This window comes from Janthinobacterium sp. Ant5-2-1, assembly GCF_001445815.1.
GTDB lineage: Bacteria > Pseudomonadota > Gammaproteobacteria > Burkholderiales > Burkholderiaceae_D > Janthinobacterium > Janthinobacterium lividum_E.
This window is the reverse complement of record NZ_LNCE01000047.1, coordinates 1-57,406: the sequence shown is the minus strand read 5'-3', so window position 1 is coordinate 57,406 and position 57,406 is coordinate 1. Positions and strand designations below refer to the sequence as shown.

The following is a 57,406-nucleotide window of genomic DNA, read 5'->3' as shown; positions in this document are numbered from 1 at the left end:
GTCTATGTGGGCGAGGTGGGACGCATCTTCCGCTTCGACCTGCGCGACACCACCCGCAAGCTCACCGACGTGATCGGCGGCACGTCCAAGACGCCGCGCCTGCCGGGCCTCGGTTTGCACCTGCTGACGAACATGCGCTTCAGCCCCAAGGGCGACCTGTATGTGAACGTGGGTTCCAGTACCGACCATTGCGAGAACGATGGCAAGGCGCCCGATCCGGCCAAGGCCTGCCCTTCGGCGGAAGGTCCGGAAGCGCTGGGCGCCATCCGCGAATACACGATGGCCTGGCCGGCCGGCACGGTGACGAGCTGGCGCACGCATGCGCGCGGCTTGCGCAACTCGATGGCGCTGGCTTTTCATCCTGCGACGGGCGAGCTGTGGCAGGCGGAGAACGCGCGCGACGCCATCCAGGCCGCCATGCCGCAACTGAAAAGCGATGAAAACCTGCCGCACGAGGAATTGAACCTGATCAAGGCCGACCGGCACTACGGCTGGCCGTACTGCTACGACGATAACGTCGCCAGCCCCGAATACCCGAAGACGGCTTGCGCCGCCCAATACGTGGCGCCCCAGCGTTTGCTGCCCGGCCACGCCGCGCCGCTGGGCATGACGTTTTATACGGCCAGCCGCTTCCCAGAACTGTACAAGAATAGCCTGATCATCGGCTACCACGGCTACCGCAGCAACGGCCACCGTCTGGTGGCCCTGCTGCCCGACAAGGCCGGCGCGCCGCTGGGCAAGTCCGTCGAGTTGATCGGCAACTGGGAGCGCAAGGGCAAGCAGGGCAGGGGCGCGCCCGTCGACGTGAAGCTGGGGCAGGATGGCGATATCTATATGGCCGACGACCATAATGGGCTGGTGCTCAAGTTGCATTACGAGGTGGCCAAACCATAACTTTCACCGGTCTCGTACGTGTAGGTCGGATTAGCGGGGCAACGCCGCGCGTAATCCGACATCATTGTTGGCTTTATTGGTGTTGTCGGGTTACGGCCTTTGGCCTAACCCGACATACCGGACCAATGCTTGACCTCGCTCAGTGCGGGGCTGCCGCATCCTCCTACAATCGGCCTGATGTTCCCTGTCGACCAGGGGCAACGGGAGGCTGGCGTGAAACCTGCATTCATCAATCTGCGTGAAAATTACGCGAGCGTGGCGGCCGTCGACCAGGCGGCCCTGTTCCGCGAAATCGGCTGGGAAGACTTGATCGGCAAGGACAGCTTTGCCAACACCTGCGCCATCCGCGTCAGCCTGGCCCTGATCAAGGCCGGCGTGAAGGTCAAGGGCCGCATGGCCATCCGCAGGGGCCCATTCAAGGGCGCGCTGATCGAACCGGGACAGGCCAAGTTGTCGCACATGCTGGCCAGCCCATCGATGTTCGGCGTGCCCGAAAAATTCAGCAGCGATGCGGCCATGGAGGGCATCGGCCAGCGCCAGGGCCTCGTCGCCTTCTTCCGCATTCCAGGCTACCTGGGCGGCGCGGGCGGGCATATCGACATCCTGCTGCCCTCCATCGGCGTGAAAATCTGCGGCACCGAGTGCTACTGGGACTGCGGCGAGGTCTGGTTCTGGCCCCTCGGTTGACGCTTACTTTTTACGCCTATTTGAATTTCTTCGAGCGTCCCCGCGACGCCGCATTGTGCGCGCGCAGGATGGAGTCGACCCGCTCGGACGCGTCGCGCGACAGGTTTTGCGCCACGGAGATATCGGGGAAGAATTCGGGCAGGCGGTAGCTGAGCCACGCATAGGCCGAGTAGTAGCGGCAAGTGTCTTCCACCTGCTGCAGATTCTGCGTGCCGCCGCCGTACGCATGCTGGCGCAAGGTGCTGACTTTTCCCTGCGACAGATTCTTCGCCCAGTGTTCCCACGCCGTTTGCAAGGACGGCACCTTGCTCGATATCGGCACCAGCGACAGGGTGAACTTGTCGGCCACGGACAGGGGCAGGGTATCGAGCCAGACGGCGCGCTCCTTCTGGTCTTCCGTGATGCGGGGAAAGAAGAAGCCGTCCGGCACGTCGATATTGTGGATAAAGCGGCGCAGCAGTTTTGACAGCGACAGTTCGCCCGTCACCGATGAAATACGGTGCAGATGTTCGAGCGAGGGTGCCACGGCAAAGCCGCTCGTGTTCAGCGGATGCAGCTTTTCCTTCAGCAGCGCGCGCATCACTTCATGCGTCTCGTTGTCGTAGCCGGCCACGAGTCCCTCTTCATGCACGCCGTAGCGGCCCGCGCGCCCGGCGATCTGGCGCGCCAGCGCGGCCGAAATCTCTTCCTCTTCGCGGCCATTGTATTTGACGCAGGTGGTCATGACGATGCGCGCGATCGGCATGTTCAAGCCCATCGCCAGCGCATCCGTGCCGACGACGATATCGGCCGTGCCGTCGCGGAAGCGCTGCGCCTGCGCGCGCCGTACTTCGGGCGACAGGTTGCCGTAGACAGTGGCCACCGACAGCCCCGTTTCCGTGATCATGTCGCGCCACATCAGCACTTCGCGGCGCGAAAAGGCGATGACGGCGTCGCCGCGGCGCAGGTTGCGCACCTTGCGCACGGCCGTCGGCTCCATCGACAGGGGCGCCATGCGTTTTAATACGTGCACTTCCAGCGGGCATTCCAGGCGCTCGGCCAGCGCCTCGATGGCGCGCCGCGCTTCGGGGGCTCCCACCAGATACACGGTGTGGGCAGGCGCGCCGCAGACGGCCGCCGTCCACGCGGCGCCCCGGTCAGGGTCGGCCAGCATCTGGATTTCATCGATGACGGCCACTTCCACGACGGTTTTCGTGTCCAGCATTTCCACCGTGCTGGCCACGTGCGTGGCGCCGTCGACGACCCGGCGCTCCTCGCCCGTGATCAGGCTCACGGCCAGCGGTTTGCCATGCGGCGCGGCTTCCTGCAGGCGTTCGTAGTTTTCCAGGGCCAGCAAGCGCAATGGCGCCAGGTAGATGCCGCTCTTGGCCTTGACCAGCGCTTCCATGGCGCGGTGCGTCTTGCCGGAATTCGTGGGACCCAGCAGCGCGACGAAGCGGCGCGGCAGGCGGCGCGCCATCTCGAACGAGGCGGGGTATTCGGCCAGGTTGATGCTCTGGCGCGTGCGCGCCGCGTGCTGTTCTTCCTGCTGGCGTTCGATGGCGTGATGGAAGCGCTGGCGGATGCGGTCGAACACCATGCCGGCCGGCTCCGACGTCTGCATGTCGGCCAGTGTGTGCAGGAAAACCATCGGGTCCGTGTCCACATCCTCGCTCAGGCCCGCGATATCGGCGACGAAATCGATCACGTGCTGGCGCAGCTCCTCGAAGACGGCCGCGCTGGCCCGTTCTCGCACGAGGGCCAGCTTGGCCTCGCGGTCCATCTTGCGCCACTTGGCCGGCCGCGCCAGCACGCCTTGGCTTGGTACGAGCGCATACGGCACCACCAGGTGGCCGGCCTTGACCACGCCGGAAAAGCGCACGAAGACGCGGCCTTCCATCTTGACGAGGCGGATATGCTCGGCCAGTTCCCCCAGTTCCGCGACGAGGGTGGCGTCGTTATTGTCTTCGCTGCTGTCGGAGATGTCGGTGGAAGTGTCGGGAGGAAGTGCGGAGGAAGTCATGTCGTGCCTGGGTGTTGAAGTAAGCGAGGCCGATTATACCGTGCGCCGGGCAAAGATTTTTCCCGGCGCACGGAGTGCTTGTTGCCGGAGCGCTGATTTTTAAAGTACTGATTCCCTGGCCCGGATAAGAAACTGGCAGGCATTGAGTGCGGCGTTTCCCCTCTGATGAATCACTTTTCTTGAACACCGAACGGGAATGCGATATCTGGTGCTTTGTGCTCATCGGTTTATTTTTGCTGGATTTTATTCAACTGGAAATTTTATAAATATATTTTTATTAATTTTGTTTTATTTTGTGAATTTGATTATGAAGACTTAACTGTCGATAATGACAAAGAGTAAGTTTCCATTGATATTAACAGTGATGATATTCGTATCATGTGCGCATTGTTTTCTTGCGCTTGCCAGACAATGAGTCATTGCCGTCGCTCTGCCATGCGACAGCAGCAGCCGGCATGACTGAATAAACCTTCCAATTCTGCCGATTTGAAATGAAGCAAGGCGGAACCGTTTCCGTATCGCGGCTGTATTTGTCATTGCATGAGGAATTATCCGATGGTGCTAAATGAATTGAATTATCTTGACAATTAATAATGGCGAGCTGATTATGGACTCATATTTCGCGAGGAGAATTCTTGCATGTTTTCAAAATATCGGAAATTGGCGGCGATGCGCGCCATTATTCTGGCTGCTGGTCTGGCTATCAGCTGGGGCACGCCGCGTTTAGATGAACGGCTTTGATTTGGCGGTGCTCCAGTATCCTTTGGCGGCCGCAGGACTTTTCACTTCGCGCTGACGCACGGCCAGCTTGCGATGACACCCGACATACCTGTGTATGTGGCCCTGCGCCAGTGGATGGCGCGCGCAGGGATTCATCAGCCATCCAACTTTGGAGAACACCATGAATAAAAAGCTCGCTGCATTTCTTTTTGCGTCAGGTCTCGGTCTGGCGGTGACTGCGACGCCAGCCTTTGCAAGCTGCTATAGCGCCTGCGCTGCCGAATGGCGGGCTTGCATTGCAGGCGGTACCGCTCAAGCAGAGTGCAACGCCGAACGGTCCGCCTGCCAGCAAACCTGCAATGGACAGTAGCAGTGCTGCGCGCCGTGGCAGCCACTATCGCGGCCTTTTTCAGGTGATGCGGACAGTCACTGGCGACGATGGGAGTTCAGGCTGCTGCCCGAGCGCGTACGGCGCGTAGCCCCCAGCCGGTGGCGATCAATCCGTCACCGGCTTGCAGCGGCGCCACGGCGTCCATGAACGCGTCGCGCAGGCGCTGCCTGGCTCCGTCGTGCAGGCGGTCGATATCGTAGGTATCCAGCAGGGCCGTCCACAGTTCATCCGGCGTAGGCGTCCATGATACGTCGATGTTGTCGAATTCAACGTCTGCGAAACTGCCATCGAGCAGCTCGCGCCATCCCGCTTCGGATCCCGTGCGCCGGTCGCCGAAGCGCAGCGGCGGCAGCTCGGTGCTGGCGATCGGTTTGAACACGCGCATGAAAACCTCGTTGACTTCGCCCAGCAAGAAAGTGCGGCCGACGATGGCCGCGAACTGGCCGCCGGGGCGCAGCACGCGGCGCATTTCCCGCACGACTTGCTCGATGTCGTCCATCAGCATCAGCGCCATGTGCGAGACGAGATAATCGACGCTGGCCGACGGCAGATCGAGCGCCTGGCCGCGTCCATACAGCAGCCGCACGGAGGCGGGCAGGGCGGCGCGCGCGGCGGCCAGTTCACTCTGGCTCATGTCGACGCCCAACAGTTGCAGCCGGGGTTGCCGCCTGGCCGCCAGCAAACCCAGCAGATGGCCGTCGCCGCAGGCCAGGTCGAGCACGCTCAATGGTGTGTCCACGGCCGGTACCAGGCTGGTCAGCACTTCGTAGGACGAGGCCCAGTTGCCGGCGGGGGAGCTGGCTGGCAGATGGGCAAACGCGGCGCTGGTCGCACCCACTTGCCTTTGATGAAAGTCCTGCAAATAGGTTTCGGCCGCTGTCAGTGGGGTCATGCAAGATCCGCTAAGTCGTGGCGCCTGGGCGCCGGATGGCCATCTTAGCATGGGGGAAGTTTCGCCTGCGGTGGTGTCGGATGGCGTGCCTGAGCTTACTTATTCACGCTACCATTGCGCCAGATCAGACGGCAAAGAGTCGAAAACGATCACAGTAGCTGAGCCCTTTTCGCAGCGAGCTGATTCTGCCTTGATTCCGCCTTCCCATGCGCATCCTGATACTCGGCTTTGCCGCTGGCGCCGCCTGGTTGCAGACGCAGGCAAGCTTGCCGCCGCACGCGGGCGTGCTGCTGTGGGTGATCGTTTGCACAGGTTTGACGGCTAGTCTGCTGCTGCGCCGCCATGCGCGATGGCGCTGCGTTGTTGCGCTTGCCGCTGGAGTTGGCCTCGGCTTTTACTGGGCAGCCTGGCTGGCCCAGGCTGCCATGGCGCCGCAACTGGCGCTGGCTGATGAAGGGCAGGACATTGTTGTCACGGGCACCATCGCCAGCCTGCCGTACCGCTTCGAGCAGGGCGTGCGCTTTAACTTTGCCGTGGAAAAGGCGGTTGGCGCGAAGGTGCCGCCCTTGATTGCTTTGTCCTGGTACGCGGGTTTTCGCGATGCGGTGACGAACGCCGTGGGCGACGTGCAGCCGGGCGAGCGCTGGCGGCTGACGGTGCGCCTGCAGCGTCCGCACGGCAATGCGAACCCCATGGGTTTTGACTATGAGGCCTGGCTGCTGGAGCAGGGCGTGCGCGCCACGGGTTATGTACGGCCGCAGCCGCGCGCCGATACGCCCAATGCGCGCCTGGTCGCCTTCGTGCCCGGCTTCAGCAACGTGGTGGAGGCCAGCCGCGCGACCTTGCGCGCACGCATCGCCCGCAGCCTGGAATGCAAGCAGTACGCGGGCGTGATCGTGGCGCTGGTGGTGGGCGACCAGCGCGCCATTCCCCAGTCGGACTGGCAAGTGTTCAACCGCACGGGTGTGAGCCATTTAATTTCGATTTCCGGCTTGCACATCACCATGATCGCGGGACTGTTCGCCTTGGGCGCGGGCGCGTTGTGGCGCCGTTCGTTTTTCACGGATTGGCAGCTGCCCCTGCGGCTGCCGGCGCAAAAGGTGGCGGCGCTGGCCGGTGCGCTGGCGGCCTTTTTTTATGTGCTGCTGGCCGGCTTCGGCGTGCCCGCGCAACGCACCTTGTATATGTTGCTGGTGGTGGCGCTGGCCCTGTGGCTGGGACGCATCACCAGCATCGTTCACGTGCTGTGCCTGGCGCTGGGTGTCGTCGTGCTGCTCGATCCGTGGGCCGTGCTGTGGCCCGGCTTCTGGCTGTCGTTCGGCGCCGTCGCCACCATGCTGTACGCGACGGCGGGCCGTACCACGACGCCCATGCCGCCGCAGGCTGGCCGCTGGCGCCGCCTGCGCGCGGCCGTGGCGCTGGGCGCGCACACGCAATATGTGGTGACGATGGGGCTGGTGCCGCTGACGATGCTGCTGTTTTCGCAAGTGTCGCTGGTCAGCCCCGTGGCCAACGCGCTGGCCATTCCCGTCATCAGCCTGGTCGTCACGCCCTTGTCCTTGGCGGGTAGCCTGCTGCCTGCGCCTTTGTCCGACGGGGTACTGTTGCTGGCGCACGCCATCGTGCAGATGCTGGCGCAGGTGCTCGAATGGCTGGGCGCGCGCCGCTTTGCCGTGTGGACGGCGCCCGCGCCCCCAATGTGGAGTTTTTGCTGGGCATTGTTTGGCACGGCCTGGCTCTTGGCGCCACGCGGATGGCCCCATAGGTGGGCGGGCATGCTGGGCTGGCTGCCGCTGCTGACGGCTTTGCCGTCCAGCCCGCCGCCGGGCCAGCTGTGGGTGACGGCCTTCGACGTGGGGCAAGGCATGGCCGTGCTGGTGGAAACCCACGACCACCGTCTGCTGTACGACACGGGTCCCGCCTACAGCCTCGATTCCGATGGCGCCAGCCGGGTCATCGTGCCTTACCTGCGCGCACGCGGCATCGCCAAGCTCGACGGCGTGATCATTTCCCACAGCGACCTCGATCACGCGGGCGGCGCCCTGTCCTTGCTGGAGAACGTGCAAGTAGGCTGGCTGGCCTCGTCGCTGTTCGACGGCCATCCGGCCGTCGAGTTCCAGCGGGAATCGCACCGACCCTATCTGCACTGCATGGCGGGCCAGAGCTGGACCTGGGACGGCGTGCACTTCGCCATGCTGCACCCATTGCCAGCCAGCCACGCGGACATTGCACTGAAGCCGAACGCCCGCAGCTGTACCGTGAAAATCACGGCAGGCAAGCACTCGATCTTGCTGGCCGGCGACATCGAAGCGGCGCAGGAGGCGCAATTGCTGGCCCGTTCTGCGGAGGGCGAACTGGCGGCCGACGTGCTGCTGTCACCCCATCATGGCAGCGGCACGTCATCGACACCGGCGTTCTTGCACGCCGTCCATCCGACCCTGGCGATTTTCCAGGTGGGACACAGGAATCGCTACAAACATCCGAAGCCGCAAGTGTATGCGCGCTATGGCGATATGGGGATTGCCCGGCTGCGCACGGATGTGGAAGGGGCGGTGGTGCTGGAGTTTGGCGAAGATATTGATGTGACGCGATATCGGGCCAGCCGGCCGCGCTACTGGCATGGGCGCTAGCGGACGCTGCTGCATTAATGGTATATATCTGCCATGGGTTGGCGGCCCCGGTGCTGCCTGGAATATTCTGAAAGGGTGGAGATGGGCTGGTTTAGTTGGAAGAAAAAGGTGACCGTGCCGGTGATCAACTTCGAGTCACGGATCCGCTCCCAAAGCAAGCAGTCGAAGACGCTGTCATATGATTTGCAAGGACGGCCAGCTGACGCCGTTCGCCTGCAGCACCCTTATCTGTATCATGTGACGGACGAGTCAACCGCCGAGGCCATAGTGAAGCAGCGACAGCTGCAAGGCGTTTTTGGCCACGTGACGCTGTCGCAGGGACTGCAGGGCGCGCTTTTGCAGGCGGAAAGAAAAGGCTGCGTGCTGGTTTTTCGCTTTCAGGGATCCGCCATCGTCGGGCCGGCGCCGCTGGTGAAAGCGAAGGAGGTGGCTTACCACCATGTGGGTTCCGACGGCTATGTGGAAACCTTTATCGCGCATGGAACGGAAGCGTTGCTGGAGCTCATCGCGATATCGTTTCGCGGCAGCGCGCCTATCTATGACGTGGCGTGGGTCCTGGATACGCCTGTTTCCGTCCGCATCAAGCCGTAACGTCCGTTCATCGGCGCAGTGTCAGCTGTGCCGCTCGTCCGGTATCTCCAGCCCCCGCTGCCGCACATACTCCAGAAACAGCCGCGCCCCCTTGGCCATCCTCGACGTGCCATACACGGCATGGATGCTGGGATCGAGCTCCTTCGACGACGTCAGCCGGTAGGCCGTGCAGACCCGGCGCAGGGTGCCGGCGGCCACGGCAGGTTCGGCCAGCCAGCTGGCCAGGCGCACGATGCCCGCTCCTTCCAGGGCGGCCTGAAAAGTGGCGATGCCGGAAGTGAAGCGGAAGCGCGGCTGCACCTGGTAGCGCACGTTGCGCTCGGTGGAAACGAAATGCCAGTCGCGCAGGATGCGGGGGGCCGAGTGCATGATGATGTCGTGGCCGGCCAGCTCTTCCGGCTCTTCGGGCGCGCCCATGCGTTCTATATAGTCGGGCGAGGCGTACATGTAGCGGCGGTAGTTCCACAGGGGATAGCCGATCAGCTCGCTCGACTGGGGGAAGGCGCCGCGGATGGCGAAGTCCAGCTTTTCCTGGATGGGGTCGATCGATTTGTCCGAGAAATGGATGTCCACCGACACGTTCGGATAGTCGCGCGAAAATTGCGCCACCACTTTTGGCAAGAATCCCAGGGACAGGATTTCCGGCGCCGAGAGGCGCACCCAGCCTTGCGGCGAGTTGCTCAGTTCCGCCAGTTGGTCTTCCGCCTCGGCCTGCGTTTCCAGCAAGTGCTTGGCCGATGCGTAATACGTTTCGCCGGCCGTCGTCAGGGTGAACTGTTTTTGCGTGCGCAGGATCAGCTCGGCGCCGATGGCTTCCTCGAGGAACTGGATGGCGCGCGTGACGGCCGATGGCGAGCGTCCCAGCATGCGCGCCGCGTGGATGAAGCTGCGCTTTTCGACCACGGTGCAGAAGGCGCGGATCTCCCACATCAGTTTCATCGACATCGCGTCACTCCCGGCAAAAGAAGCCAGTAGACCGCATGGGGCGCATTCCGTCAAGCGTTACGCCTGATTGCGTTTTCCGCAATTTGAAGTTGCATCGGAAAAAATCCACGACGCCTATACTGCCGCTGTCGATCATTCTTATTGCCTATCATGCTGACCATCTCGCTGCTGTGTTTATTTGCCTTCTTTGCCGGCCTGATCGATGCCGCCGTGGGCGGGGGCGGGCTGATACAGCTGCCGGCCTTGTTCAACCTGATGCCGAACATGGCTTCGACGTCCTTGCTGGGCACGAATAAGCTGGCGTCCGCCTGCGGCACCACGTTTGCGGCCCGCTCCTTCGTCGGCAAGGTACATATCCCGTGGCTGCTGGTGCTGCCGGCCGTGGCCAGCGCCTTCGTCATGTCCTTCATCGGCGCGGCCGCCGTGTCCTATGTGCCGCAGCAGGTGGTGCGTCCCATGGTGCTGGTGCTGATCATCATCATGGCCATCTACACCTTCATCAAGAAGGATTTCGGCACAACCCGCGAAGCGCGTCCCATCGGCCCGCGCGAACGCATCCTCGCCATCGTCATCGGCGGCGCCATCGGTTTTTATGACGGCCTGTTCGGGCCGGGTACGGGCAGCTTTTTGATTTTCCTGTTCATCCGCGTCTTCGGCTTCGATTTCATCCTTGCCTCGGCCTGCTCGAAACTGGTGAATATCGCCACCAACGTGGCCGCGCTGGCCTTCTTCATTCCCGCCGGCCACGTGGTGTATGCCGTGGCTGCACCGATGGCCGTGTGCAATATCCTGGGCGCCTTGACGGGTACATGGATCGCCGTGCGCCGCGGCGCCGCCTTCGTGCGCATCCTCTTCCTCGTGTTGCTGGTGCTGCTGATCGTGAAGTTGTCCTACGACATCTTCTTCAAGTAAGTTTTTGACCGACAAGCCATGAAAACCATCCAGGGCGTGCTGTGGGACAACGATGGCGTGCTGGTCGATACCGAACAGCTGTTTTACGAAAGCAACCGCGACTTGCTCTTGCCCTACGGCATAGACCTGACGCCGAAGCAATTCTTTGACTGGTTCCTAGATAATAACTACGGCGCCTGGCATGTGTTGCTGGGGCTGGGCCACGAGATCGAGCTGGTCGAGCGCCTGCGGGCCGAGCGCACGGTGCTGTTTGCCGAACGCTTGCGCCAGGCGCGCCAGCTGGCCATGCCCGGCGTCAAGCAAGTGCTGGCGGCGCTGCGTCCGCACGTGGCGATGGGCGTGGTCACCAGTGCCTACGAACAGCATTTCCGGATCAGCCATGCGGCCACAGGCATGCTCGGCCACTTCGACTTCGTGCTGACGCGTGAAATGTATGGCGAAAGCAAGCCGGCGCCGGACGGCTACCAGCTGGGCTTGCGGCGCCTGGGCCTGGCCGCCGCCGACTGCGTGGCCGTGGAAGATTCGCCGCGCGGCTTGCGCGCCGCCAATGCGGCCGGGCTGGAATGCATCGTCGTGCGCAATCACATGAACCGTCATCACGCGTTTGACGGCGCTTTTTGCGTGGTGGATTCGATGGCCGAGCTGGGCGAAGTGCTGGCCTCGTTCGTGCCAGGCATGGAGCCAGTGCGCCCGCAATTAGAGGTCTTCCTCTGATTCGTCTTGTCGGCATGCCATTACAATTGCCTATCGCATTTACCGGCACCGCCCTACGATGACCCTCCCGCAACTGCACTTTGCCCACGCCAACAGTTATCCTGCCGGCACCTACCGCAAGCTGTTCGGCTTGCTGGGCCAGCATTACACCGTGCAGGCGCTCGACATGCATGCGCACGACCCGGAATACCCCGTCAGCACGGGCTGGCCCGAGTTGGTGCGCGAGTATATCGACGAGCTTGAACGTCGCTACAGCGCGCCCGTGATCCTCGTCGGCCATTCGCTCGGCGGCATGCTCAGCGTGATGGTGGCCAAGCAGCGGCCCGACCTCGTGCGCTGCGTCGTCTTGCTCGATTCGCCCGTAGTGGCGGGCTGGCGCGCCTTGCTGGTGCGGCTGGCGCGCAACACGGCGCTGGGCGAGCGTTTCTCGCCGTCGCGTTTTTCCGCCCGGCGGCGCAAGCTGTGGCCGGACGCGCAAGCCGCGTATGAGCATTTTGCCGCCAAGGAGATGTTCGCCATCTGGGCGCCGCAAGTGTTGCGCGACTACATCGACAGCGGCCTGGCCCCGCATCCGGAAGGGGTGCAGCTGCGTTTTACGCGGGAAGTGGAAACGGACGTCTACCGCAGCTTGCCGCACCATATTGGCGCTCTCGTCAAGGACGGTTTTCCAGTGCCCATCGGCTTTATCGGCGGCACGGAATCGGTGGAATGCCGCCAGGCGGGCTTGAAGGCCACGCGCAAGCTGGTCGGCAAGTTTTTCCGCCAAGTGCCGGGCGGCCATCTGTTTCCCATGGAAAACCCGGAACTGACGGCGCAAGTGGTGCGCGAGATGATCACGGCATTGCTGGCGAAGCAATAGAATATCGCCAAGGATTTTCAGGCGATGGGGGCCAACAGCGGGGGATTTTCGCGTAAAATCCTGCCATCCGGGCCGCGCCTGCAGCAGGCGCGCGGTCCCAGCCATTCGATATTCTAGAAAGATACCCCTGCGATGACGATTAAAAGCGATAAATGGATACGCCGCATGGCGGAAACAACGGGCATGATCGAGCCGTTCGAACCAGGCCAGGTCAAGGAACGCGACGGCAACCGCATCGTGTCCTACGGCACGTCCAGCTATGGCTATGACATCCGCTGCGCCGACGAGTTCAAGTTGTTCACCAACATCAACACCACCATCGTCGATCCCAAGGATTTTGACGCAAATAACTTCGTCGACGTATCGGGCAAGGGCTATTGCATCATCCCGCCGAACTCGTTCGCGCTGGCCCGTACGGTCGAGTATTTCCGCATTCCCCGCAACGTGCTGACGATTTGCCTGGGCAAGAGCACCTATGCCCGTTGCGGCATCATCGTCAACGTCACCCCGTTCGAACCGGAATGGGAAGGCTATGTGACCCTGGAGTTTTCCAACACGACACCGTTGCCGGCGAAAATCTACGCCAATGAAGGCGTGGCGCAAGTGCTGTTCTTCGAGTCCGATGAGGTGTGCGAAACGTCGTACAAGGACCGCGGCGGCAAATACCAGGGCCAGGTCGGCGTGACACTGCCGAAGACCTGATCGCGGTGAAGGGCGGGGGCGTCAGTCGTCTTTACCTGTCTTTACACCTGCCGCACTAGTTCCGCTCCCATGCCTGCCGTTAACCTTGGTATTGAAACACTGAGGAGGCAGTATGGTAGCGGCAATCGGTTCAGGCGGCGCAGTCGGCGCAGCCGGTAGCGCCAGTGCGGGCAGCGGTTCGCAGATCACGGCGCTGCAAAGGCAGATCACGGCGGCGCAAAAGCAGTTGACGGAGTCGCAGAAGGGCGAGCAGACGGAGGCGTCGCAAAAGCTGCAGCAGCAGCTGGCGCAGCAAATCCAGGCCTTGCAGGCGCAGATCGCGCAGTTGCAAGCGGCGGCCGCGCAACAGGCGGCGCAACAGGGTGCTCAGACGTCCAGCAGCGCCGACACGGCGGCCAGCCCGGCCAAGTCGAGCGCGTCGACCCTGGGCAGCATCATCGATACGCAGGCGTAACAACACATCCACACATAAAAAACGCCAGGCTCGCCGACAGCTCAGCCTGGCGTTTTGACGGGCAACAGCATTTCCACGCACAAGCCGCCACCGCTGCGCAAGCTGGCACTGATGCGGCCGCCATGGGCGCTGATGACGTGCTGGGCGATGGCCAGGCCCAGGCCGTGGCCATCCGTGCCGTGCTGGGTATTGCTGGCGCGGAAGAACGGTTCAAAGATGCGGGCCAGGTCGGCGCTGGCCACGCCAGGTCCCCGGTCCAGCACCGCGATGCGCAGCCAGTCGGTCTGGCGCGACAGCTCCACATCCACCGTGCCGCCATCGGGGCTGTGCTTGATGGCATTGCGCACGACGTTTTCCACGGCGCGCGCCAGCAGTTCCGGCTGGCCCGTGACGCTGGCGTCGGCCATGGCCGCGTCGCCCGCCAGCGCGATGCCCAGCTGGCGCGCCCGGGCTTCGTAGCGGGCGTCGTCCACGATGTCGTGCACGAGGTCGGCGATGCCCACGTCTTCGCTGTGCGTGTGCCCGGCCCCGGCTTCCAGTCGCGACAGAGTCAGCAGCTCGCCGATCAGTTTATCCATGCGTTCGCTTTCGCGTTCGATGCGCTGCATCGAGGCGGCCATCTTTTCCGGCTGCTGGTGCGCCAGGCCGATGGCGGCCTGCAGGCGCGCCAGCGGCGAGCGCAGCTCGTGCGAGACGTCATGCAGCAAGCGGGTCTGGCTATCCATGAGGTTGCGCAAGCGGCCCGTCATGCGGTCGAAATCGCGGCCCAGGTCCGTCAATTCATCGCCGCGCTTGCCGCTGGCGTGAAAGCGCGGCGCCAGGTTGCCGTGCGATGCGGCTTCGAACGCCTGCCGCAAGTCGCGGATGGGGCGCGCAAAATACCAGGCCAGCAAAAAGGCGAACAACAGGCTGGCGGCGATGGCGGCGGCCAGGGGAATGAAGTTGCGGTAGGGCGTGTCCATGCGCGGCGGCATGCCGCGGCCGAATTCGCCGCGTGGCGGCGGGGCGCCCGCTTCGTGGGGCCGTGGACCGGGTCCCATGGCGCGCGGGCCGCTCATGGCGACGGCGATGAGCGTGTCGCGCGCGGCGCCCGCCTCGGCATTGCGGAAGCGTTCGGACGAGGGCAGGAACAGCAAGTAGCGTTTGCCGTCGCTGCCGGCTGCATCGCGCACGACGGGATGGGCCTGGCTTTGCTCCAGCATGGCGCGCGCCTTGGCCAGCATGGCGGGATGCACGGCGCGGCCCATCAATTCTTTTCCCTTGGCATCGACGGCAAACACGCGCATGCGTTCGAGCTTGCCGAGGAATTGCCGCAAGGCCTGGCTGCCACCCGCTTCCAGGGTGGCGCTGGCGGCTTCGATGATCATTTGCGCGGGCGGACTGGTGTCGATGTCGAGGGCCCGTTCCTGCTGCGCAGCCCGGTTTTTCAGCCAGAAGGTGCCGCCGATGCCGATGGTGGCCGTCACTTGCGCCAGCATGATGCAAAGAAAAAACTTCCAGAACAGACGGCCCACGCTTACTCCTTGATCAGCTGGTAGCCGAGGCGGTACACGGTCTGCAGGCAGGAGCGGCCGTCGGCCAGGCTGCCGAGCTTGCGGCGCAGGCTGCTCAAGTGCACGTCGATATTGCGGTCGAAGCGGGCCATGGGGCGCCCCAGGCCCAGTTCCGACAATTGATTCTTGCTCACGGGCTTGCCCGCGTGGCGTACCAGCACTTCCAGCAGGTTGAATTCCGAGCTCGTCAGTTCCAGGTGCGCGCCGGCCCAGGAAACGCGGCGCTGTTCGGGCCACATCGTCAGTTGCCCGACGGTGAGCGGCGTCAGGCCCGACGCATCGTGTGGCGCCGCTTGCGCGCGGCGCAGGATGGCGCGGATGCGCGCCGTCAGCTCGCGCGGCGTGCACGGTTTCGTCACGTAATCGTCGGCGCCCAATTCCAGCCCCACGATGCGGTCCGTATCGTCGCCGCGCGCCGTCAGCATCAAGATGGGCAGGTTGCTGCCGGCGCGGATGCGGCGCAGGGTTTCCAGTCCATTCATGTGCGGCATCATGACATCGAGGATGGCGATGGCGTACAGGCCCGTCAGCGCTTCGGCCGCGCCGCTTTCGCCGTCGTGCACGGCGCGGGCGTCGAAACCTTCCTGCGTCAAGTATTCCTGGAACATGCCGACCAGTTCCACGTCGTCATCGATTAACAAAACCTTGCTCATGCCTGTGCTTTTTTCGGGTGAATATCGCCCGATGATAGCAGTCAACAGGGACGGTTCACGGCGGTTTTACCCGCTTTTACACACGTCCGCTTACATTTCCGGCCCTTCCTTTACACGCTTTTACGCGCCCCTAACGTTGCTTTACACGCCAGACGCCGACAATCAGGGCTGACCGCCACGAAAGGAAAACCAATGAAATACCTGAGTATCGTCGTATCCCTGTTGCTGTTGTCGGCCTGCAGCATGCCGCTGCTGGCGCTGGCCCAGCAAGGACCGCCGCCCGGCGTCAGCCATGGTCCTGGCGGACCCGGCGCGCCTGGCTTGCCGCCGTTTATGCGCGGCATCGAGTTGAGCGAAGCCCAGCAGGACAAGATTTTCGCCGCCACCTACGCCCAGGCGCCCGAGTTGCGGGAACAGGAAAAGATCGCCTTCAAGGCGCATGAGCAGTTGCGCGAACTGGCTGCGTCCAGCGCCTACGACGATGTGAAAGCCAGTGCGCTGGCCAACATGGCGGGCCAAGCCATGGCGAAGATCAGCTTGCAGCAAGCGCGCCTCGAGCAGCAATTGCTGGCCGTGCTGACGCCGGAACAGCGCCAGCAGGCGCAGCAGCGGCGCGACAGCCGCCAGGGCCCGCGTCAGCTTCAGCGCGCCGAGTAAGCAGGCGCGAGCACAGGGAGAGCCAGCATGCGCATCCATGCCTTGCGTCCGGGCAGCAGCATCCAGGCGCTCTCGCGCCATGCGACACAGGCGCTGTACCTGTGCGCCAGCCTGAACCCCGCCTTGGCGGGCTTGCCCCACTTGATGGAATATATATGGAATTACATGATCACGGTCTGGCATCCGACCTCGAAATGATGCGGCGACAGGCGGCCGAGCGGCGGCAAGTGCTGCGCTGGCTGCTGGCCGGCGCCGCCACTTTGCCTTTGATCAGCTGCGGTGGCGGGTCGGACGCCAGTGGCACGGTGGCCAGCAGCGGCGCCAGCACGGGCACGCTGGCTACACCTGGCACGGGCGCCTGCACGGTGATAGCCGAGGAAACGGGCGGGCCGTATCCGGCCGATGGCACGAACACGAACGGCGGCAGCATCATCAACGTGCTGAACCAGTCGGGCGTCGTGCGCAGCGATATCCGCGCCAGTTTCAATGGCGCCACTAGTGTGGCGGCGGGCGTGCCATTGACCATCAAGTTGCAGCTGCTCAACGCCAGCGGCGGCTGCGCCGGCCTGGCCGGCTACGCCGTATATGTATGGCATTGTGATCGCGACGGCTTGTATTCGCTGTATTCGAGCGGCGTGACGGCGCAAAATTACCTGCGCGGCGTGCAGGAAACGGACAGCGCCGGCAACGTCAGCTTTACGACCATCTTTCCCGGCTGCTACGCCGGGCGCATGCCGCACGTGCACTTTGAAGTCTATCCCAGCCTGGCCAAGGCGGCCACTGCCTCGAACCGCATCAAGACCTCGCAGTTCACCTTCCCGCTGGCAACCTTGAACGAAGCCTATGCGGCCAGCGGCTACACGGCCAGCGTACGCAACCTGGCGCAGATCAGCTATGCCAGCGACAATGTTTTCAGCGACGGCGCCAGCCTGCAGATGGCCACGGTGACGGGCAATGTCACCGATGGCTATGTCGCTACCCTCGTGATCGCCGTGAATGGCTAAGCCGTCGTCATGAAACCCAGGTCGCGCCGGCTGAAGTTGCCGATGTTCGGGAACACCTCGGCCAGCTGGCTGTCGGCCACGCCGAACCACTTGGCCAGGGTGGCGCCGTACTGGTCGACGGAGGTGGTCGGCAGCAGGGCGCCGGAACCCACGTCCAGCTCATGGCCGACGCCCGTGACGGGGAAGGCGCCGTAGATGTCGCGGCCCTTCACGGCACCGCCCACGACAAAGTGGTGGGCGCCCCAGCCGTGATCCGTGCCGTCGCCGTTGCTGCTGAAGGTGCGGCCGAAGTCGGACGCCGTAAACGTCGTCACCTGGCGCCGCAGGTCCGCGCCCTGCAGGGCTGCCAGGGTCGTGTCGAAGTACGCAAGCGCATGGGCCAGGCGGGCCATCAGGTCGGCATGCAGCACTTTTTGCCGGTCATGCGTATCGAAACTGCCCAAGGTCACATAAAACACTTGCCGTTTCGCCCCCAGGGCGCCGCGCCCGCCGATGATGCGCGCCACCGTCTGCAATTGCACGGCCAACGGATTGACGCCGGACACGCCCGTGTTCGGATTGACATAGGGTGGCGGATTGGGCACGCCGCCTGCGCCGGCCGCCAGCATGGCGCCGCTGAGCACGCTCTGGCTGGAAATGGCGCGCTGCACGACGGCCACGTGTTCCTGTTCGATCAGGTCGCTGCCCGCATCGTTGATGATGGCTTGCAATGCGCCCGCGCCGCCCGTGCCGCCATACAGGCTGCCGCTCAGGCCCCGGATGGGCACGGCGCCTGCCTGGCCTACCTGGAACTGGCGCACCTGGCGCCCGCTGAGGAATACGGTGTTGCCCGCCGCGGAAATGGCCGTGAACATGGCATTCGTATTGAGCGAACCGGCCACGTCGGCCACCCGGCCGCCCCAGCCCACGCTGGCCCCTTCCGGCGAACCCGATTGCCACGTCGACTGCTGGTCGTTGTGCGAGAACAGCTTGGGCGGCAAGGCCACGCTGCCGGCCTTGTACTGCGCCAGGGTGGCGGGCTGGATCAGGGTGCCCACATTGGCCACGATGGCGGCGCGGCCATTGTCGAACAGGTCTTTCAGGGGCGCCAGCTGGGGATGCAGGGCGAAGGCGCGGCCCGTTTGCGCGGTGGCGGGTACGATGGGCAATACGCCGCCCGTCTCGCCCACGCCGGGCAAGTGGATGGAATCGGCGCCGCCGGTGTTGCGCAGGCGCGCGTATTCATTCCATGACGGGGGATCGGTGGCCAGCACCGTGTTAAAGGCGTCGTTGCCGCCTGCCATGAACAGGCAGACCATGGCCTTGTAGTCGTCGGCCGACTGCGCGGCGGCGTTGCCCATGGCGGCCAGGTTCAGGGCGAAGGGGGCGGCCGTGGTACCGGCCAGGCTCAGTATGGAACCGAGGAAGCGGCGACGGGAAAAGGGGATGTTTTGCATGGGATCGCTCTTACTTTTGTACCAGGTAGGCCGGCGAGGCCATGGTCAGGAAAATGGCCAGCTTGACGCGGTTGGCCTGGGCCGTGGCGACTTGGGCGGCATTGCTCGCCGTGGCTGCGGGGATGCTGACGCCGTTGACGGCGGTCAGGATTTGCCCGCGCAGTCTGGCGGGCATGCTGCCATGCATCAGGAGCAGGTTGATGCGGTCGAGCAGGGCGCCCGTGTCGGTAGCCAGCGCCAGTTCGCGCGTGTAGTCCGGTTTGATTTCGCGGGCTTCGCCGACGCCCCTGTCGAGCACGTCCTGCATGTAATTCAGGTAGCCGGTGACAGACGGTTCCGATGTGATCTGCAACTCCGGCGCCACCAGGCCCGCGCTGGCCAGCGCGGAATTGGGCGGTATATAGGAAGGACGGAAGAAACTGAATACGGACGCGGAATTCATGGGCGCCTGGCCCAGCCCGGTCAAGGGATCATCGAGATAATAGATGCGGTAGCGGGCGCTGGGCGCTTTGGCGTCGAAGGCGCGGATCCAGCCGGCGAGGCGCAGTATCGGTTCGCGCAGCTTGCCGGTGCGCAAACTCGTCCCGGCAGCCGCCAGCGCTTCCTGGTCAAGCAGCACGGCGCGGACGATGGCCTGCATGTCGCCGCGCACGCCATTGCCGTTGTTGGCAAAGGCGGCGGCTACCCGTCCCACATAAGCGGGGCTGGGGTTGCTGCTAACCAGGCGCTGGATCAGCTGGCGCGCAAAGAACGGTCCCGCGTTCGGGTGGTTGAACAGGGTATCGAGCGCCAGCTTCAAGTCCGCCTCACCGCTGGTGACACCGGAGATACTTTGTCCCAGGAAACGCTTCTCTCCGCTGGAATGAAATGCAGGGTAGTTCTGCATCGGTTTCCAGTCGCGGTCGGGATCGGCCACGTTGCCGACAAAGCGGTTGTTACTCAGATCGGGACCGGCCCAGCTCCAGCCGGTAAATACGCGGGCAAGCCCGATTACGTCATCGCGCGTGTAGGTGGCGATGGGTTTGCCTGCAGCCAGTTTCAGGCTGCCATCTGCATTGAGTTGGTACAGGCCGATGGTAAACAACTGCATCACCTCGCGCGCGAAATTTTCGTCCGGTGTGCGGGTCGCCGTTTCTTTCTGATTGCGCATGTGCGACAGGTACAAGCCCATCATCGGATGCAGGGCCACGTCATTGAGCAGGTTGCGGAAGTTGCCGAAAGCGTGCTGGCCCAGCATGTCGTAATAGGCCGCCACGCCACGCACCCTTGGCTGGATGGCATCGTTTTGCATGGAAATGACGAAGATTTCCGACAGGGCAAATGCGATGCGTTGCCGCAACTGATCCTCGCCGTGCATGCCTTGCTGCCAGAACGATTCCTCAAAGCCTCGCGACGTCAGCTTTTCACCCCCGGCCGCTTCGGTCGCCAGCAGTTTGTCGATATACGCGCGATGCAAGGTTTGCGGCCTGGAAAACTGGTACTTGAACCACGCATCGCTGTCGCTGGCGGCCAGCGCATCGATGGCTGCCATGTTGGGGCCGAACGTGGCGCGGCCCAGGAAACGCGACGCTTCCTGGCGCGTGAAGGTGGCCGCGGCCTGGCTGGCCGGGGGCGTGGTCAGGGGCGGCGGTGGAATGGTGTCGCCCGGCGTGCTGCCGGGGACCGTGGAATCGCCGGGGGCGGTGGTCGCTGGCGGCACCACCGATACTTCCTGTTTCTGGGTGGCGTCGCTCTTGCTGTCGCCGCCACCGCCGCAGGCTGAAAGCAGGCTGAACAATGTGATGGCCAGCAAACGGCGCAAAGTTGGGTCAGTCATTTAGTTTCTCTCGGGCAATCAAATTTTAGCCCGTTCATTGTAGGCCTTCGCTACCAAAATCCTGTTTTCAATTAACTATTTACGTGTTGGCCACGTTTTTATTTGCCGGATGTTGGCGTGGTATTGGTGCGGTTTTCGGCGCGGTAGCGCGAACTTTGTTCTTTGAAAATAAAAAATATTTTTTGCCGATACCGAGCGGTGTGGCGGATAGGCGACGTAATCATTCCTGCCAATTAAGCTTGTTTGAAAGCTCATCGTGGCAACGAAATTCGCTTCGCCGGAAACCATGGTTTTTACGCTATCGGCGAAACGCCGTTCGCCGCTGCCCACTCCTTTCCCTTGCCTTTGCTGGCACGGCCCTTGCGATAACAGGGCATGGGCCGCGTGCCTTCCCCTGTCGTTTTGCCGGAGCCTGCCATGACCAGCCGTCTGCTCGCCTATCGTCCCGAAATGGAATTGCCTGAAGCGCCGGGCATGCTGCCTTTGCAGCAGGAAGATGAACTGGCGCTGGCGGCGCAATTGCTGGAATTGCAGGCGCCGGCCCAGTTCGATGCTTTCCTGGCGCGCCAACTGGGCGCCACGGCGGCGGGCCAGCAGCTGCGCGGCACGCCGCTGGAAGGGCCGCTGCGCCAGCTGCTGGGCAAGGTGGTGGCGCCGCTGCTGCCCCTGCATGGCGGTTCGCCGCAGGCGCTCAAGCGCCGCGCCGCCGGCATCTTCGGCATGGAACTGGAAGGGTTGAGCCCGGAAGACAAGGAATTCGAACTGGCGCGCCAGGTCGTGCATCTGATCGATGCCGTCAATACGGCGCTGGCGCAGGACGGCGGCACGGGCGCGCGCGCGCCCAGGGCGCGGGTGGAAACGGCCTTGCTGCAAGTGGCACGCAGCGTGGCGCCGGGCTTGCTCAGGCAGGCGGCGCGAACGCCGGGGCGGGACGGTGGCCGCTGGCGCCGCGAGGGCGGGCACATCGTCGTGCTCGATTGTTAGCCGGATGGCCATTTGTCCGGCGCTGTAGTGTCAACTGAGGTGTCAACCAAGGTGCTAACTTTTAGGAGCTCATCATGCATGACATAGATCGTACGACCCTGGAATACGGGCAGGAGATGTCCGGCTTTGAAGCGGAGCAGTTCGAGTTTGGCCAGGGCGAGTGGAGCGGCGAGGGTGGCGCAAACGCCATGTTTTCCGAGACCGAGGAGATGGAGCTGGCGAATGAACTGCTGTCGGTCAGCAATGAAGCCGAACTGGAACAGTTTCTCGGCAATTTCCTGCGCAAGGCTGCCTCGGTGGCGGGCGGCATCATCAAGTCGCCCGTGGGACAAGCCATCGGTGGCGTGCTCAAGGGCGTAGCGAAAAAAGCCATTCCCCTGGCCGGCGGCGCCATCGGCGGCTATTTCGGCGGCCCGCTGGGCGCCAAGATCGGCAGCGGCCTGGCCTCGGCCGCCGGCAACGCGCTGGGGCTCGAAGCGGAGGCGTCGTCGAACGAAGACCGCGAATTCGAGGGCGCCAAGCAGTTCGTGCGCCTGGCCGCCGACACCGTCAACCGCGCCGCGCAGGCACGCGGTTCGGGCGACCCGCGCGCCATCGCCCAGGCGGCCGCCAGCGCGGCGGCGCGCCAGTTCGCGCCCGGCTTGCTGGGACGCCCCGGCAGCCAGGTCGCCACGCAGAACGGCAGCGGCGCCGGTGCGGGCGGCGGCATGACGCAGGGTGGCGGACGCGGCCAGGGCCAGGGCGGCATGCGCCCGGCCAGCGGACGCTGGGCGCGCCAGGGCCACAAAATCGTCCTGTACGGCGTCTGACATCATGGCCATCGGCGCTTACGCAGCCTGGATGCTGGCGCAGGAGGCGCGCTCGCTGCTGACGCGGCTGGCGCGGCTGGAACCGTTCGCGCTGATCGAGCCGACGGTGCTGGCGGCGGCCCTGATGCCCAGCGCCCAGTCGGCCATCGAAAGCCAGCTGGTGCAGGGCCGGCGCGAACTGCGGCGCATGGTGGCCCAGTTCCAGTGGTGGCTGCGGCGCGAGCACGCCGACGGCGCCAGCATGGCCACGGCCGCCGAGGCGCAGCGCCGCTTCACTTTCCTGCGCCTGAAATTCAATGCCGCGCTGACCCAGTTCGACCTGTTCAACGAAGTCATCACGCAGCGCAGCGAGCACAAGACGGGCGTGTGGCTGGCCGGCCTCGACATCGTTGCCGCCGACGCGCTGGCGCTGCCCGGCAATGTCTATCAGGCGCCGCCCGTGATCTGCTACCTGGACCGGGGCCCGGGCGCGGCCATCCGCCGCGCACGCACGCGCCTGCCGGGCGGCGGCGACAATCCCGTCGCCATCATCCGTCTGCCGCGCGAACGCATGATCGGCAGCAGCATCGCCTCGTCGCTGGTGCACGAGGTGGGGCACCAGGGCGCGGCGCTGCTGGACCTGGTGGCGTCCTTGCGGCCCGTGCTGCAAGCCATGCAGCACGGCGGCAGCGGCGCCGTGTACGTGTGGCAGCTGTGGGAGCGGTGGATTTCCGAGATCGTGGCCGATTTCTGGTCGCTGGCGCGGGTCGGCGTGGCCGCCACGCTGGGCCTGATCGGCGTGGTCAGCCTGCCGCGCGTGTTTGTCTTCCGCCTCAATGTCGACGATCCCCACCCGGTGCCATGGCTGCGGGTGCGCCTGAGCTGCGCCATGGGGCGGGCCCTGTATCCGCATCCCCAATGGGACCGCCTGGAGCAGCTGTGGCTGTCGTACTACCCGCTGACCGGCCTGCCGCCGGCCCGGCAGCGGCTGCTGGAACAGTTGCAGGCCAGCATGGCGGCGCTCGTGGGCTTGCTGGTGCAGCACCGGCCGCCGGCCTTGCGCGGCGGCTCGCTGGTCGAAGCCATGGCCGTGCACACACGCCAGCCGGCCATGCTGGCGCAGCTGTTGCGCAGCTGGACCCTGGCGCCGGCGCAGATGTACCAGGCCGCGCCGACCCTGGTCTTCGCCGTGCTGGGCCAGGCGCGCGCCAGCGGCACCTTGAGCCCGGAAGACGAAAGCGAGCTGCTGGGGCGTTTGCTGACCCACTGGGCCCTGCGCAGCACCCTGGACACGTCGGAGCTGTGCGCCGATGTCGTGCGGCATGGCCGCCAGTCCGGCAGGCCGCTGCCGCCCCTGGCATCCCGTTTGATTATCCATTGAGGAGAATGACATGAGCAGCAAGATGAGCAGCAATATGGGTGGCAAGAACAGAGGGGCGGGCCAGGCGGGTCCGAAACACCACGGCGGCAGCATCGCTGTCACCGTGCACGAGCAGGACAGCGGGGCCATGGTCGTCAATGCCGCCATCAGCCTGTACCGGGGCAATGATGCTGATTGCCATCTGTTCAATGTCGCCACCTGGGTACCCGACCCCGCCATGCTGGTGGGCGTGCGCTGGACGGATGGGCGTGGCGGCACCGTGTTTACCGACCTGGCGACGGGCAGCTACGTGGGGGTGTATGGCAATTTCCCCGCCACGTCGCCCCAGTGCGTGACGGTGCAGGCCGGCTGCAGCGCCGTGCTGTGCTTCACGCCACAGCTCAATCCGCAGGTGACGCTGGCGTTTGAAACGGCCGACTGCCATCCCAGCGACTGCAATTTCGGCAGGGTGGGTGACCGCGCCGTGGCCACCATTTCGTTTGACGGCGATCAAAGCGCCGACGGGCGCGACCAGGTGCAGGTGCTGGCCGCCGCGCCGTGGGTGCCCATGCGCGGCGCGGCCAACGCTTTTTCCACGCCCGTGCGGCGCGCCGGCATGCACCGTTTCATGGGGCAGATGATGCTGTCGCAGCGGCCCGAACTGCGCAGCGCCTTGCCCGTGCCGGAAGGGCTGAGCCCGAACGCCATGCTGGCGCTGGATGCGGAATACGAGACGGAAGAGCGCCAGCCGCAACCGATCTCGGGCAATGTGGGCGTGTCGCTGACGCGCACGGAAACGGAGCCGACGGAAGACTTGCCGCTGTGGACCCTGATACGCAACAGCACCGAGGCGATGTCGTTTACGAATTACCTGCATTTCATGGACAGCCTGTTTTGCGGCGACCTGGCCAGCGTGCGCGGCTTCGAGCAGGAGCGCTTCGTCAAAAAGGCGGAGGTGTTCCAGCAGCTCAAGCAGCGCCGCGCTTTGCCGTTCTCGGATTCCGACTCCTACCGCGTGCTGAAAGTGGCGACGGAAGCGTTCGTGATGGTCAATTGCGGCGTGCTGAACCAGCCGCTGGCCTTCAATCCAGCCGAGGACAACGCCTACCTGGACCGGCGCGACATCCCCCAGGGGCGCGACCTGGAAACCGTGCTGCGCAACGATTACCTGGAAAACATCGACGGCTTCCAGACCTTGCCCTATCTGGCCGTGATCCGCCGCAAGCTGCCCGACATTCCCATCAGCATCCCGCGCGGCCAGGAAGGCGAAGTGGACCTGTGCTTTGGCATCATCCAGGAAAAGCTGGCCAACCCCTGCCTGCTGGAACTGATCTGGTCGTACTGGCATGAGGAGGGCATGCTCGTGCAAACCATGAACGCCATCGCGCAGCGCTTCCAGAACCTGCGCGCGCCAGGCAACCATCTCGATCCCCTGTCGAACACGGAAATCGACATGTTGCGTCCGCTGAATAATTTGCTGTGGGGATACACGCAGGATGAACAGCATCGGCTGACCGTGATTCGCCGGAATTATGAGTATGACCATCACTACGGTGTGCGCCTGGACGGCAAGGCAGTGCAGCACTTCCGGCCAGCCGATAGCCGCTCCAAATTCCTGGAAGCGTTCCACCACTTGCTGCGCCTGCTGACCTCGTTCTACAAGCAGGATGACGACACCACCGTGAAGGCCGACGCCTTCCCTGTGCTGAATGCCTTGAAAGAGATCCACCTGATCCTGTCGCAGGGTGCGCACAACCAGTTCGGCGACTTGCCGTCGACGGCGCGCATCGAGATGCTGATGCAGCAGTGGATGCTGGCGCGACCCGAATTCCGTGAATTTTTACCCACGCGCGTGATGGTCGCGTATCCGGAACCGTGGATGGACAGGGTTGACGCCATGAAGAAACTGCAGGGCTGGACGGATACGAGCGTGATGCACTTCCGTAACCTGGCCATCTTTGGCGAACAATTGCTGCTGTCTGTGCGCTACGGCAACTGGAGCGATATTTACGAGCCGACCCAGGCCTTCAACTGGGCGCGCTTCTGGCGGCCGCAAGTGCAGGGCTATATCCATGGCTACCGCGCCGCCACCGGCGTCGATCTGTCCGTCGACAGCAGCGACCCGGTGGTCGAAGCGACGATGCCCTCGGTATTGCTGCGCCAGCGCCTGAGCCAGCAGCTGCGCAGCGTCTAGGGCGGGAGGGAGGCGCGTGCATGCTCGATTTTACCAGCGCCCTGTACCTGGGCATGCGCCATCCAGCGGACTCGCTGGCGCCGTGGAACAGCTTGACCCTGGGCCAGCCGGCGGCGCTGCAGGAGCCGCCCGGCGCGCGGGCCCTGGCCGCGGACCTGGCTGCTTTGCAAGGCTGCGAGGCGGCCTGCTTGCTGCCGTCGACCCTGCACCTGTTCTGGGACCTGTTCGGCATGCTGGCTGCCGAGCGCCTGGTGATCCTCGTCGATGGCGGCAGCTACGCCATCGCGCGCTGGGGCGCCGAGCGGGCGCAGGCGCTGGGCGTGCCGCTACGATTGTTTCCCAGCGGCGAGATGGCGGCGCTGCGGCAGTTGGTGGCGGCCTGGGGCAGGCAAGGGCGGCGGCCATTGATCCTGGCCGATGGCTATGTGCCGGGCAGCGAACAGGCCTTGCCGCTGGCCGGCTACGCGGCCCTGGCGCACCAGGGCGGCGGTTATCTGCTGCTGGACGACACCCAGGTGCTGGGCGTGACGGGTACACAGGGCGGCGGCTCGGCGCGGCTGCCTGGCTTGCATGGGGAATCGCTGATCGTCGGCGCCTCCCTGGCCAAGGGATTCGGCGTGCCGCTGGCCGTGCTGGCTGGCAGCCGCAAGCTGTTGCGGCGCTTCGCGGCGCACAGCCAGACGCGCGTGCATGCCAGTCCTCCCTCGGCCGCCGTGCTGGCGGCGGCGCGGCGGGCGCTGGCCCTCAATGCGCACCATGGCGACGCCTTGCGGTCCAGGCTGGCGGACAGGGTGGCGCAATGGCGGACGGGAATGGCGGCGGCCGGCATCGCTTGCCAGGGCGGCAGCTTTCCCGTGCAGCGCCTGCCAGGGCGCGCCCATTTGCAGCCAGCCTTGCGCGCCGCGGGCGTGCTGGCGCTGGCGCAAGCGGGGGACGGTCCCGGCGCGCTGACGTTTCTGCTGCGGGCCGACCAGACGCCCCGGCAACTGGAACAGGCGATGAACTTGCTTGAACATCATACGAGGAGGCGATATGAACGAAGCGTTTGAAATGCTGCCCTTTGCGGGGCAGGCGGGAGCGGCCGGCGAGCAGGAGTGGCTGGGGGAATGGTCGCAGGAGTGGTCGCAAGAAGGGACGCAAGAGGGGGAGGACGAGGGGGAGGACGAGGGAGAGTGGGAAGGTGAATGGGAGAGCGAATGGGAAGGCGAGCGTGCGCGCCCTGGAGGTGGACGCGGCGCCATGCGCGGTGGCGGCCTGCGTGCGAGGCCGCCGCTGCGGGGCCCGCGCCGTCCCGCGCCGCCACGCTACCAGGGCCAGGGGCGCCGGCCACCCCGATACCCGCCGCCGCCCTTGCCGTATCCGCCGCGCTACCGGGGCTGGGGCGGCTATGGTGCCATCTACCCCACCATTTATCCGGCGCCGTATCCCGTGTTCGGCGGCCAGCAGGAGCCGGCGCCATATCAGGACACGGATCAGGACCAGGGGCAGGATCAACGACAGGATCAAGGACAGGATCAAGGGCTGGGGCAAGATCCGGACCAGGATGGCGGCCAGATGCAGGGCGAAGTGCCGCCCATCCTGGCGTCCACCCTGGGCCGCGTACCAGGCGCGGCCGCCTTGCGCTACCAGGCGGTGGGCGCGATTCCGCAGGCCGTCAACGATGCGAACGCCACGGGGCCGGGCCTGTATGTGATCGAGTTCAACACCAAGGATGGCCGGCGCGCCTACAGCGGCCAGACCGATGATTTGCGGCGGCGCCTGAAACAGCACCACCTGTGCGGCAAGATGATGGGCATGGACATGAGCGGGCATGACGTCTATGTGGCGCCGCTCTCCTCGGCCGCACAGCGGCGCAGCCTGGAAAAGGGTATCCACAGCGACATGTTTACCCACCGGCGCGGCGTGCTGACGAACCAGCGGCGCGAACTGGAAATGGCCGTGCTGGGCGAAATGTGGGGCTGACGCCAGCACCTTGACGACTGCGAAGGAGACCATCATGCACCAACTCGAATGTGAATGCGGGCAATGCCGGCAGCAGGCCGGCGCCGCCTTTGAAGTGCTGGAATTCGGTCGGGACTGGCCCGGCAAGGGCCGCGCGCCGGCCGTCTTCAGCGAAGAGGAAGAACTGCAACTGGCCATGGAGTTGCTGGAAGTGGCCAGCGAGGAGGAACTGGAGCAGTTTCTCGGCAATGTCTTCAAGAGCGTGTGGAAGGGCGTCAAGAAAGTGGGTTCTACCATCGCCAAGGTGGCCAAGCCCCTGGGCGGCGCCTTGAAGGCCGTGGCCAAGACGGCCTTGCCCTTTGTCGGCGGCGCCCTCGGTTCGATGATCCCGATACCGGGCGTGGGCACGGCGCTCGGCTCGGCCCTGGGACGCGCGGCCAGCAATGCGCTGGAGTTGGAGTTGGAGTTGGAGATGGAAGGCGAAGCGGAGGGCGAAGCGCCGGCCGACCGCGAACTGGCGCTGGCGCGCCGCTTCGTGCGCATCGCGGGGCAGGCGGCGCGTCTGGCCGGCGACAGCGATGGCAGCCCGCGCGCCGTGGAAAGTGCGCTGACGCGGGCCCTGCACCAGCAATTGCCGCACTTTCGCTCGCCTGCGCCGCAGCAGGAAGATGAAAGCGGGCGTTGGCGCCGGCGCGGCAACCGTATCGTTGTCATGGGCGACTGGCAATAGCGCGGCATGATGATCATCGATTGCCACTGCCATGCGGGACCCGGCGACGGCTTGAGCGGGCCGTGGGACAGCGATGCGCCACTGCAGGCCTACTTGCGCCGCGCGCAGGCGGCCGGCATCGCCCGCAGCGTGCTGTTCGCCGCCTTCCACTCCGATTACGCCATCGCCAACCATGGCGTGGCGCGCCTGGTCGCCGCCGATCCGCAGCGTTTTTATGGCTTTGCCTTCGTGCATGCGCGGCGCGACCGGGGCCGTATCATGGACCTGGTGCGCACGGCCGTCGAGCGCTACGGCTTTGTCGGCATCAAGGCGCACCGGCTTGACGCGCGCATCAGCGGCGAACTGTGCGATGCGGCGCGCTTCTTCGGCTTGCCCGTGCTGTACGACCCGGCCGGCGAGGTGGCCGTGGCCGAACTGCTGGCGCAGCAGTATCCCGACGTCGATTTTATCCTGCCCCACCTGGGCAGCTTCGGCGACGACTGGGCGGCGCAGCTGGCGCTGATCGACCACCTTGTGCGCCATCCGAATATCCATACGGACAGCTCGGGCGTGCGCCGCTTCGACTTGCTGCAGCAGGCCGTGCGCCGCGCGGGACCGCACAAGGTCTTGTTCGGCTCGGATGGCCCCTGGCTGCATCCGGGGCTGGAATTGCACAAGATTGAGTTGCTGGGATTGCCGCCAGCCGATGCCGGGCTCATCCTGGGGGGAAATTTCCTGCGGCTGGCAAGGCAGGGCTAGACACTACAGCAGGCGCCGCAGCAGTCGCAGGGGCGGGCGCCTGCAATGGCGACAGGGACAGCGGCCGTTCGACGAGCAGGAACAGCGTCATTGCCGGTGGTAGGCTGAGCAGCAGCATGAACGGCATCAGCAGTAAAAAGAAGGCCAGGCCCTGCGCTTGCGGCGGGTGGAGCAGCGCCAGCGCCAGGAAGGCGCCCTTCAGCGCCAGGCCGTGGATCAGATAGTAGGAATAGCTGATATTGCCCAGCCAGCGCAAGGGCGTCCAGCAAAACAGGCGCGCCAGCCAGTTGGCGCGGGCCTGGAAGCAGCACAGGCACAGCAGGAAAAAGGCACAGGCCAGCAGCGCCAGTTTCAGCAGCAGCGCCAGCGGCAGCGGCAAACAGCCCAGCGCGCACAGCACGGCGCAGGCGGCCAGTGCGGGCGACGGTGCGCGCCAGGCGGGCGCCGCCAGCGCTTCATGGACGAGGATGCCGGCAACGAACAGCAGCAAACGAGCCGGACCGCCGAAGATGGCGAAGAGGCCGCCCGCCAGCAAGGTGAGCACGGCGAAGAAGCGCCCGCGCCAGCTGCGGCTGCGCTGGCGCAAACGGAAGACCAGGATGAGCAGGGGGATCAGCAGGTAGTACAGCATTTCATAGCTGAGCGACCAGGCCACGCTGATGAAGGGGGGCGCCGACGTGAAGCCACTGAGCAACAGAAAATTGCTGGCCAGGTAAGCGAAGGCCTGCGGCCACGCCGCCGGTATCCTGCTTTCGGACGGCAGGGCCCACGACAGCAGCAGGTACAGGGCGAAGACACAGCTGTAGACGGGATAGATGCGGCGTGCGCGGCGGCGCAGATAGGGTAGCAGCGCTTGTTGGCGGGACATCAGCGAGCCATAGATCAGATAGCCGCTGAGCACAAAAAACAGGTCGACTCCCGCATTGCCCATGCTGTGCAGGGCTGCAGCCAAGGGCGTGACGGCGCCGCCGCGCCACGGCGCTTCCAGGCTGACATAGTGGACGAGAAACACCAGCAGCACGGCCAGGCCGCGCAAGCCTTCCATGGCGCGCAGCTGCGGTGCCGCGCCGGGGCGCGAGAGCTCGAAACAGGCGGACAGGCGGTGGCAGGCTGGGCTGTACATGCGCCGACTATAGCCGTCTGGCTATTGCCGGTCTTATGGCGGCACAACATCAGGCTGCGCCAGCTGAGCCGCGCAGGCGGCAGCCTTGCGGCGGATTTGCAGGGCGCGGTCGCTTACGCCAAGGCGGGCTGCGGCGCGCTGGTTGTTGCCGTGTTCTTCCGCCAGCACGAGGCGGATGGCCATGTCGGTGGCGCAGCGCGTGATGTGCGACAGCTTGCAGCCCTGGGCCAGCGCCCGCCGTACGGCCGCTTCGAAGTGCTGGTCGGGCCAGAGCGGCGCCAGCAGCCGTTCGTCGGGCGGCAGGGCGCCGATGGTGATGGGGCCGGGGCCGCAATGGCGGTGCCAGATGCGCGTGACGGTCTGGCGCAGTTCGCGCACATTGCCCGGATACTCGCGCAGCAGCAGGTATTCGCGCACGGCAGCGTCCAGTGCGGGCGGCGGCTGTTGCGCCAGCTCGGCAAGGAAATGCCGGGCCAGCGGCAGGATGTCGTCCTGGCGTTCGCGCAGGGGCGGGGTCTGGCAACGCCAGCCGGCGATGCGGTAATACAGGTCGGCGCGGAAGGCGCCGCGCGCCACTTCATGTTCCAGTTCGCGGTTGGTGGCGCAGACGAGCCGAAATTGCGTCGGCTGCCAGGTATTGCCGCCCACGCGCTTGTATTTGCGCTCCTGGATGGCGCGCAGCAGCTGCGCCTGCAGGGTCAGCGGCAGCTCTCCCACTTCATCGAGGAAGAGCACGCCGCCGTCGGCCAGGGCGAAAGCGCCGTCGCGCGCCGCCGCCGCGCCCGTAAAGGCGCCCCGTTCATGGCCGAACAGTTCGCTGCCCGCCAGTTCCGGCGACAGGGTGGTGCAGTCGAGAATGGTGAAGTCGCCGCTGCAGTTGCCGAGGCGGTGGATCAGTTGCGCCAGTAAATCCTTGCCCGTGCCCGTCTCGCCCGTGATCAGCATCGACGCCTGGCTGAAGGCCGCCATTTCCACCACCTGGTGCAGCAAGGCGGTCCAGGCCGCGCTGTCGCCCACCAGCTGCTGGCGCACGGCGCTGGACGCCAGCAGTTGCGCCACGGCTTGCCAGCGTTGCAGGCGAGCCAGTACCTGTCCCGCATCGACGGCACCGCTGGGCCACAGCAGCACATCGAGCGCGCCAGCCGCCAGCAGGGCGCGCTTTTGCGCGCAGCTGGGGGGCTGGCCGCAGGCGGCAATGGCCAGCACGGAAGCATGGTGGCACAGCGCCGGCAGCGCTTGCAGCAGCGCGGCATTGGCCTCGGCAAACAGCACGATGCCCGCCCCATCCTCGTCGCCATCGTGCCGCCGGGCTACAGTTACCTGAGCCTGCTTCAAGGCCGTCATCAGCAAGGCGCCACTGCCAGCCGCCGCCTGCTGCACGATTTCCAGCCACACCTTGAGCGTCATATGCCAGCCATCACGAGGGCACGAGTGGCCCATCTTAGAAGCCCGACACCCCAGCCGTTTGATCTGGCGCAAGCGTGCGCGGTAGTTCATGAAATGAAAAACGCCGCCTGATTCGCATCAGGCGGCGCTATTTAATGAAGCTCAACGGAGGTCGACGTTTTTAGACGTTCTCGTCCAATTTCACGCAGTCGACAAAATAACCGCGCTTGCCATCGACTTCGCGTTTCACGAGACCATGCACATCCGTCTCGAAGCCAGGGAAGCGTTCGTTGAAGTCGCGCGCGAAGCGCAGGTAATCGACGATGGTCTTGTTGAAGCGTTCGCCCGGGATCAGGAGCGGGATGCCCGGTGGGTACGGCGTCAGCAGGATGGACGTGATGCGGCCTTCCAGTTCGTCGATGGCCACGCGCTCGATTTCGCGGTGCGCCATCTTGGCGAAGGCGTCCGACGGCTTCATGGCCGGGATCATGTCCGACAGATACATTTCCGTCGTCAGACGCGCCACGTCGTAGGCCTTGTAGAAATCGTGGATTTGCTGGCTCAGGTCGCGCAAGCCCATTTTTTCGTAACGCGGGTTGGCCGCCGCAAATTCCGGCAGGATGCGCCACATGGGCTGGTTCTTGTCGTAGTCGTCCTTGAACTGCTGCAACGCGGTCAGCAGGGTATTCCAGCGGCCTTTGGTGATGCCGATGGTAAACATGATGAAGAACGAGTACAGGCCGCATTTTTCAATGATGACGCCGTGCTCGGCCAGGTACTTGGTGACGATGGACGCGGGAATGCCCGTGTCGCCGAACTGGCCGTCCAGCGACAGGCCCGGGTTGACGATGGTCGCCTTGATCGGGTCGAGCATGTTGAATCCGGGAGCCAGGTCGCCGAAGCCGTGCCAGTCATCCTCGGCGCGTATCATCCAGTCTTCCTGCTGGCCCATGCCTTCGTCGTTGAAGCTGGACGGACCCCAGACCTGGAACCACCAGTCCTGGCCCCATTCCTGGTCGATCTTCTTCATGGCGCGGCGGAAATCGAGCGCTTCCATGATCGATTCTTCCACCAGGGCCGTGCCGCCCGGCGCTTCCATCATGGCCGCGGCCACGTCGCACGAGGCGATGATGGAATACTGCGGCGACGTCGAGGTATGCATCAGGTAAGCCTCGTTGAAGGCGTCCTGGTCCAGCTTGACCGTGTCCGATTCGCGCACGAGGATTTGCGAGGCCTGCGACAGGCCGGCGAGCAATTTGTGCGTGGACTGGGTCGAGAAGATCATCGATTCCTTGGCGCGCGGACGATCCTTGCCGATGGCGTGCATATTCTTGTAGAAATCGTGGAAGGTGGCGTGCGGCAGCCACGCTTCATCGAAGTGCAGGGTGTCGATCTTGCCGTCCAGCATTTCGCGCAGGGTTTCCACGTTGTAGATCACGCCATCGTAGGTCGATTGCGTGATGGTCAGGATGCGCGGCTTCTTGTTCTTCGCTTCGCGTGCGAACGGATTTGCCTCGATCTTGCGGGCAATGCTTTCCGGCGTGAATTCATGCAGCGGGATAGGACCGATGATGCCCAGGTGATTACGCGTCGGCATCAGGAACACGGGGATGGCGCCGCACATGATGATCGAATGCAGGATCGACTTGTGGCAGTTGCGGTCGACGACGACGATGTCGCCTGGCGCCACGGTCGAGTGCCACACCATCTTGTTCGAAGTCGAGGTGCCGTTGGTGACGAAATAGCAATGGTCGGCATTGAAGATGCGCGCCGCATTGCGCTCGGACGCGGCCACAGGACCCGTATGGTCGAGCAGCTGGCCCAGTTCCTCGACGGCGTTGCAGACGTCGGCGCGCAGCATGTTTTCACCGAAGAACTGGTGGAACATCTGGCCGATCGGGGATTTGAGGAACGCCACGCCGCCCGAGTGTCCGGGGCAGTGCCACGAGTAGGAACCGTCGTTGGCGTAGTGCACCAGCGCGCGGAAAAACGGCGGCGACAGGCCGTCCAGGTAGGACTTCGCTTCGCGGATGATGTGGCGCGCGACGAATTCCGGCGTATCTTCGAACATGTGGATGAAACCGTGCAGTTCGCGCAGGATATCGTTGGGGATATGGCGCGAAGTGCGCGTTTCGCCGTACAGATAAATAGGGATGTCGGCGTTCTTGTAGCGGATTTCCTCGACGAAGGCGCGCAGCGATTTCAAGGCGTGGTCGGTTTCCTCGATGGAACCGCCGCCGAATTCTTCATCGTCGATCGACAGCACGAAGGCCGACGCGCGCGATTGTTGCTGGGCAAATTGCGACAAATCGCCGTAGCTGGTCACGCCCAGCACTTCCATGCCTTCTTTTTCCATTGCGGCGGCAAGGGCGCGAATGCCCAGGCCGGACGTATTTTCAGAACGGAAATCCTCGTCAATGATGACGATAGGGAAACGAAATTTCATGCATGTCTCCAAAAAAGCAAGCCGCCCCTGACAGATGTGAAGGGGCGGACTAGGGCGCGACGGTCAGGCGGTAGTGCAACCCGGCAGCCGCAGAAAAAAAATAAGAACGGGATTCTCGCAGAAATGCGGCCTCTGCGGGAAAAAAATATCGTAGCAAAGCGTCACAAGCGTACGCTAGCGTGACGCATGGGTGTGACAGGGGTATTACAGCAACATTCTGCTCATCATTCTCAACCTTATCAGGCTTTGCGTTCCAGCGTGACAAAGGCGTACGGCAGGCCGGATTTCTCCGAAACATGGGCTACACGCGTGGTTTCTTGCCACACGGCATGGTCAACGGCGGGGAAAAAGGCGTCGCAGTCGAAGGTCTGGCCGATTTCCGTGATGATCAAACGCTGTGTCAGGGGCAGTGACTGCTGGTAGATTTCCGCGCCGCCGATGACATAGCCTTCCGTGCCATCGAGCAGGGCGATGGCCGCTTCCACCGACGACACGGCCTCCACGCCCTCATGGCGCCAGTCCGGATTGCGCGTGATGACGATGTTGCGGCGGTTCGGCAGCGGACGGCCGATGGAATCGAAGGTCTTGCGGCCCATGAGGATGGGGTGGCCCGTCGTCAAACGCTTGAAATGCGCGAGGTCTTCCGGCAATTTCCACGGCAGGGTGTTGTCGATGCCGATGCCGCCTTGCTGGTCGGTGGCGACGATGATGGTCAAATGGTTCATTGGTTCTTTGAAAGTGGTGGGGGCGATGCCCGATGCCCGTCATTATCGTTGAAATTGCCCGCTGCCTCCAGATGCGCACGCATGGCGTCGGCCAGCGGGCCCGGCGCTTCTAGCGGAATCATGTGGCCGGTGTTCTCTTTCAGCAGATGCAGGGTGGCCTGCGGCAGGCGGGCGGCCATGGCGCGCAAATCGTCGGGATTGACGAGCTTGTCGTCTTCCGCGCCCACGATCAGCACGGGAAAATCGAGTTCCGGCAAGCGCGCCATCAAGTCAGGGCGGGCGATGGTGGTGATGAATTGCGCCAGCAGCACGTCCTTGCCCAGATCCAGTCCCATCTGCTGGATCAGGCCCGTGATCGATGCATCGTCCAAGTGCGACGGATGCAGCAGTTCGCGCAGGCGCTGGCGCGTGATGCCCGCATAGGCATTGCGCTCGAGCATGGCGACGATGCGCTGGCGCGCGCTTATTTCCGCAGGCAGCAAACCTTTGGCCGAATTGGCGATCAAAGTGAGGGACTCGATGCGCTGCGGGTGTGCCAGCGCGTGTTCGAGCGCCAGATAGGCGCCCAGCGAAAAGCCCACCAGATGGGCCTGTTGGGCGCTGTGGCTGGCAATCAGTGCCTGCATCTGCGGGCGCGTGCGCGCCTCATGCAGGGGCACGTGCTGCAGATCAAAGGCGCCGCCCAGGGCAGGCGCCAGGCGCGACCACATGCGCTCGTCGCACAGGGTGCCAGGAATGCAGTCGAGCCGTATCTGGGTATTCTTCAAGGACAAGCCTGGGGTCAAGTGATGGTGAAAATTTTTGTCGAGCGGCATTATCCGTCATTTTGCGCATTCGGGCAGCGGCGTGGTATTTTCCTTATGGCATTATTTTCAATAGTGCGCGGCTGGCAAGCAGGAACTTTATGGTAGGCTCATGGCTCATCAAGCCGGGGTACCGGCGACGTGACCTGAAACACCGAATGCAACCCATTAATTAAATAAAGAGGAAACACCATGGCGATCAGTTTGCAAAAAGGCGGCAATGTCAACCTGAGCAAGGAAGCTCCTGGCTTGAAGAAAATCGTGATTGGCCTGGGCTGGGACCCGCGCGCCACCGATGGCGCCGCATTTGACCTGGACGGCAGCGCCTTCCTGCTGAAAACGGATGGCAAGGCCCGCTCCGATGCCGATTTCATTTTTTACAACAACCTGAAGTCGGCTGACGGCTCCATCGTCCACGCGGGCGACAACACGACGGGCGGCGGCGATGGCGATGACGAGAAAGTTGCCGTCGACTTGGCCAACGTACCTGCCGACATCGACAAGATCGCCGTGGCCGTCACCATCCACGACGCGGAAAACCGCAAGCAGAACTTCGGCATGGTCGGCAAGGCCTACATCCGCTGCCTGAACGGCGACAACGGCGCGGAAATCGCCCGCTACGACCTGTCGGAAGACGGCTCGACGGAAGCGGCCATGATCTTCGGCGAAATCTACCGCGCCGGCAGCGAATGGAAATTCAAGGCCATCGGCCAGGGTTTCAAAGGCGGCCTTGGCCCTCTGGCCCGCTCGTTCGGTATTAATGCTTAAAAACCAGTTGTTTGCGTAAATGTGCCGGGTGGCGCCGCTGCCCGGTTCTGTCTTCCCTTTCTTTCTCCCTGACTCCATGGAAAACCTGATCAAGGGGCAGCGCCTGGCGCTGTCCGGCCTCGTCACGGGTAACGTCGTGCAACTGGGTCTTGCCAGCGCCGGCGTGCCGCTGGATTTTGCCTGTTTCGGCCTCGATGCCGCCGGCAAGTTGTCCGACGACCGCTACATGACTTTCTTCAACCAGCCGCGCACGCCGTGCGGCGGCGTGGAAACCTCTGCGCCGTCCGGCGATGCGGCCGGTTTCAGCTACCAGCTGGACCGCTTGCCTGTCTCCATCGAGCGCCTGGTCGTCACGGCCGCCATCGATGGCGACGCCACGATGGCACGGCTGGGCAGCGGCCATCTGCGCCTGCTCGACGGCGGGCGGGAATTGGCCCGCTACACGTATGCAGGCGCTGATTTTTCGCAAGAAAAAGCCGTCATGCTGGGCGAGTTCTACCGCAAGGATGGGGGCTGGCGCTTCATGGCCGTGGGCCAGGGTTTCAATGGCGGCCTCGATGCGCTGGTCGCGCATTTCGGCGGCGAGGTGGCGCAGGCGGCAGCGGAACCTGCGCCGTCAGCCAAGATTTCCCTGTCCAAAATCTCGCTGACCAAGGCGGGCCAGACGCACAAGGTATCGCTGGAAAAGGGCGCGGGCGCGCCGAGCAAACTCACCGTCAAGGCCAGCTGGGTCGATAACGGCGATGGCGACGACGATAATGACGACCTCGATTTAAGAGTCGGCATCCTCTTGCCGAACGGCCAGATGCGCTTCATCCAAGCGCCGGACACGGCAGGCAGCTTCGACGTCATGCCCTACGTGCGCCACCTGGGCGACGTGGCGGGCGCGGCGGGCAAGGAGCCGGCCACGGAAACGGTGGAAGTCAATCCTGCGCTGGCGCAGCATTACGGCGGCACGGTGGGCCTCGTCTTCAGCGTGTATTCGGCGGTGGCCAACGGCGCCGTCTCGGTGGCCTCCATGCGGCCGAAGATGGTCATGCAATATGGCGAGCAGATCGTCGAGTGCGCGTTCGATTTTCGTTTGTCCAAGGCGGCCGACGACGACACCGTCTACACCTATGTGATCGGCATGGCGCGCATCACGCCCGACAGCATCATCCTCGAGCCGTCCGGCAAGACGTCGGAACCGGGCAGCGAAGCGACGCCTTGGCTGAGCTGGCAGGGCGAGAACCTGCAGCTGGCTTTCAACGGTCCCGTCGTCTTCAAGGGCGAGGACAAGGAAGATGAAGAGGATTGCAATGCGGACAATCCGCGCCGCTACATCGTTTAGGAGATACTGATGGAAATCTTATCCAAGGGACAGCGCTTGCCGCTGGCCAATCTCGTTCCCGACGGCGTGCTGCAGGTCGGCGTGGCCGCGCAGGGGCTGGCGCTCGACGTGGCCTGTTTCGGCCTCGATGCCGGCGGCAAATTGTCGGATGAGCGCTACATGACTTTCTTCAACCAGCCGCGCACGCCGTGCGGCGGTGTAGAGGCGCGTGCCGGCAGCGGGGGCGATGCGGCCGAGTTTGCCTTGCAACTGGCGCTCTTGCCGGCCGGCATAGACCGCCTCGTCGTCACGGCGTCCATCGATGGCGGCGGCGTGATGTCGCAGCTGCAGTCTGGCCACGTGCGCCTGCAGGCGGGCGGACGCGAATTGGCCCGCTTTGCCTTCGCCGGTACGGATTTCGCACAGGAAAAAGCCGTCATGCTGCTTGAAATCTACCGCAAGGACGGCGGCTGGCGCTGCATGGCCGTGGGACAAGGTTTCAATGGCGGACTCGATGCGCTGGTGCGCCACTTCGGCGGCGAAGTCGACCAGGCCGCGCCTGCCGCGGCGTCGGCAATCCAGCAGGCAAAGATCAACCTGGAAAAGCGCGTTGAACGGGAAGCGCCGCAACTGGTCAGCCTCGTCAAGCAGGCGGGCGTGTCCCTGCAAAAAGTGGGGCTATCGGACCACCGCGCCAAGGTCTGCTTGTGCCTCGATATTTCCGGCTCCATGGGACGGCTGTATAAAGAGGGGCTGGTGCAGCGTTTTGCCGAGCGCATCCTGGCCCTGGGCTGCAAGTTCGACGATGATGGCGAGATCGACGTTTTCCTGTTCGGCAAGGACGTCCACCACCCGGCGCCCATGGCCTTGAACAACTGCAATACCTATGTGGGCCAGGCCATACAGCGCCATCCGCTGGAAGGCGATACGCGCTATGGCGCCGCCATGCAGGCGATCCGCGCGTTTTATTTCCCCGACAAGGCCGGCGGCGAGCGCACGCGGCCCGTCGCGGCCGAGCTGCCCGTGTACGTCATGTTCGTGACGGATGGCGGCACGAGCGACCAGGCAACGACGGAAAAGCAATTGCGATGGGCCAGCAACGAAGCCATCTTCTGGCAATTCATGGGCATCGGCAAGGGACGCAAGTCGAAAAGCAAGTTTCTTTCCGCCTTTGCCGATTCCGACTTCCCGTTCCTGGAAAAGCTCGACGAATTGCAGGGACGCCTGGTCGACAACGCCAATTACTTTTCCGTCAGCTCGCCCGACGAGCACAGCGATGCGGAACTGTATGACCTGTTGATGACGGAATATCCGGGCTGGCTGAAATTGGCGCGCGGCAATGGCTTGCTGAGGTAGTGGCCATCGGATGAGGCTGTATGACCACAAGTGCAAGAGATTTGTAAATTGAAGTAAATAACAATGGTTCGCATTTGCTTTGCGCAATGGAGTCGTGGCATGCTTTCACTGTGCCCTCACGCTGCGGCGTAGCGCCTCATCCGTAGCGTCTCCATTATTTTTTAAGCAAATGCATAAAATCCTCTTTCACTGTCTGGCGGGCAGCAGCCTGCTCGTCTCCGGCGCCGCTGTTCAGGCCCAAACCACGACTACCAGCGGCGACACCGTCGTCAAGCCCGCGCCAGCCAAGGTGCCCGCTGCCGATGCGCCGCCTTCCGTCAGCGTGACGGCGGAACGTCCCACGGGCCGCATCGACCGGCAAGTCTACGACGTCAAGTCCGACGTGGGCAGCAGCAACGGCACGGCGGCCGATGCCTTGAATAACGTGCCGTCGGTGGCCGTCGATCCCGACGGTTCCGTGTCCCTGCGCGGCAGCAGCAATGTGCAGATATTGATCGATGGCAAGCCGTCCGCCATGCTGCAGGGCGATTCGCGCGGCGCCACCCTGAACGCCATGGCGGCCGACGATATCGAATCCGTGGAAGTGATCAATAATCCCGGCGCCCAGTTCGGCAACGAGGCCGGTGGCGGGCCCATCCTGAACCTGGTGATGCGGCGCAACCGCAAGCCGGGCGGCTTTGCCACCGTCAACGCGAATGCGGGCATCGCGGGGCGCTACAACAGTTCCGTGTCCGGCACCTACAATGAAGGCCCGTGGGGCTACCAGGGCGGCATCAATGTGCGCCATGACGGCCGCAATTCCGTGGGCGAGGTCAGCCGTGAACGCCTGGAACGCGGCACTGGCGCCTTCGCCCCCAGCAGCCAGCAATCCACCAGCAACGGCTTGAACGACTCGCTGGGCTTGCACGGCACCGTCAATTACAACCTGAACGCCACCGACACCCTGGCCGCCAGCGTGTCGTACAACGGCCGCAGCAACGACCAGCGCTCGCTCGACCGCTACATCAATGGCGACAGCACGGGCAGCACCATCGGCGACTATGTGCGCAGCACCGTGCGCAATGGCGACAGCCGCAACTACAGCTGGGGGGCGCGCTACGACCACAAGGGAGAATTGCCGGGTGAAACCCTCAAAATCGATTTGCGCGTATCGTCGTCGACCAACGAGAGCGACAGCGATTATGCCAATACCTACGCGGTGACGCCCGTCAACGCCTTCGACAGCCGCGCGCGCCAGCACAGCGAAACGGGCAACCGCATCGTCGACTTCAGCGGCGACTACGAGCGTCCGCTGGCGGGCGGCACGGCCAAGCTCGGCTACAAGGTGGCCGACAACAAGAGCAGTTTCGACACTTTATATACGGACATCAACCCGGGCAGTCTGGCGGAAATCGTCAACCCCCTGCGCAGCAACCGTTTCGAGCTCGACGAGCGCACCGTCGCGCTGTACGGCTCCTACCAGATGCGCCTGACCGAGCGCTGGGGCGCGCTGGCCGGCTTGCGCGCCGAATACACGGACTTGAACGTGCGCCAGATTACGAGCGGCGTCGAGGCTGGCAACAACTACGTCAACTACATTCCCAGCCTGTTCGCTACCTATAAAGTCAGCGACGAGAGCAATCTGCGTTTCAGCTATGCGCACCGCATCCGCCGTCCGAACGCGGGCGACCTGAATCCGTACGTGGTCTACCGCGACGAATTCAATGTGTCGGCCGGCAATCCGAAGCTGAAACCCACGCAGACGGATTCATTCGAGATCGGCTATGAAACGAAGATCGCGGGCCTGGAAAGCAGCTTGCGCGCCTACCACCGGCGCGACACGGACGCCATCGTCGATTATCGCTACTTTATCAGCGACAATGTGCTCTTGACCACGCGGGAAAACGGCGCAGGCAGCCATTCGAGCGGCCTGGAGTTCAGCGTCAGCGGCAAGCTGACGCCATCGTTGACATTGAACACGAGCGGCAATCTGGCGCGCAGCCAGCAGACGAGTTCCGACGACCTGGGCAACCGCAGCACGCGCACGGCCAACGCCCTGAGCGGCCGCGCGCGTCTCAATTACCAGTTCGATGCGGCCAACCAACTACAGCTGGCCCTGCAAATGCAAGGCAAGATGCTGTCGGGGCAGGGCTACCGCTCGCCGAACAATACCTTGAATGTGAGCTGGCGCCACACGGTGACACCGCAGCTGAGCCTGGTCATGAACGTGACCGACGTGTTCAGCAGCAACAAAATGGAAACCGTCATCAACAGCGCGTCCCTGCGCGAGACGAGCACGCGGCGCTTCGATGGACGCATGATTTATGTGGGGTTGTCGTACCGCTTGGGCGGCGCCACGTCGGCGGCGAAAGAGGGCGACCGCGAACCGCGCTTCGGGCCGCCGGGCGGACGCGGGCCAGGTGGCCCTGGCGGTCCCGGCCCGGGAGGGGAACCGGGCTAGGCCGCTGCCGCGATCTCGTTCAGGAAGTCGATGAAACTGTCCACATGGCGCTCGAAGCGCCATGTGCCCATGCCATGCTCGGCGTGATACACGGGCGCATCGCCATCGACGATGTTGCCCAGGTCCAGGCAATACGGATCGGCGCCCGCGTCGGCGATCACCAGGTATTGATCCGGCCAGCCGGCGATGGTTTCCTGACTGACGGGATTCCAGGCGTAGCCGTGCTGGGCCTTGACGAGTTCGGCCGCGCCGTACAGGCTCAAGCCCTGGAAATATTGCTGGCTGTCGATAAACACGCGCAGCGGCGAATGGCAAGCGATGAAGCGCCGGTAGTGCTCCGGCAAGGTCCAGCGCTGCGCGATGCCGGCCATGTCGGCCGCGCTGGCGATGGTCAGCCAGTTCGATGGCTGGGCCAGGTCCTGCTCCTTCTTGCGTCTGGCCGCCAGTTTTTTCTCCAGCCTGGCCGCAGCTTTTTCCAGCGGCGAGCGCGGGTCCTCGAGCGCCGCATGCGTGACGGGCAGCGCATGGCCTGCGCCATCGGGGTAGCCATCGCGCTGCCAGGCCAGAACATCGGTCAGGCGCAGCTGCTCCGCTTTCCAGTGGCCGGGGTCTGTCGGCAAGCCGGCATCGAAAGGCTGGCGGCTGAACACGGCCAGGCTTTTGACGGCCTTGGCGCGCACGCTCAGCTTGGCATCTTCCGCCGTGGACAGGGCCACCAGCCGGGCATAGGCTTCATTGCCCATGCTTTTCAGCATGCCGTCCACGCCCCAGTAGGCGAGGCCGTCCATCTCAAGGCTCCAGCTGAAAAAGTCACCGTATTCTCCCGGCTCGGCCAAGGCGACGATATCGGTCATCAGGAAGGCGCGCCAGTGCAGCAGCTGTCCATCGCGCGCATACGCCATCAGGATCTCGAGCACGTCTTGCCGCTCGTCTGCGGCATGCTTTTTCAGCAACCGTTCTTTCAGCCGGGCGAACTTGCTGCCATCCGTTTCGTCAAACAGCTTGCGGTGCAGTGCTGCCAGCGGTGCGATGGCCATCAGACGGCCATCGCGGCCTTGATGGGCGCGTGATGCTCATAGCCTTCCAGCGAGAAATCGGACGGCTCGATCTTTTCCAGCCATTCCGGCTCGTACTTGCCCGTCTTGGCGTAATCGGGCACGCGGTCGGAAATGACAAACCTGGGCGCCGGGAAGGGCGTGCGTTTGAGTTGCTCTTCCACCATGTCGAGGTGATTTTCATAGATGTGCGCGTCGCCGATGAAATAGGTGAACCAGCGCGGCGTGTAGCCCGTCAGGCGCGCCACCAGGTGCAGCAGGGCCGCGCCTTCGGCGATGTTGAACGGCGTGCCCAGGCCGATATCGTTGCTGCGCACATATAAGCACAGCGAGATTTCGCGCGTGCTGGCGTTCGGGATGAACTGGTACAGCAAGTGGCAGGCGGGCAGGGCGACGGCGTCCAGCACGGCCGGGTTCCAGCCGTGGAACAGGATGCGCCGGCTGCCCGGGTTGGTCATGATGGTGTCCAGGCATTCGCGCAACTGGTCGACGGCCTTGTACAGCAGCACTTTTTGCACGCCGTCCTCGACGATGGGGGCGACCAAGGTAAAACCGTTGGCTTGCGCGTCGGCGATTTGCTCCGGTTTGGCGGCGTCCAGCAGTTTATAGGCGGGCCATTGGCGCCATTGCACGCCGTACACGGGACCAAGGTCATCCTCGCCTTCGCGGTAGGGGTTGGCCAGCCATTGCGCATTTTCATTGGCGTTCTGGTCCCACACCTTGCAGCCCAGCGCGCGGAATTCGGCCGCGTTGCGCGAGGCGCGCAGGAAGGCGCACAGTTCGCCGATCACGGATTTGAAAGCCAGTTTCTTGGTTGTCACGGCAGGGAAATTGCCGTTGGCCAAGTCGAAACGCATCATGGCGCCCGGCACGCTCAGGGTGCGGATGCCCGTGCGGTTGTCTTGCCAGCTGCCCGTTTCGAGCACGGTCTTGATCAAATCTTGATATTGCTGCATGTATTTCTCCAACGGTAAGGATGGTGATTGTAACGCAGGCGCGACAGGCTGGATGCGGGCCGCCGACTACCGCACACTAATTACACTGCTGTCTTACCTGTAAACATGACTCTGTGGTAATTTGTGTGTCCTTAAAGAAATGCACAGAAACGGCAGACGCTGCACCATGTTCTTGCGACAATTTGTAAATAATAATAACGGCGCCGTGGTGGAGATGAGCAGGGCCGATTTCCTCAAGGCCAACTTGCGCCTGATCCTGGCCTGGCCCTTGCTGGGTCTCGTCCTGTGCGCGGTGCTGTGGACGGCCACCTTGCTGCAACTGGAGGCGGAAAAGAAGGTGGCGCAGCAGCAGGCGCTCGACAGCGTGTCCTCGTTGTCGAAAGCGTATGGCCAGTATCTGCTGCGCACCTTGGAGCAGATGGATCAGCTGACCTTGCAGCTCAAGTATGAGTGGGAAAATTCGCGCGGCCAGTTGCGGCTCGATCAATTGAAGACGCAGGGCATGTATGCCTTGCCGCAATTTGCCATCGTCGCCATCCTTGACCGCAAGGGCCACCCCGTGACGGCCACGGCGCCGCTGCAGCGCCTGCGGGTCAACGAACGCAGCGATTTCCTGCTGCGCCACTGGCGCAGCAATTCCAGCGCCCTGCGCATCGCGCTGGGGCGGGCCAATGCGGCCAATGTGGACGATCAGGCCACGGCGCCCGGCGCCGACGAAAGCCTCGTGCATTTCACGCGCCGGCTGGAAGACGAAGATGGCAATTTCGACGGCGTGCTGCTGATCTCGATTCATTCCAGCTATTTTTCCGAATTCTACAACAGCGTCAATTTCGGCAAGTTCGGCATGTCCGCCATGGTAGGCGAGGAGGGCGAGCTGTTCAGCACGCGCCTCGGCGCGCGCGTACTGCCGACACGGAGCGGTGAAGGCACGCCATTTCTCGACACCAGTTTCCTGGAAACGGAGAGCGGCGCCCTGCATTCGAGCGGCCGGATCGCTTTTTCCGACAAGCAAAGCCGCTACGTGGGATGGCAAGCGCTGAAAGCCTATCCGTTTACGGCCGTGGTCGGACTGTCGGATGGCGAAATGCTGCACCCCTACGAGGAGACGCGCACGATTTATATCGGCATCGCCCTGGCCGTCACTTTGCTGCTGCTGGCCTTTACCGCCATCGCCACCGTGCTGTCGCTGCGCCTGGCGTGGCGCCACCACCAGTCCGAAGGCGTGCGCAATGCCTACCGCATGGCAACCGAAGGCACGAGCGACGGCTTTTATATCATTGCCGCCCTGCGCGGTGCGGATGGCAGCATCCTCGATTTCGAGATGGTCGACTGCAACGAGCCGGGCGCCGGCTATTTCGGCGTGCGGCGCGAACAATTGCTGGGCATGCGATTGCAGTCGCGCGCCCATGAACCGTATTTCCGCGACCTGATCCATAATTACCGGGCCGCCATGGTTTCCGGCTTTTCCGAGGAAGAGATCGAGCTGCCGGAAGGCAACCCCTTCAAGCTGCGCTGGATACGCCGGCGCCTGGTGCGCAGCGGCGACCGCCTGGCCGTCACCCTGCAAGACATCAGCACGGCCAAGGAGCACGAGCGCGACTTGCGCCGCCTGGCCACCGAAGACGGCTTGACGGGCTTGCCCAACCGCTACTGGCTGCAGCAATTCCTGCCCGGTGCGCTTGGCCGCGCCGCTGTCGCGCGGCGCATGCTGGCGTTGCTGTTCATCGACCTCGACGGCTTCAAGGATATCAACGACACGCAGGGCCACGCCGAGGGAGATAAAGTGTTGCGTGCCGCCTCCTTGCGTCTGAAGGCCGTGCTGCGGCCGGGCGACCACGTGGTGCGCCTGGGCGGCGACGAATTCGTCGTCGTGCTCGACCCGGTGGAAGACGACAGCCGTGCCGAGCAGGTGGCGCAACGCATCGCCATCGCCTTCGACGAACCGTTTTACCTGGGCAGCGAACGCCACAAGATGGGCGCTTCGATCGGCATCAGCCTGTATCCGCGCGATGGCGCCGAGACGGATGTGCTGCTGAAGAACGCCGACATCGCCATGTATGCCGTGAAAGTGGCGGGCAAGGGCCATCACCGCTTCTTCCAGCCGGAACTGTTCGAAACTATCCGCAGCCGCCGCGAACTCGAGCAAAGCCTGGTGGCGGCGCTGGAGCAGGACCAGTTTCTCGTCGTCTACCAGCCGCGCGTCGACGCCATGAGCGGGCAGCTGTGCAGCATGGAGGCGCTCGTGCGCTGGCACCATCCGCAGCACGGTATGGTGCCGCCGCTGGAATTCATTCCCGTGGCCGAGAGCAGCGGCCTGATTTCACAGCTGGGCGAAGTCGTCATCGAAAAAGTATGCCTGCAGATGGCGCGCTGGCAGGCCAGCGGACTGGAACTGGTGCCCGTGTCGATCAACGTCTCGGCGCGCCAGTTCGGGCGTGGCGACGTGCACCAGGTGCTGGCGTCCGCGCTGACGCGCCACCGCATCGATGCGCGCCTGATCGAGGTGGAAATCACGGAATCGGCCATGATGGATGAACAGAACCGCGCCGTGGAGCAGCTGTCGGCCATCCGCGCGCTGGGCGTACGCCTGCTGGTCGACGATTTCGGCACCGGATACTCTTCGCTGTCGCAGTTGCAGAAGTTCGCCATGGATGGCTTGAAGATCGACCGCGCCTTCACCATGGAGCTGGGCCGCTCGGAGCAGGGCGAGGTCTTCGTGCGCGCCATCCTGTCGATGGCGCATGCGCTGGGCATGAGCGTGGTGGCCGAGGGCGTGGAGACGCGCGAGCAGCTCGACATTCTGCGCGTGCTGCAATGCAATGAAGTGCAGGGCTATTTCATCTCGCGCCCTGTGCCGGCCGAACAGATGCTGGCGCTGATGCATCAGCGCTTTCTGATACCGCTTCCAGCCCCGGCACTGGCCCTGTAGAACGCCGTGATTGGCGAGGAAAACAACGCTGTTTCATAAAAAGAGCGAACGTTCGCTTTTTTCTAAAAAATATTATATGCTTCGCTCATGCCGTCAGTGAATTGGAGTTCACGGCGGCAAGAAAAGCGCAAGACGGGGCAGTTGAGATGCCCGCGATAGTGTGCCGAAGACACTTCATATAATAAAGAGAGACTAACTTGAAACATAAATATCTGCCCCTCCTGATCGTTGCCGCGTTCGCCGGCATCTCTTCCACCGCACAAGCATCGGGCTACCGTTTTGGTTCGCAAAGCGTATCGGGCCAGGGTTCGGCCGACGCCAACGGCGCAGAAGCGGCCGACGCGTCGACCATTTTCTACAACCCGGCCGGCATGTCGCGCCTGGAAGGCACGCAACTCGTTGGCGGCGGCACCCTGGTGGTACCGCATTCGACTTACCAGGACACGGGTTCGAAGACCTTCACCGGCCGTACGCCGGGCGGCACGACCAAGGATTACGCGCCGGACGCCGTCTTTGCGCCAGCCCTGTATGCGAGCAAGAAGGTCAATGAGCAATGGACCGTCGGCATGGGCCTGTTCGTGCCTTACGGCGCCAAGCTCGATTACGGCAATGACTGGAGCGGCCGCTATGCGATCACCAACATCAAGCTCGAAGCCATCGCCCTGAATCCTTCCGTTTCCTTCAAGGTCAATGAACACCATTCCTTCGGTTTCGGCGTTACCGCGGAACACATGAAGGCGGAACTGGGCCAGGCGGTCGACGTGCCGGGTTCCGTGGCCTTCCTGGCCCAGCACGCGCCAGCCGCGTCGCAAGCCTTCCTGGCCAATATCGCCAAGACGCAGGGCCTGGCCGCAGCGCAGGCAGCCGGCGCCGCGCTGAAGGGCGCCAAGGATGGCCACGCCTCTATGGATGGCGACGACTGGGGCTTCGGCTTCAACCTGGGCTATCTGTACCAGATGAATGAAGGCACGCGTTTCGGTATTTCCTACCGTTCGTCGATTTCGCACAAGCTGAAAGGCGACACGATCTGGGACTTCTCGCAAGTGTCGGACAACGCCGCCGTGAACGCCTTCATCGCCAAGGCATCGAACAAGGTCAACTCCAAGGCGCTGGTGGAAGTGCGCACGCCGGAAACCCTGTCGATCAACGCCTTCCATCAGATGGATGATCGTTGGGCCTTGATGGGCGACGTCACCTGGACCCGCACTTCGCGCCTGCAGAACCTGGACATCCAGTTCCCGCCGACGACCGAAGGCGCCGAGCGCATCCGCCAGCAGTGGAAGAACACCTACCGCGTATCGCTGGGCACCAACTACAAATACAGCGAAAACCTGCTGCTGCGCGCCGGTATCGCGCATGACCAGGCGCCAGTGCGCAGCGCCGAGCTGCGTCATCCAGCCCTGCCGGACAGCGACCGCATGCAGTACTCGATCGGCGCGAACTGGAAGCTGAACGCCAATTCCTCGCTCGACCTGGCTTACAGCTTCATCGACTTCAAGGATGCTGACGTCAACTACAAGAATGACTGCTCGCCGGTGACCCCTGGCTGCACCGGCAACGGTGAAACCACCAAGGGCCTGTTCAAGACCCGCATGCAGTTGATCGGTCTCGCTTACAACTACAAGTTCTAAGCAGGTAGTGGCGGCCGACCCGGCCGCCATGAAATGAAAAAAGCGCCTTCGGGCGCTTTTTTTTTGGTGACGACTGTAGTGTTGTCGGCTTACGCGCTGCGCGCTAACCCGACCTACCCGACCTACCTCGACCTGCGTTGCTCAGGCTTTCATGCGCATGGTCTGATCCAGCAGGGTCAATGCCAGCCGCACGGTGTCATCGGGCAGGTCCAGCAAATTATCGCCCACATACCATTCCACCACGCTGTGCCCGGGCAGGGCGGCGTGGCTGGCGCGGCCGAACAGCCAGATGCCATGGTCTTCCGCCAGCTGGTTGCGGATGGCGATGGCCCGCTCGCGCGAGACGGGCAGGTGCAGGTGCAGCATGTTGGCCTGCGGGGAGGCGGGATTGACGGCAATCGATGGAAAGTCGCGCAGCTGCGCGTACAGCCACTGCGTGCGTGCGAAATAGCGGGGCATGGCGGCCAGGCGCGCATCGAACTGCATGGCGGCGGCCACCACGTACGGCGTGCGGTGCACGATGTTGCCGCCCTGGCGGCGGAACCATTCGCGCGCCCGTTCGACAAAGGGGCGGCTGCCGGCCAGCACGGCGCCGCCGAGGCCGCCGATGCCCTTGTACAGCGACACGTAGACGGAATCGAAGCCGCCGCAGATGGCGGGCAGGGATTGGTTGAAACCTGCTTGCGCTTCCCACAGGCGTGCGCCATCCATGTGCAAATGGATATTGTGGTCGCGGCAGTGCCGCTTGATGTCGTTCAACGCGTCCCATGACGGGCACTGGCCGCCGATTTCGCGCATCGGCAGTTCGACCTGCGCGGCGCCCAGCGCATCGGGCACGGCGCGCAAATCGTCGACCGTCCACGGACGGTGCGGGTCGCCGAGTATCAAACCCTTGAAGTGATCGAGCAATTCATGGTTGCCCCGCTCGTGGCGCAGGATATGCGAAGTGGGGTGCAGCGCGACCAGGCGCGAGCCCCGGTCCTGGCACGCCAGGCGCAGGGCCGTGACCTGCGTCATGGTGCCCGTGATGCAGAATATGGCCGCTTCGAAACCGAGCAGGCTGGCGACCTTGTTCTCGAACTGTTCGATCAGCGCGCCTTCGCCATAGGTGTCGTGCGCGATGTCGTTGGCGTCGCACCAGGCGGCCATGGCGGCGAAGGTGGCGCTTGGGGTGGGCTGGCGGTGGCCGGGCAGGACGGTGTGGCAGCGCTGGCGCAGCTCAAGTTCGTTCACGGTGTTTTCCTTACAAGGTGGCCGTAGCCAGTTTCGCGCCGAAGCCGATGAACATGGCGCCCACGCCGCCGCCCATACCGGCCGACAGGCGGCGACGGCGGCGGAAGGTGTCGGCCAGGCGGGCGCCGACAAAGATGATGGCCGTCAGATAGGTAAAGCTGATCACCTGGCAAATCAGGCCCAGGCCGACGAAGGACAGCACGGGATTCGGGAAGGCCGGGTCGACGAACTGGATGAAGAAGGAAATGAAGAACAGGATGGCTTTCGGGTTCATCAGGCTGATGATCAGGGCCTTGCGGAATGGATCGCTTTCCTTGACGGGCGCTGGCGCGGCAGGCGCTTCACCGTCGGCCGGCGCGGGCGCGCGCAGCTTGCGCCAGCAGCCGATCAGCATTTGCAAGCCGATCCAGCCCAGGTAGGCCGCGCCGATGTATTTCACCACATAGAACAGGGCCGGGCTGGCTTTCAGCAGGGAGGCCACGCCGCAGGCCGACAGCACCATCAATATCAGGTCGCCGGCGAAGATGCCGAAGGCGCCCTGGTAGGCGGTGCGCACGCCGCGCTGGGCCGCGACCGACAGCACATACATGGAATTGGGGCCTGGCAGGATGACGATGAAGATCGTCCCCAGCAAAAAGGTCCAGAAGTCGGTGATGCCCAGGTTGGCGTGGAAAAGTGCGTTCATGATGGTTCTGTTTAATTGAGTTGTACGTGATGGAATTGCAGGGCCGCCAGATTCGCATAGATGCCACCCAATGCGACCAGTGACGCGTGCGTGCCCGTCTCGACGATCTTGCCGTCTTCCATGACGATGATGCGGTCGGCCCGCTGGACGGTAGCCAGGCGGTGCGCGATGATGACGGTGGTGCGTCCCACCATGGCCGCTTCCAGCGCCTTTTGCACCAGGCGTTCCGATTCCGCGTCCAACGCGCTCGTCGCTTCATCAAGCAGCAGCAGGGGCGGATTTTTCAGCAGGGCGCGGGCGATGGCGATGCGCTGGCGCTGGCCGCCGGACAGGCGCACGCCCCGTTCGCCGAGGAAGGATTTGTAGCCGTTCGGCAGGCGCTCGATGAATTCGTGGGCGGCCGCCATCTTCGCGGCCGCGATGACTTCCGCGTCGCTGGCGCCGGCGCGGCCGTAGCGGATGTTTTCCATCGCGTCGGCCGAGAAGATCACGGTATCTTGCGGCACGATGCCGATGGCGTCGCGCAGGGTGTGCAGGTCAAGCTGCTTGATATCGACGCCGTCGAGGCGGATGCTGCCGCTTTGCGGGTCATAGAAGCGCAGGAACAGCTGGAACAGCGTGGTCTTGCCGGCGCCGGACGGGCCCACGACGGCCACCGTTTCGCCGGCGCGGATGTCGAGGCTGACGTGATCGAGCGCTGCAGTATCGGGACGCGAGGGGTACGAGAACATGACATCGTCCAGCGACAGCGAGGCGCCGGTGGCGGCGCGCGCGGGCAGCGGCAGCGGCGTGGCCGGGGATTCGATTTCCGATTTGACGGCCATCAGTTCCAGCAGGCGCTCGGTGGCGCCGGCCGCGCGCTGCGCTTCGCCCATCACTTCGGACAGGGCGCCGATGGCGCCGGCCACGATGGATGCGTACAGGATGAACTGGCCCAAATCTCCCCCCGTCATCGAGCCTTCCAGCACGGCGCGCGCCCCCAGCCACAAGACAAACACGATGGTGCCGAAGACCAGCAGGATGGCGATCATGGTGAGCAGGGCGCGGGCGCGGATGCGGCGCATGGCCGTCATGAAGGCGCCTTCGACGGAGTCACCGAAGCGTTTCGATTCGATTTTCTCGTGCGTAAACGCCTGCACTGTGGGCATGGCGTTGAGGATTTCGCCGGCCATGGCCGACGCGTCGGCGATGCGGTCCTGCGAATCGCGCGACAGCTTGCGCACACGTCGGCCAAACACGATGATGGGCACGACGACGAGGATCAGCAAGCCGATGATGATGCCCGCCAGCTTGGCGCTGGTGACGAACAGCATCACCAGGCCGCCCAGGAACAGCAGCACATTGCGCAGCGCCATCGAGATACTGGTGCCGACGACAGCCTGGATCAAGGTCGTGTCGGTGGTGATGCGCGACAGGACTTCGCCCGTCTGCGTCGTTTCAAAGAAGGCGGGGCTTTGCGTGACCACGTGGCGGTACACGGCGCTGCGGATGTCGGCCGTGACGCGCTCGCCCAGCCACGAGACCGTATAGAAGCGGGCCGCCGTGGCCAGCGCCAGGATAGACGCCACGCCGAACAGGGCGAGGAACACCAGGTCGACGTGCTGGATGCTGCTTGAACCGGCCGCGCCGCCGAAACCGAGGTCGATCATCTGCTTGAAGGCGGCCGGAATGGCCAGGGTCGAGGCGGCGGCCACCACCAGCGCGATACCGGCCAGGAAGAACTGCTTGCGGTACGGCGTCAGAAAGGGCATCAAGCCCTTGAAGGCGGCCAGGCTGCCCTTTTTCAGTTCGCGGCTGGTGCCGGTGTCGGGCGTGGTTGCGGTGCTTGCGGCGGTTGCTGTGCTCGTATTGCCTGTTTCTGTGCTGGTTGTCATTGTTTTTCGCTTTGATTTACATATACGGTACTGCTTATAACTTCATCGGCTGGACGTAGCCCGTCATTTCCAGGTAGGCGCGGCCCACCGGCTGGCCGTCGCGCTCCACCGTCACGGCGCCTTCCCAGTACACGGCCCCCGTCGAGCGGCGCGAATCGAGTTCCTGGTCCGCTTGCAGCGGCTTGATGTGCCAGCGCGTGGCACCCGTGCGGATTTCGGTGGCGACCGGGTATTCGGCTTGCGTGCGGGGCGAGCGCCACAGCTGCGTGGGCGTGAAATCGACGTCGCCGGGCGCGAACTGCGTCATCTTACCGGACGCATCGCGCCATGTCGCGTGCGCCCATAGTTTAGCACCTGTCTTGCTGCGGATCTGGAAGGCCATCAGGGCGCCGCCGTCATCGAGGTTGGCGCCTATCCAGTTCCAGCCGCTGGCATCTTCATCGAGCACCTGGCTTGACCACTCGTGATCGAGCCAGGTGGCGCCCGTCACGGCTTCCGGCTTGCCGCCCGCGCGCGCGATCGTGCCCGTTGTGCGCAGCTGCGGCTTGCTGTAGTAGTAACTCGATTGCGCGGGCCGCGCGCCCTTGCGCGAGTAGCCGTTCTCGCCTTGCAGCAGCACGGGCTGGCTCGGGGCGAGGGTCAGCCGCAAGTTGAATTCGCGCGCGGCGAGGCTGACCCGGTAGCTGCCGTCCGCTTGCCGCTGCATGCGCCAGTCGTCGAGTTTCACGTCCGTGTCGCCCACCTTGGCGTAGGCCAGGCCGAAACCCTCGCGCGCGCTTTTCTCGTCGTGCAGCAGCTTGCCCACTTTCGGGTCGGACAGGGCCGCATGGCCGATGATCAGCTGCTTGGGCGCAAATGCGCTGGGGTTGTCCGCATCCGTGGCCGTGGCGCTGCGAAAGAAGGTCACCTGGTAGCCCAGTTGCTCGCCGCCGGCGGTTTTTACCCAGCCCGTGGCGTACCACCATTCCGTTTTATACGCGGGATGGGCGCCGAAGTCGTGCGGCAGGCGCAGGGTCTGGCCGGCCGGCAGCGGCGTGACGGGGGCGAAGGCGGGCGGCGCGGCCAGGGCAGGCAGGGCCAGAGCAAGCAGCAAGATGGCGATATGGCGCATCACCAGTCCTCCCTGACGGCGCGGATGGGGCCAGCGGACAGCGCCTGGCGGCCTGCGATCAGCGCCGTGGCGGCGGCTGCCGTCAACAGGGCGCCGGCCACGGTGGCGATCAAGGACCACGGCAGGTGCAGTTGCATGGTCCAGTGGAACGATTGGGGATTGACGATGAAGACCAGCACAAAGCTGATCAACAAGCCCAGGACAAAACCGGTGGCGATGCCCAGCGCCGTCAGCGCGCCGCCTTCCAGCGCCAGGATGGATAAAATCTGACCGCGTGTCACGCCCACGTGGCGCAGCATGCCGAATTCGCGCGCGCGCGCCAGGGTCTGCGCGGAGAACGTGGCGGCCACGCCAAACAGGCCGATGACGATGGCGATGGCTTCCAGCAGATACGTGACGGCGAAGCTGCGGTCGAAAATCTGCAGGCTCAGGGCGCGGATGGCCGAGGGGTTCGACACTTCCAAGCTGGCGCCGAAGGGCAGGCTTTTCAGGCGCTGCTGCAGTTCGTCGCCCGTGGCGTCCTTGGCCAGCCACAGGGCCGCATCGCTGACATCGAGGTCGCCCGTCAGCGCGCGATAGTCGTCCAGCGGCATCTGGATGGCGCCGGAAGAGCGCGCATAGTCGCGCCAGATGCCGGCGACAAAGAACTGGTGCAAGCCGCCGGCCAGCGGCAAGGCTATCTGCTGGCCCGGTTTGACGTTATACAGGTCGGCCGCCGCCTCGGACAGCCACACGGGTTTCGCGCCATTGGGCACGGGCAGGGTGTCGCCCACCAGCACCATGCTCTTGCCCGGGTCTTGCAAATTGATGGGGCGCGCCAGCAAGATCACGTTGGGGCGGTCGGGCGCCAGCGACAGCGAGCGCACGCGCTGGAAATCCACTCTGGCCACCTCGGGCAGGGCCGTGATGCTGGCCTGTTCGCGCGGGTTCAAGCCTGCCGTGCCGCCGCTGGCGGCCGTGCGCGCATACACGTCGGCGGGCAAGATCTGCAGCAGCCAGTCGTCGACGGAGACGCGGAAACTCGACACCATGATGGCCATCGCCACCATCAGGCTAAAGCTCGACAGCACGCCGCCCAGGGCGATACCGGCCTGGCCCGAGGCGTTCGCCAGGCGCGCCAGGGTCAGGCTGCGCACGGGCGCATGTTTGCTCGTGTCCGTGCGCAGCCAGGCGCGCTGCAGGAAACGGAAGACGACGGCGGCCAGCTGCGGCATCAGGGCGATGGCGCCGATCAGCAGCAGGGCGATGGACAGATAGCCGAACAGGGGCAGCTCGAACACGGGTGGCAGGAACGTCAAGGCGCCAGCCAGCAGCAAACATGCCAGCGCCGGCCAGGTCTTGGCCAGGCGCGTCGTCACGACTTCCTCGCTGCCCGATTTCAGGGCGATGGCGGGGGCCGCGCGGGCCGCTTCCAGTGCGGGCGCGGCGCAGCCCAGCAAGGCGACGCCGAGGCCCAACGTAAAATAGACGAAGGCGGCGACGGGCGTGAACTGCACCTGCGGCTGCACGCCCGAGAAATAGCCGGCGCCCAGGTCGCCGCCAAAAAAGCGCAGGGCCACGGCGGCCATGGCGTAGCCGCCGACGATGCCCAGCGCGGCGCCGACGACACCGAGGCTGGCGCCTTCCAGCAGCACCTGGCGCAGCAACTGGCCCCGTTCCATGCCCAGCACGCGCAGCAGCGCGAACTGGCCCCGGCGGCGGATGACGGACAGGGCCTGCGTGGAAAAGACCAAAAAGGCGCCCGTAAACAGGGCGACGAGGGCCAGGACCGTCAGGTTGGCCCGGTAGGCGCGGCTCAGGTTATTGTTGCGGCTATTCTGGTTTTCGTCATTCGGCTGGCCCACCTGGAAGCGCCCCGGGTACTGCGCTTCCAGCGCGCGGGAAAGATCCGCCTGGAAGGCGTCGCGGTTGACGCCCTGGCGCAGTTTCAGGTCGATGCGCGACAGTTTGCCCAGCTTGTTGAAGCGCCATTGCGCCGCGCCGATATCCATCACGGCGATGCGCTGGCCTGCGCGCGTCCGCTGCAGCGAACCGGCCACGCGCAGGCTGACCGTGCCCGTACCCGATTGCAGGGCGACGTGGCCGCCTTCGGCCACGTCGAGCCAGCGCAAGGCGGCCGGCGACAGAAATAAGGCGTCGTCGGCCAGGGTGTCGAAAGGCTGGCCTTCGGCGGGCGCGCCGATCAGATCGGGCGAGATGAAGCCCGCGCGGAAGACGTCGAGCGCCAGGATGTGCAGCGGGCCGGCGTCCTTCTTGCCGGCCACCGTGGCTTGCAATTCCAGCACGGGCGAGGCTACGGCCACGCCGTCGCGCTGCGCCAGCTGCGGGTAGACGGCTTCGTCGAACAGCGCTTCGCGCCCGGCCACCTGTACGTCGGCCTGGCCGGACAGGCTTTTGACGGCCGTGGAAAATTCATTGAAGGCGGCGGCGTTGATCAGATGGATGGCAAAGCCCAGCGACACGCCGATGGCGATGGCGAGGATGGCGACGAGGGCGCGCACGGGATGCGCGCGCCATTCGCCCAGCAGCAGCCAGCGCGACAGCAGGCGCGTCGTCGCCGGGCTGGCCAGCGGCGCACTCAATTCAGGCATTCGACGGCCAGGCGTTCGCCGGCGCGCCGCGCTTTCAGTTGCGCCGTGTCGCGGGTTTTATCGCCCGCGCCGACGGCGTCCTGCGCCGCCCATTTCTGCTCCAGGCGCAGTTGGGCGCAATGCTTGTCGCGCGCCTCCAGCTGTTTTGCGGCCCGTTCACGGGCCTGGTCTTCCAGTTTTTCCTGCTGCTTGCGCGCCGCTTCCATCTGGCTGGCCACCCGTTCCTGGCGCGTGGCCGCACCCTTGTCGACGGCAGGCGGAGGCGAGGGGACTTCCAGGATCTGCAGTTGGCCGGCCGTGCACGGCGTGGCGCTATAGCTGGTGTGGCCATCCTGTACGCATTTGTAGACGTCCTGCGCACTGGCGGAGCCGGCCAGCAAGACCATGGCACAGAGCAGGAGGGACGGCGATTTCACAATATCTTCCCCGGATTCATGATGTTCTGCGGGTCCAGCGCCTGTTTGACGGCGCGCATCAGCTGCAGTTCCAGCGGCGACTTGTAGCGGGCCAGGTCGTCTTTCTTCAGCGCGCCGATGCCGTGTTCGGCCGATATCGAGCCGCCAAAGCCATGGACCTGGTCGTGCACGATGCGGTTGATCGCGTCCTGGTTGGCGAGGAAATCACGGTCCGTCATGCCGGTGGGCGGCGCCACGTTGTAGTGCAGGTTGCCGTCGCCCAGGTGGCCGAAGCACACGAGCTGGCAGCCGGGGAAGGCCGTTGCCAAAGCCGCATCCGTGACGGCGATGAAATCGGCGATGCAGGAAATGGGCAGCGAGATATCGTGCTTGATGTTCTTGCCCGCCTGCGCCTGCGCCAGCGGAATATGTTCGCGCAGCTGCCATAGTCCCTCGGACTGCGCCACGGAACTGGCGACGACGGCGTCGGCTATCAACTCGTCTTCCAGCGCCGCGCCGATGCTCGCTTCCAGCAATTCGATGGCGTGGGCCTCGGACTGGCTGCTCGATAATTCCAGTAAGACGTACTGGCCGTGGGCTTCGGCGAATGGACGCGGCAGCTGCGGGAACTGTTCCGCCACCAGCTGCAGACAATACTGCGACATCAATTCAAAACCCGTCAGGCTGGCGCCGCAATGGTCCTGCATCAGGCTTAATAAACGCAGCGCGTGGGCGGGCGAGGGCATGGCGGCCAGCGCCGTGATGCACGCTTTCGGCTGCGGATACAACTTCATGACGGCACCCGTGATGACGCCCAGGGTGCCTTCCGCGCCGATGTACAGGTCGCGCAAGTCGTAGCCCGTGTTGTCTTTGCGCAGGCCGCGCAAGCCGCTCCAGATTTCGCCTTGCGGCGTGACCACTTCCAGGCCCAGGCACAGTTCGCGCGTGTTCCCGTAGCGCAGCACGGCCGTGCCGCCCGCGTTCGTCGCCAAATTTCCGCCGATGGTGCAACTGCCTTCGGCCGCCAGCGACAGGGGAAACAGACAGCCGGCGGTGCTGGCCGCTTCCTGGATGGTTTGCAAAATGCAGCCCGCATCCACCGTGATGGTGCGGTTGACGGGATCGAGCGCGCGGATGCCGTTCAGGCGCGCCAGCGACAGCACGACGGCAGTGCCGGCGGCATCCGGGATGCTGCCCAGCACCAGTCCCGTATTGCCGCCTTGCGGCACGACGGGCACCTGCCATTGCGCGCAGGCGCGCAGAATACCCGCCACTTGTTCCACAGTGGCGGGGCGCAGCACGGCCAGGGCCTTGCCCGTAAACCGGTCGCGCCCGTCGGTGAG

At 64.2% G+C, this 57,406-nt stretch carries 49 protein-coding genes (1 of these 49 cut by a window edge); 27 read left to right on the top strand and 22 right to left on the bottom strand.

Features of this window, described 5'->3' with window-relative positions; all coding sequences use genetic code 11:
* Positions 1-894, top strand: partial view of a PQQ-dependent sugar dehydrogenase gene (locus ASN89_RS15520; RefSeq protein WP_058049893.1) — the 3' portion only. The gene continues 336 nt to the left of window position 1, outside the view; 894 of the gene's 1,230 nt are visible here — the last part of the coding sequence; its start codon lies off the left edge, out of view; it ends in the stop codon at positions 892-894.
* Between the two features lie 213 nt (positions 895-1,107).
* On the top strand, positions 1,108-1,581 hold the full coding sequence (locus ASN89_RS15515) for a T6SS effector amidase Tae4 family protein (RefSeq protein ID WP_058049892.1): 474 nt from the start codon (positions 1,108-1,110) through the stop codon (positions 1,579-1,581).
* 16 nt (positions 1,582-1,597) lie between these two features.
* Here the strand turns inward: ASN89_RS15515 and ASN89_RS15510 are convergent, their stop codons facing one another.
* Positions 1,598-3,583 (bottom strand): helicase-related protein, encoded by a 1,986-nt coding sequence (locus ASN89_RS15510; RefSeq protein ID WP_058049891.1) that lies wholly within the window; start codon positions 3,581-3,583, stop codon positions 1,598-1,600.
* 901 nt (positions 3,584-4,484) lie between these two features.
* Here ASN89_RS15510 and ASN89_RS28690 point away from each other — a divergent pair.
* Positions 4,485-4,673, top strand: a complete 189-nt coding sequence (locus ASN89_RS28690) for a hypothetical protein (RefSeq protein WP_138829118.1) — start codon at positions 4,485-4,487, stop codon at positions 4,671-4,673.
* Between the two features lie 76 nt (positions 4,674-4,749).
* On the opposite strand, the gene ASN89_RS15505 is transcribed toward ASN89_RS28690, so the two are convergent.
* A complete protein-coding gene (locus ASN89_RS15505) occupies positions 4,750-5,586 on the bottom strand; it encodes a class I SAM-dependent methyltransferase (protein WP_058049890.1) in 837 nt (278 codons plus the stop codon).
* 206 nt (positions 5,587-5,792) lie between these two features.
* Here ASN89_RS15505 and ASN89_RS15500 point away from each other — a divergent pair, with 206 nt between their 5' ends.
* Both ASN89_RS15500 and ASN89_RS15495 read left to right on the top strand, forming a co-directional pair.
* On the top strand, positions 5,793-8,216 hold the full coding sequence (locus ASN89_RS15500) for a DNA internalization-related competence protein ComEC/Rec2 (protein WP_058049889.1): 2,424 nt from the start codon (positions 5,793-5,795) through the stop codon (positions 8,214-8,216).
* An 81-nt stretch (positions 8,217-8,297) separates the two neighbouring features.
* Positions 8,298-8,807: a hypothetical protein gene (locus ASN89_RS15495; protein WP_046682970.1), complete on the top strand. Its 510-nt coding sequence runs from the start codon at positions 8,298-8,300 to the stop codon at positions 8,805-8,807.
* Between the two features lie 21 nt (positions 8,808-8,828).
* On the opposite strand, the gene ASN89_RS15490 is transcribed toward ASN89_RS15495, so the two are convergent.
* Positions 8,829-9,752 (bottom strand): LysR family transcriptional regulator, encoded by a 924-nt coding sequence (locus ASN89_RS15490; protein ID WP_046682969.1) that lies wholly within the window; start codon positions 9,750-9,752, stop codon positions 8,829-8,831.
* A gap of 150 nt (positions 9,753-9,902) precedes the next feature.
* On the opposite strand from ASN89_RS15490, the gene ASN89_RS15485 reads away from it, so the two are divergent.
* The 5 genes from ASN89_RS15485 (at position 9,903) to ASN89_RS15465 (ending at position 13,393) form a co-directional block, all read left to right on the top strand.
* Entirely contained in the window at positions 9,903-10,664 is a 762-nt protein-coding gene (locus ASN89_RS15485; protein WP_034756294.1) for a sulfite exporter TauE/SafE family protein, read from the top strand.
* Positions 10,665-10,682: 18 nt separating this feature from the next.
* Entirely contained in the window at positions 10,683-11,378 is a 696-nt protein-coding gene (locus ASN89_RS15480; protein ID WP_046682968.1) for an HAD family hydrolase, read from the top strand.
* A gap of 58 nt (positions 11,379-11,436) precedes the next feature.
* Positions 11,437-12,237, top strand: a complete 801-nt coding sequence (locus ASN89_RS15475) for an alpha/beta fold hydrolase (protein WP_046682967.1) — start codon at positions 11,437-11,439, stop codon at positions 12,235-12,237.
* A 132-nt stretch (positions 12,238-12,369) separates the two neighbouring features.
* On the top strand, positions 12,370-12,939 hold the full coding sequence (dcd, locus tag ASN89_RS15470) for a dCTP deaminase (RefSeq protein WP_034755486.1): 570 nt from the start codon (positions 12,370-12,372) through the stop codon (positions 12,937-12,939).
* 112 nt (positions 12,940-13,051) lie between these two features.
* The gene (locus ASN89_RS15465) at positions 13,052-13,393 is read left to right on the top strand and encodes a FlxA-like family protein (RefSeq protein WP_058049888.1); all 342 of its coding nucleotides are present in this window, start codon (positions 13,052-13,054) and stop codon (positions 13,391-13,393) included.
* Between the two features lie 41 nt (positions 13,394-13,434).
* Here ASN89_RS15465 and ASN89_RS15460 read toward each other — a convergent pair whose 3' ends face one another.
* Together ASN89_RS15460 and ASN89_RS15455 are read right to left on the bottom strand one after the other, a co-directional pair.
* Positions 13,435-14,907 (bottom strand): ATP-binding protein, encoded by a 1,473-nt coding sequence (locus ASN89_RS15460; protein WP_058049887.1) that lies wholly within the window; start codon positions 14,905-14,907, stop codon positions 13,435-13,437.
* Between the two features lie 2 nt (positions 14,908-14,909).
* The gene (locus ASN89_RS15455) at positions 14,910-15,599 is read right to left on the bottom strand and encodes a response regulator transcription factor (protein ID WP_058049886.1); all 690 of its coding nucleotides are present in this window, start codon (positions 15,597-15,599) and stop codon (positions 14,910-14,912) included.
* 192 nt (positions 15,600-15,791) lie between these two features.
* Between ASN89_RS15455 and ASN89_RS15450 the strand changes: the two genes are divergently transcribed.
* From ASN89_RS15450 to ASN89_RS15445, 3 genes are read left to right on the top strand one after another with little or no spacing between them, the layout of a single operon-like run.
* Positions 15,792-16,256, top strand: a complete 465-nt coding sequence (locus ASN89_RS15450) for a Spy/CpxP family protein refolding chaperone (protein ID WP_046682964.1) — start codon at positions 15,792-15,794, stop codon at positions 16,254-16,256.
* A 27-nt stretch (positions 16,257-16,283) separates the two neighbouring features.
* Entirely contained in the window at positions 16,284-16,454 is a 171-nt protein-coding gene (locus tag ASN89_RS29025) for a hypothetical protein (protein ID WP_161911774.1), read from the top strand.
* On the top strand, positions 16,412-17,260 hold the full coding sequence (locus ASN89_RS15445; RefSeq protein WP_058049885.1) for an intradiol ring-cleavage dioxygenase: 849 nt from the start codon (positions 16,412-16,414) through the stop codon (positions 17,258-17,260). The genes ASN89_RS29025 and ASN89_RS15445 overlap by 43 nt, the downstream gene beginning before the upstream one ends.
* On the opposite strand, the gene ASN89_RS15440 is transcribed toward ASN89_RS15445, so the two are convergent.
* From ASN89_RS15440 to ASN89_RS28685, 3 genes are all read right to left on the bottom strand, one after another.
* Positions 17,257-18,696 (bottom strand): DUF1501 domain-containing protein, encoded by a 1,440-nt coding sequence (locus tag ASN89_RS15440; protein WP_058049884.1) that lies wholly within the window; start codon positions 18,694-18,696, stop codon positions 17,257-17,259. The two genes, ASN89_RS15445 and ASN89_RS15440, sit on opposite strands and share 4 nt — an antisense overlap.
* Before the next feature lie 10 nt (positions 18,697-18,706).
* Positions 18,707-20,512 (bottom strand): DUF1800 domain-containing protein, encoded by a 1,806-nt coding sequence (locus ASN89_RS15435; protein WP_058049883.1) that lies wholly within the window; start codon positions 20,510-20,512, stop codon positions 18,707-18,709.
* 75 nt (positions 20,513-20,587) lie between these two features.
* On the bottom strand, positions 20,588-20,842 hold the full coding sequence (locus ASN89_RS28685) for a hypothetical protein (protein ID WP_152988582.1): 255 nt from the start codon (positions 20,840-20,842) through the stop codon (positions 20,588-20,590).
* An 87-nt stretch (positions 20,843-20,929) separates the two neighbouring features.
* Between ASN89_RS28685 and ASN89_RS15430 the strand changes: the two genes are divergently transcribed.
* The 8 genes from ASN89_RS15430 to ASN89_RS15395 all read left to right on the top strand — a co-directional run bounded on the left by ASN89_RS15430 (position 20,930) and on the right by ASN89_RS15395 (position 29,247).
* Positions 20,930-21,496, top strand: a complete 567-nt coding sequence (locus ASN89_RS15430; RefSeq protein ID WP_152988581.1) for a hypothetical protein — start codon at positions 20,930-20,932, stop codon at positions 21,494-21,496.
* Positions 21,497-21,570: 74 nt separating this feature from the next.
* A complete protein-coding gene (locus ASN89_RS15425) occupies positions 21,571-22,305 on the top strand; it encodes a hypothetical protein (RefSeq protein WP_046682959.1) in 735 nt (244 codons plus the stop codon).
* A gap of 4 nt (positions 22,306-22,309) precedes the next feature.
* Complete coding sequence (locus ASN89_RS15420; protein ID WP_058049881.1) at positions 22,310-23,665, top strand: hypothetical protein; 1,356 nt, start codon at positions 22,310-22,312, stop codon at positions 23,663-23,665.
* Positions 23,666-23,675: 10 nt separating this feature from the next.
* A complete protein-coding gene (locus ASN89_RS15415) occupies positions 23,676-25,838 on the top strand; it encodes a hypothetical protein (RefSeq protein WP_058049880.1) in 2,163 nt (720 codons plus the stop codon).
* A 20-nt stretch (positions 25,839-25,858) separates the two neighbouring features.
* A complete protein-coding gene (locus ASN89_RS15410; RefSeq protein WP_058049879.1) occupies positions 25,859-26,887 on the top strand; it encodes an aminotransferase class I/II-fold pyridoxal phosphate-dependent enzyme in 1,029 nt (342 codons plus the stop codon).
* Positions 26,871-27,800, top strand: coding sequence for a GIY-YIG nuclease family protein (locus tag ASN89_RS15405; RefSeq protein WP_152988580.1), 930 nt, complete (start codon positions 26,871-26,873; stop codon positions 27,798-27,800). The genes ASN89_RS15410 and ASN89_RS15405 overlap by 17 nt, the downstream gene beginning before the upstream one ends.
* Positions 27,801-27,834: 34 nt before the next feature.
* Positions 27,835-28,509 (top strand): hypothetical protein, encoded by a 675-nt coding sequence (locus tag ASN89_RS15400; protein WP_058049878.1) that lies wholly within the window; start codon positions 27,835-27,837, stop codon positions 28,507-28,509.
* A gap of 6 nt (positions 28,510-28,515) precedes the next feature.
* Positions 28,516-29,247, top strand: a complete 732-nt coding sequence (locus ASN89_RS15395) for an amidohydrolase family protein (protein WP_235501981.1) — start codon at positions 28,516-28,518, stop codon at positions 29,245-29,247.
* Here ASN89_RS15395 and ASN89_RS15390 read toward each other — a convergent pair.
* From ASN89_RS15390 to ASN89_RS15370, 5 genes are all read right to left on the bottom strand, one after another.
* Positions 29,204-30,370: an acyltransferase family protein gene (locus tag ASN89_RS15390; RefSeq protein WP_082654595.1), complete on the bottom strand. Its 1,167-nt coding sequence runs from the start codon at positions 30,368-30,370 to the stop codon at positions 29,204-29,206. The two genes, ASN89_RS15395 and ASN89_RS15390, sit on opposite strands and share 44 nt — an antisense overlap.
* Positions 30,371-30,403: 33 nt before the next feature.
* A complete protein-coding gene (locus tag ASN89_RS15385; RefSeq protein ID WP_152988579.1) occupies positions 30,404-31,777 on the bottom strand; it encodes a sigma 54-interacting transcriptional regulator in 1,374 nt (457 codons plus the stop codon).
* A 160-nt stretch (positions 31,778-31,937) separates the two neighbouring features.
* On the bottom strand, positions 31,938-34,202 hold the full coding sequence (locus tag ASN89_RS15380; RefSeq protein WP_058049876.1) for an arginine/lysine/ornithine decarboxylase: 2,265 nt from the start codon (positions 34,200-34,202) through the stop codon (positions 31,938-31,940).
* Positions 34,203-34,441: 239 nt separating this feature from the next.
* The gene (locus ASN89_RS15375; RefSeq protein ID WP_058049875.1) at positions 34,442-34,927 is read right to left on the bottom strand and encodes a dihydrofolate reductase; all 486 of its coding nucleotides are present in this window, start codon (positions 34,925-34,927) and stop codon (positions 34,442-34,444) included.
* On the bottom strand, positions 34,924-35,742 hold the full coding sequence (locus ASN89_RS15370) for an alpha/beta fold hydrolase (protein ID WP_058049874.1): 819 nt from the start codon (positions 35,740-35,742) through the stop codon (positions 34,924-34,926). Before ASN89_RS15370 ends, ASN89_RS15375 begins: the two co-directional genes overlap by 4 nt.
* 180 nt (positions 35,743-35,922) lie before the next feature.
* On the opposite strand from ASN89_RS15370, the gene ASN89_RS15365 reads away from it, so the two are divergent.
* The 4 genes from ASN89_RS15365 to ASN89_RS15350 all read left to right on the top strand — a co-directional run bounded on the left by ASN89_RS15365 (position 35,923) and on the right by ASN89_RS15350 (position 41,603).
* Complete coding sequence (locus tag ASN89_RS15365; RefSeq protein ID WP_034784423.1) at positions 35,923-36,498, top strand: TerD family protein; 576 nt, start codon at positions 35,923-35,925, stop codon at positions 36,496-36,498.
* A gap of 76 nt (positions 36,499-36,574) precedes the next feature.
* Positions 36,575-37,828, top strand: coding sequence for a TerD family protein (locus ASN89_RS15360; protein WP_058049873.1), 1,254 nt, complete (start codon positions 36,575-36,577; stop codon positions 37,826-37,828).
* Positions 37,829-37,837: 9 nt separating this feature from the next.
* Positions 37,838-39,163: a VWA domain-containing protein gene (locus ASN89_RS15355; RefSeq protein ID WP_058049872.1), complete on the top strand. Its 1,326-nt coding sequence runs from the start codon at positions 37,838-37,840 to the stop codon at positions 39,161-39,163.
* Positions 39,164-39,332: 169 nt separating this feature from the next.
* Positions 39,333-41,603, top strand: coding sequence for an outer membrane beta-barrel family protein (locus ASN89_RS15350; protein ID WP_058049871.1), 2,271 nt, complete (start codon positions 39,333-39,335; stop codon positions 41,601-41,603).
* Here the strand turns inward: ASN89_RS15350 and ASN89_RS15345 are convergent.
* Together ASN89_RS15345 and ASN89_RS15340 are read right to left on the bottom strand one after the other, a co-directional pair.
* On the bottom strand, positions 41,600-42,640 hold the full coding sequence (locus ASN89_RS15345) for an SMI1/KNR4 family protein (RefSeq protein WP_058049870.1): 1,041 nt from the start codon (positions 42,638-42,640) through the stop codon (positions 41,600-41,602). The two genes, ASN89_RS15350 and ASN89_RS15345, sit on opposite strands and share 4 nt — an antisense overlap.
* Positions 42,640-43,614: a thymidylate synthase gene (locus ASN89_RS15340; protein ID WP_058049869.1), complete on the bottom strand. Its 975-nt coding sequence runs from the start codon at positions 43,612-43,614 to the stop codon at positions 42,640-42,642. Before ASN89_RS15340 ends, ASN89_RS15345 begins: the two co-directional genes overlap by 1 nt.
* A gap of 166 nt (positions 43,615-43,780) precedes the next feature.
* Here ASN89_RS15340 and ASN89_RS15335 point away from each other — a divergent pair, with 166 nt between their 5' ends.
* The gene (locus tag ASN89_RS15335; RefSeq protein WP_058049868.1) at positions 43,781-46,543 is read left to right on the top strand and encodes an EAL domain-containing protein; all 2,763 of its coding nucleotides are present in this window, start codon (positions 43,781-43,783) and stop codon (positions 46,541-46,543) included.
* A 197-nt stretch (positions 46,544-46,740) separates the two neighbouring features.
* Positions 46,741-48,174, top strand: a complete 1,434-nt coding sequence (locus ASN89_RS15330; RefSeq protein ID WP_058049867.1) for an OmpP1/FadL family transporter — start codon at positions 46,741-46,743, stop codon at positions 48,172-48,174.
* A gap of 141 nt (positions 48,175-48,315) precedes the next feature.
* Here ASN89_RS15330 and ASN89_RS15325 read toward each other — a convergent pair whose 3' ends face one another.
* The 7 genes from ASN89_RS15325 to ASN89_RS15295 all read right to left on the bottom strand — a co-directional run.
* Positions 48,316-49,407 carry a threonine aldolase family protein gene (locus ASN89_RS15325; RefSeq protein WP_058049866.1) on the bottom strand — a complete coding sequence of 364 codons (1,092 nt, stop codon included), beginning with the start codon at positions 49,405-49,407 and terminating at the stop codon, positions 48,316-48,318.
* A gap of 10 nt (positions 49,408-49,417) precedes the next feature.
* Entirely contained in the window at positions 49,418-50,092 is a 675-nt protein-coding gene (gene leuE / locus ASN89_RS15320) for a leucine efflux protein LeuE (RefSeq protein WP_034755533.1), read from the bottom strand.
* An 11-nt stretch (positions 50,093-50,103) separates the two neighbouring features.
* The gene (locus ASN89_RS15315) at positions 50,104-51,966 is read right to left on the bottom strand and encodes an ABC transporter transmembrane domain-containing protein (RefSeq protein WP_058049865.1); all 1,863 of its coding nucleotides are present in this window, start codon (positions 51,964-51,966) and stop codon (positions 50,104-50,106) included.
* A 34-nt stretch (positions 51,967-52,000) separates the two neighbouring features.
* Positions 52,001-53,077, bottom strand: coding sequence for a lipocalin-like domain-containing protein (locus tag ASN89_RS15310; RefSeq protein ID WP_058049864.1), 1,077 nt, complete (start codon positions 53,075-53,077; stop codon positions 52,001-52,003).
* Positions 53,077-55,668 carry an FtsX-like permease family protein gene (locus ASN89_RS15305; RefSeq protein WP_058049863.1) on the bottom strand — a complete coding sequence of 864 codons (2,592 nt, stop codon included), beginning with the start codon at positions 55,666-55,668 and terminating at the stop codon, positions 53,077-53,079. Before ASN89_RS15305 ends, ASN89_RS15310 begins: the two co-directional genes overlap by 1 nt.
* Positions 55,656-56,084, bottom strand: coding sequence for a DUF4124 domain-containing protein (locus tag ASN89_RS15300; RefSeq protein WP_152988578.1), 429 nt, complete (start codon positions 56,082-56,084; stop codon positions 55,656-55,658). The genes ASN89_RS15305 and ASN89_RS15300 overlap by 13 nt, the downstream gene beginning before the upstream one ends.
* On the bottom strand, positions 56,081-57,406 hold a 1,326-nt coding region (locus tag ASN89_RS15295; RefSeq protein ID WP_058049861.1), incomplete at its 5' end, for an FAD-binding oxidoreductase. The genes ASN89_RS15300 and ASN89_RS15295, both read right to left, overlap by 4 nt.

What these genes read in the sequence shown, in the direction of transcription:
- ASN89_RS15395 (WP_235501981.1), top strand. Translation starts at nt 28,516, where the DNA reads ATGATGATCATCGATTGCCACTGCCATGCGGGACCCGGCGACGGCTTG.
- ASN89_RS15465 (WP_058049888.1), top strand. Translation starts at nt 13,052, where the DNA reads ATGGTAGCGGCAATCGGTTCAGGCGGCGCAGTCGGCGCAGCCGGTAGC.
- ASN89_RS29025 (WP_161911774.1), top strand. Translation starts at nt 16,284, where the DNA reads ATGCGCATCCATGCCTTGCGTCCGGGCAGCAGCATCCAGGCGCTCTCG.
- ASN89_RS15415 (WP_058049880.1), top strand. Translation starts at nt 23,676, where the DNA reads ATGAGCAGCAAGATGAGCAGCAATATGGGTGGCAAGAACAGAGGGGCG.
- dcd (WP_034755486.1), top strand. Translation starts at nt 12,370, where the DNA reads ATGACGATTAAAAGCGATAAATGGATACGCCGCATGGCGGAAACAACG.
- ASN89_RS15305 (WP_058049863.1), bottom strand. Translation starts at nt 55,668, where the DNA reads ATGCCTGAATTGAGTGCGCCGCTGGCCAGCCCGGCGACGACGCGCCTG.
- ASN89_RS15335 (WP_058049868.1), top strand. Translation starts at nt 43,781, where the DNA reads ATGTTCTTGCGACAATTTGTAAATAATAATAACGGCGCCGTGGTGGAG.
- ASN89_RS28690 (WP_138829118.1), top strand. Translation starts at nt 4,485, where the DNA reads ATGAATAAAAAGCTCGCTGCATTTCTTTTTGCGTCAGGTCTCGGTCTG.
- ASN89_RS15445 (WP_058049885.1), top strand. Translation starts at nt 16,412, where the DNA reads ATGGAATTACATGATCACGGTCTGGCATCCGACCTCGAAATGATGCGG.
- ASN89_RS15355 (WP_058049872.1), top strand. Translation starts at nt 37,838, where the DNA reads ATGGAAATCTTATCCAAGGGACAGCGCTTGCCGCTGGCCAATCTCGTT.
- ASN89_RS15435 (WP_058049883.1), bottom strand. Translation starts at nt 20,512, where the DNA reads ATGACTGACCCAACTTTGCGCCGTTTGCTGGCCATCACATTGTTCAGC.
- ASN89_RS15420 (WP_058049881.1), top strand. Translation starts at nt 22,310, where the DNA reads ATGGCCATCGGCGCTTACGCAGCCTGGATGCTGGCGCAGGAGGCGCGC.
- ASN89_RS15475 (WP_046682967.1), top strand. Translation starts at nt 11,437, where the DNA reads ATGACCCTCCCGCAACTGCACTTTGCCCACGCCAACAGTTATCCTGCC.
- ASN89_RS15400 (WP_058049878.1), top strand. Translation starts at nt 27,835, where the DNA reads ATGCACCAACTCGAATGTGAATGCGGGCAATGCCGGCAGCAGGCCGGC.
- ASN89_RS15450 (WP_046682964.1), top strand. Translation starts at nt 15,792, where the DNA reads ATGAAATACCTGAGTATCGTCGTATCCCTGTTGCTGTTGTCGGCCTGC.
- ASN89_RS15430 (WP_152988581.1), top strand. Translation starts at nt 20,930, where the DNA reads ATGACCAGCCGTCTGCTCGCCTATCGTCCCGAAATGGAATTGCCTGAA.
- ASN89_RS15500 (WP_058049889.1), top strand. Translation starts at nt 5,793, where the DNA reads ATGCGCATCCTGATACTCGGCTTTGCCGCTGGCGCCGCCTGGTTGCAG.
- ASN89_RS15360 (WP_058049873.1), top strand. Translation starts at nt 36,575, where the DNA reads ATGGAAAACCTGATCAAGGGGCAGCGCCTGGCGCTGTCCGGCCTCGTC.
- ASN89_RS15370 (WP_058049874.1), bottom strand. Translation starts at nt 35,742, where the DNA reads ATGCCGCTCGACAAAAATTTTCACCATCACTTGACCCCAGGCTTGTCC.
- ASN89_RS15380 (WP_058049876.1), bottom strand. Translation starts at nt 34,202, where the DNA reads ATGAAATTTCGTTTCCCTATCGTCATCATTGACGAGGATTTCCGTTCT.
- ASN89_RS15490 (WP_046682969.1), bottom strand. Translation starts at nt 9,752, where the DNA reads ATGTCGATGAAACTGATGTGGGAGATCCGCGCCTTCTGCACCGTGGTC.
- ASN89_RS15390 (WP_082654595.1), bottom strand. Translation starts at nt 30,370, where the DNA reads ATGTACAGCCCAGCCTGCCACCGCCTGTCCGCCTGTTTCGAGCTCTCG.
- leuE (WP_034755533.1), bottom strand. Translation starts at nt 50,092, where the DNA reads ATGAACGCACTTTTCCACGCCAACCTGGGCATCACCGACTTCTGGACC.
- ASN89_RS15410 (WP_058049879.1), top strand. Translation starts at nt 25,859, where the DNA reads ATGCTCGATTTTACCAGCGCCCTGTACCTGGGCATGCGCCATCCAGCG.
- ASN89_RS15310 (WP_058049864.1), bottom strand. Translation starts at nt 53,077, where the DNA reads ATGCGCCATATCGCCATCTTGCTGCTTGCTCTGGCCCTGCCTGCCCTG.
- ASN89_RS15385 (WP_152988579.1), bottom strand. Translation starts at nt 31,777, where the DNA reads ATGACGCTCAAGGTGTGGCTGGAAATCGTGCAGCAGGCGGCGGCTGGC.
- ASN89_RS15440 (WP_058049884.1), bottom strand. Translation starts at nt 18,696, where the DNA reads ATGCAAAACATCCCCTTTTCCCGTCGCCGCTTCCTCGGTTCCATACTG.
- ASN89_RS15405 (WP_152988580.1), top strand. Translation starts at nt 26,871, where the DNA reads ATGAACGAAGCGTTTGAAATGCTGCCCTTTGCGGGGCAGGCGGGAGCG.
- ASN89_RS15505 (WP_058049890.1), bottom strand. Translation starts at nt 5,586, where the DNA reads ATGACCCCACTGACAGCGGCCGAAACCTATTTGCAGGACTTTCATCAA.
- ASN89_RS15510 (WP_058049891.1), bottom strand. Translation starts at nt 3,583, where the DNA reads ATGACTTCCTCCGCACTTCCTCCCGACACTTCCACCGACATCTCCGAC.
- ASN89_RS15495 (WP_046682970.1), top strand. Translation starts at nt 8,298, where the DNA reads ATGGGCTGGTTTAGTTGGAAGAAAAAGGTGACCGTGCCGGTGATCAAC.
- ASN89_RS15485 (WP_034756294.1), top strand. Translation starts at nt 9,903, where the DNA reads ATGCTGACCATCTCGCTGCTGTGTTTATTTGCCTTCTTTGCCGGCCTG.
- ASN89_RS15365 (WP_034784423.1), top strand. Translation starts at nt 35,923, where the DNA reads ATGGCGATCAGTTTGCAAAAAGGCGGCAATGTCAACCTGAGCAAGGAA.
- ASN89_RS15350 (WP_058049871.1), top strand. Translation starts at nt 39,333, where the DNA reads ATGCATAAAATCCTCTTTCACTGTCTGGCGGGCAGCAGCCTGCTCGTC.
- ASN89_RS15315 (WP_058049865.1), bottom strand. Translation starts at nt 51,966, where the DNA reads ATGACAACCAGCACAGAAACAGGCAATACGAGCACAGCAACCGCCGCA.
- ASN89_RS15425 (WP_046682959.1), top strand. Translation starts at nt 21,571, where the DNA reads ATGCATGACATAGATCGTACGACCCTGGAATACGGGCAGGAGATGTCC.
- ASN89_RS15340 (WP_058049869.1), bottom strand. Translation starts at nt 43,614, where the DNA reads ATGCAGCAATATCAAGATTTGATCAAGACCGTGCTCGAAACGGGCAGC.
- ASN89_RS15345 (WP_058049870.1), bottom strand. Translation starts at nt 42,640, where the DNA reads ATGGCCATCGCACCGCTGGCAGCACTGCACCGCAAGCTGTTTGACGAA.
- ASN89_RS15375 (WP_058049875.1), bottom strand. Translation starts at nt 34,927, where the DNA reads ATGAACCATTTGACCATCATCGTCGCCACCGACCAGCAAGGCGGCATC.
- ASN89_RS15480 (WP_046682968.1), top strand. Translation starts at nt 10,683, where the DNA reads ATGAAAACCATCCAGGGCGTGCTGTGGGACAACGATGGCGTGCTGGTC.
- ASN89_RS15455 (WP_058049886.1), bottom strand. Translation starts at nt 15,599, where the DNA reads ATGAGCAAGGTTTTGTTAATCGATGACGACGTGGAACTGGTCGGCATG.